Annotated in this window: 37 protein-coding genes, 4 tRNA genes and 1 rRNA gene (1 of these 42 cut by a window edge); 10 read left to right on the top strand and 32 right to left on the bottom strand. The window is 67.1% G+C overall.

Annotated features, from left to right (window positions below):
* Positions 1-951, bottom strand: a 16S ribosomal RNA gene (locus WEA80_04100); the annotation flags it as partial.
* 570 nt (positions 952-1,521) lie between these two features.
* On the opposite strand from WEA80_04100, the gene WEA80_04095 reads away from it, so the two are divergent.
* Together WEA80_04095 and WEA80_04090 are read left to right on the top strand one after the other, a co-directional pair.
* On the top strand, positions 1,522-2,379 hold the full coding sequence (locus WEA80_04095; GenBank protein MEX1185747.1) for a DUF72 domain-containing protein: 858 nt from the start codon (positions 1,522-1,524) through the stop codon (positions 2,377-2,379).
* A gap of 95 nt (positions 2,380-2,474) precedes the next feature.
* A complete protein-coding gene (locus WEA80_04090) occupies positions 2,475-2,636 on the top strand; it encodes a hypothetical protein (GenBank protein MEX1185746.1) in 162 nt (53 codons plus the stop codon).
* Here WEA80_04090 and WEA80_04085 read toward each other — a convergent pair.
* Positions 2,626-2,973: a TfoX/Sxy family protein gene (locus WEA80_04085; GenBank protein MEX1185745.1), complete on the bottom strand. Its 348-nt coding sequence runs from the start codon at positions 2,971-2,973 to the stop codon at positions 2,626-2,628. The genes WEA80_04090 and WEA80_04085 overlap by 11 nt on opposite strands.
* A 41-nt stretch (positions 2,974-3,014) precedes the next feature.
* Between WEA80_04085 and WEA80_04080 the strand changes: the two genes are divergently transcribed.
* The 4 genes from WEA80_04080 to WEA80_04065 all read left to right on the top strand — a co-directional run bounded on the left by WEA80_04080 (position 3,015) and on the right by WEA80_04065 (position 9,922).
* The gene (locus WEA80_04080; protein ID MEX1185744.1) at positions 3,015-3,914 is read left to right on the top strand and encodes a diacylglycerol kinase family protein; all 900 of its coding nucleotides are present in this window, start codon (positions 3,015-3,017) and stop codon (positions 3,912-3,914) included.
* A 140-nt stretch (positions 3,915-4,054) separates the two neighbouring features.
* Positions 4,055-6,781 (top strand): TonB-dependent receptor, encoded by a 2,727-nt coding sequence (locus WEA80_04075; protein MEX1185743.1) that lies wholly within the window; start codon positions 4,055-4,057, stop codon positions 6,779-6,781.
* Positions 6,782-6,928: 147 nt separating this feature from the next.
* Positions 6,929-8,644, top strand: coding sequence for a D-aminoacylase (locus WEA80_04070; protein MEX1185742.1), 1,716 nt, complete (start codon positions 6,929-6,931; stop codon positions 8,642-8,644).
* Between the two features lie 120 nt (positions 8,645-8,764).
* Positions 8,765-9,922 (top strand): DUF2911 domain-containing protein, encoded by a 1,158-nt coding sequence (locus tag WEA80_04065; protein ID MEX1185741.1) that lies wholly within the window; start codon positions 8,765-8,767, stop codon positions 9,920-9,922.
* Positions 9,923-10,170: 248 nt separating this feature from the next.
* Here the strand turns inward: WEA80_04065 and WEA80_04060 are convergent.
* The 4 genes from WEA80_04060 to WEA80_04045 form a co-directional block, all read right to left on the bottom strand.
* Positions 10,171-10,243: transfer RNA gene (locus tag WEA80_04060), tRNA-Lys, on the bottom strand.
* Positions 10,244-10,268: 25 nt separating this feature from the next.
* Positions 10,269-10,345 (bottom strand) — tRNA-Arg (locus tag WEA80_04055).
* A 24-nt stretch (positions 10,346-10,369) separates the two neighbouring features.
* Positions 10,370-12,325 (bottom strand): PAS domain-containing protein, encoded by a 1,956-nt coding sequence (locus tag WEA80_04050; GenBank protein MEX1185740.1) that lies wholly within the window; start codon positions 12,323-12,325, stop codon positions 10,370-10,372.
* A gap of 44 nt (positions 12,326-12,369) precedes the next feature.
* Positions 12,370-14,322, bottom strand: coding sequence for an ABC-F family ATP-binding cassette domain-containing protein (locus tag WEA80_04045; GenBank protein MEX1185739.1), 1,953 nt, complete (start codon positions 14,320-14,322; stop codon positions 12,370-12,372).
* Between the two features lie 668 nt (positions 14,323-14,990).
* Here WEA80_04045 and WEA80_04040 point away from each other — a divergent pair.
* Both WEA80_04040 and WEA80_04035 read left to right on the top strand, forming a co-directional pair.
* On the top strand, positions 14,991-17,420 hold the full coding sequence (locus WEA80_04040; protein MEX1185738.1) for a response regulator: 2,430 nt from the start codon (positions 14,991-14,993) through the stop codon (positions 17,418-17,420).
* Between the two features lie 471 nt (positions 17,421-17,891).
* A complete protein-coding gene (locus WEA80_04035) occupies positions 17,892-18,833 on the top strand; it encodes a hypothetical protein (GenBank protein MEX1185737.1) in 942 nt (313 codons plus the stop codon).
* A 555-nt stretch (positions 18,834-19,388) separates the two neighbouring features.
* Here WEA80_04035 and WEA80_04030 read toward each other — a convergent pair.
* Positions 19,389-19,462, bottom strand: a tRNA-Pro gene (locus WEA80_04030).
* Between the two features lie 127 nt (positions 19,463-19,589).
* Here WEA80_04030 and WEA80_04025 point away from each other — a divergent pair.
* The gene (locus WEA80_04025) at positions 19,590-20,024 is read left to right on the top strand and encodes a hypothetical protein (GenBank protein MEX1185736.1); all 435 of its coding nucleotides are present in this window, start codon (positions 19,590-19,592) and stop codon (positions 20,022-20,024) included.
* A gap of 47 nt (positions 20,025-20,071) precedes the next feature.
* Here WEA80_04025 and WEA80_04020 read toward each other — a convergent pair whose 3' ends face one another.
* The 11 genes from WEA80_04020 to WEA80_03970 form a co-directional block, all read right to left on the bottom strand.
* Positions 20,072-20,623, bottom strand: a complete 552-nt coding sequence (locus WEA80_04020; protein ID MEX1185735.1) for a superoxide dismutase family protein — start codon at positions 20,621-20,623, stop codon at positions 20,072-20,074.
* 34 nt (positions 20,624-20,657) lie between these two features.
* Positions 20,658-21,638, bottom strand: a complete 981-nt coding sequence (locus WEA80_04015; GenBank protein MEX1185734.1) for a threonine/serine dehydratase — start codon at positions 21,636-21,638, stop codon at positions 20,658-20,660.
* A complete protein-coding gene (locus tag WEA80_04010; protein MEX1185733.1) occupies positions 21,635-23,530 on the bottom strand; it encodes a glycoside hydrolase family 3 N-terminal domain-containing protein in 1,896 nt (631 codons plus the stop codon). The genes WEA80_04015 and WEA80_04010 overlap by 4 nt, the downstream gene beginning before the upstream one ends.
* Positions 23,530-24,345: an endonuclease/exonuclease/phosphatase family protein gene (locus tag WEA80_04005; GenBank protein ID MEX1185732.1), complete on the bottom strand. Its 816-nt coding sequence runs from the start codon at positions 24,343-24,345 to the stop codon at positions 23,530-23,532. Before WEA80_04005 ends, WEA80_04010 begins: the two co-directional genes overlap by 1 nt.
* Positions 24,346-24,387: 42 nt before the next feature.
* A complete protein-coding gene (locus tag WEA80_04000; protein ID MEX1185731.1) occupies positions 24,388-25,014 on the bottom strand; it encodes a non-canonical purine NTP pyrophosphatase in 627 nt (208 codons plus the stop codon).
* 17 nt (positions 25,015-25,031) lie between these two features.
* On the bottom strand, positions 25,032-25,523 hold the full coding sequence (rfaE2, locus tag WEA80_03995; GenBank protein MEX1185730.1) for a D-glycero-beta-D-manno-heptose 1-phosphate adenylyltransferase: 492 nt from the start codon (positions 25,521-25,523) through the stop codon (positions 25,032-25,034).
* On the bottom strand, positions 25,520-25,903 hold the full coding sequence (locus WEA80_03990; protein MEX1185729.1) for a hypothetical protein: 384 nt from the start codon (positions 25,901-25,903) through the stop codon (positions 25,520-25,522). Before WEA80_03990 ends, rfaE2 begins: the two co-directional genes overlap by 4 nt.
* Positions 25,900-26,391 carry an LPS assembly lipoprotein LptE gene (gene lptE / locus WEA80_03985; protein MEX1185728.1) on the bottom strand — a complete coding sequence of 164 codons (492 nt, stop codon included), beginning with the start codon at positions 26,389-26,391 and terminating at the stop codon, positions 25,900-25,902. The genes WEA80_03990 and lptE overlap by 4 nt, the downstream gene beginning before the upstream one ends.
* Positions 26,369-26,920, bottom strand: coding sequence for a hypothetical protein (locus tag WEA80_03980; protein MEX1185727.1), 552 nt, complete (start codon positions 26,918-26,920; stop codon positions 26,369-26,371). The genes lptE and WEA80_03980 overlap by 23 nt, the downstream gene beginning before the upstream one ends.
* Before the next feature lie 125 nt (positions 26,921-27,045).
* The gene (locus WEA80_03975) at positions 27,046-28,878 is read right to left on the bottom strand and encodes a peptidylprolyl isomerase (protein MEX1185726.1); all 1,833 of its coding nucleotides are present in this window, start codon (positions 28,876-28,878) and stop codon (positions 27,046-27,048) included.
* Positions 28,879-28,912: 34 nt separating this feature from the next.
* Positions 28,913-29,317, bottom strand: coding sequence for a thioesterase family protein (locus WEA80_03970; GenBank protein ID MEX1185725.1), 405 nt, complete (start codon positions 29,315-29,317; stop codon positions 28,913-28,915).
* A gap of 65 nt (positions 29,318-29,382) precedes the next feature.
* Between WEA80_03970 and WEA80_03965 the strand changes: the two genes are divergently transcribed.
* Positions 29,383-30,147, top strand: a complete 765-nt coding sequence (locus WEA80_03965) for a UDP-2,3-diacylglucosamine diphosphatase (GenBank protein ID MEX1185724.1) — start codon at positions 29,383-29,385, stop codon at positions 30,145-30,147.
* Between the two features lie 8 nt (positions 30,148-30,155).
* On the opposite strand, the gene murI is transcribed toward WEA80_03965, so the two are convergent.
* From murI to infB, 14 genes are all read right to left on the bottom strand, one after another.
* Positions 30,156-30,962, bottom strand: a complete 807-nt coding sequence (gene murI, locus WEA80_03960; GenBank protein MEX1185723.1) for a glutamate racemase — start codon at positions 30,960-30,962, stop codon at positions 30,156-30,158.
* Entirely contained in the window at positions 30,959-31,543 is a 585-nt protein-coding gene (locus WEA80_03955) for a hypothetical protein (GenBank protein ID MEX1185722.1), read from the bottom strand. The genes murI and WEA80_03955 overlap by 4 nt, the downstream gene beginning before the upstream one ends.
* Positions 31,544-31,623: 80 nt before the next feature.
* Positions 31,624-31,720: transfer RNA gene (locus WEA80_03950), tRNA-Sec, on the bottom strand.
* A gap of 4 nt (positions 31,721-31,724) precedes the next feature.
* Positions 31,725-32,777, bottom strand: coding sequence for a selenide, water dikinase SelD (gene selD, locus WEA80_03945; protein MEX1185721.1), 1,053 nt, complete (start codon positions 32,775-32,777; stop codon positions 31,725-31,727).
* Positions 32,778-32,796: 19 nt separating this feature from the next.
* Positions 32,797-33,177, bottom strand: a complete 381-nt coding sequence (locus tag WEA80_03940; protein MEX1185720.1) for a RidA family protein — start codon at positions 33,175-33,177, stop codon at positions 32,797-32,799.
* A gap of 82 nt (positions 33,178-33,259) precedes the next feature.
* A complete protein-coding gene (locus WEA80_03935) occupies positions 33,260-34,042 on the bottom strand; it encodes a TatD family hydrolase (GenBank protein MEX1185719.1) in 783 nt (260 codons plus the stop codon).
* A gap of 4 nt (positions 34,043-34,046) precedes the next feature.
* On the bottom strand, positions 34,047-35,099 hold the full coding sequence (locus tag WEA80_03930) for a hypothetical protein (protein MEX1185718.1): 1,053 nt from the start codon (positions 35,097-35,099) through the stop codon (positions 34,047-34,049).
* The gene (locus tag WEA80_03925; protein ID MEX1185717.1) at positions 35,096-36,148 is read right to left on the bottom strand and encodes a DUF4956 domain-containing protein; all 1,053 of its coding nucleotides are present in this window, start codon (positions 36,146-36,148) and stop codon (positions 35,096-35,098) included. Before WEA80_03925 ends, WEA80_03930 begins: the two co-directional genes overlap by 4 nt.
* A complete protein-coding gene (secF, locus tag WEA80_03920; protein MEX1185716.1) occupies positions 36,145-37,143 on the bottom strand; it encodes a protein translocase subunit SecF in 999 nt (332 codons plus the stop codon). Before secF ends, WEA80_03925 begins: the two co-directional genes overlap by 4 nt.
* Before the next feature lie 7 nt (positions 37,144-37,150).
* The gene (gene secD / locus WEA80_03915; GenBank protein ID MEX1185715.1) at positions 37,151-38,845 is read right to left on the bottom strand and encodes a protein translocase subunit SecD; all 1,695 of its coding nucleotides are present in this window, start codon (positions 38,843-38,845) and stop codon (positions 37,151-37,153) included.
* Positions 38,842-39,846, bottom strand: coding sequence for a bifunctional riboflavin kinase/FAD synthetase (locus WEA80_03910; GenBank protein ID MEX1185714.1), 1,005 nt, complete (start codon positions 39,844-39,846; stop codon positions 38,842-38,844). Before WEA80_03910 ends, secD begins: the two co-directional genes overlap by 4 nt.
* Positions 39,847-39,853: 7 nt before the next feature.
* Positions 39,854-40,546 carry a tRNA pseudouridine(55) synthase TruB gene (gene truB, locus WEA80_03905; protein ID MEX1185713.1) on the bottom strand — a complete coding sequence of 231 codons (693 nt, stop codon included), beginning with the start codon at positions 40,544-40,546 and terminating at the stop codon, positions 39,854-39,856.
* Positions 40,527-40,958: a 30S ribosome-binding factor RbfA gene (gene rbfA, locus WEA80_03900; GenBank protein ID MEX1185712.1), complete on the bottom strand. Its 432-nt coding sequence runs from the start codon at positions 40,956-40,958 to the stop codon at positions 40,527-40,529. Before rbfA ends, truB begins: the two co-directional genes overlap by 20 nt.
* Positions 40,951-41,675, bottom strand: partial view of a translation initiation factor IF-2 gene (gene infB / locus WEA80_03895; GenBank protein ID MEX1185711.1) — the end only. The gene runs 1,960 nt beyond the window's last position; the window shows 725 of its 2,685 coding nt (coding positions 1,961-2,685); its start codon lies beyond the right edge, outside the window; its stop codon occupies positions 40,951-40,953. Before infB ends, rbfA begins: the two co-directional genes overlap by 8 nt.

Raw genomic sequence — 41,675 nt, 5'->3', positions numbered from 1 at the left:
CGTTGCGTCGAATTAAACCACATGCTCCACCGCTTGTGCGGGCCCCCGTCAATTCCTTTGAGTTTCAGCCTTGCGGCCGTACTCCCCAGGCGGGGCACTTAACGCGTTAGCTCCGGCACCGAAGGGGTCGTTCCCCCCGGCACCTAGTGCCCATCGTTTACGGCGTGGACTACCAGGGTATCTAATCCTGTTTGCTCCCCACGCTGTCGCGCCTCAGTGTCAGCCATTGCCCAGCAGATCGCCTTCGCCACCGGTCTTCTTCCGGATCTCTACGCATTCCACCGCTACACCCGGAATTCCATCTGCCTCTGCAATGCTCCAGTCAAGCAGTCGGCACGGCAGATCCGGGGTTGAGCCCCGGACTTTCACCACACCCTTACCTGACCACCTACGCGCCCTTTACGCCCAGTGATTCCGGACAACGCTCGCACCCTCCGTATTACCGCGGCTGCTGGCACGGAGTTAGCCGGTGCTTCCTCACTCGATACCGTCAGGCGAGCTAAAGCTCGCTATTCGTCTCGAGCAACAGTGGTTTACACCCCGAAGGGCGTCATCCCACACGCGGCGTCGCTGCGTCAGCCGTTAGGCCATTGCGCAATATTCCCCACTGCTGCCTCCCGTAGGAGTCTGGGCCGTATCTCAGTCCCAATGTGGCTGGCCATCCTCTCAGACCAGCTACCCGTCGTAGCCTTGGTGAGCCGTTACCTCGCCAACTAGCTGATAGGCCGCGAGTCCCTCGATTTGCCCCGGAGGTTTCCTCTTCTAGAGATGCCCCAAGAAGAGCGTATGCGGTATTACCCGGGCGTTGGCCAGGCTATCCCCCACAAATCGGCAGGTCACTCACGTGTTACGCACCCGTTCGCCGGTTACCCATTGCTGGGTCCCCATGACTTGCATGTGTTAAGCACGCCGCCAGCGTTCGTCCTGAGCCAGGATCAAACTCTCCAATAGTTGAAAAGCTTGGGCTCTTCGAACAGCTGTCGTCCGCTGTCGCGTAGACAGCGTATCCGAATCACTTTGAATGTTTTATTCAGGTCTTCTCTCCCCGGAACCCTGAACGGCTCCGGATCAACGAGTTCGCCTCGCACATCCATCGATTCTCACAACTTCGATTTTCAATAAGCTGTGGCAGCCACTTGGTGACCACCTTCTCCAAAACCGCCCCATTTCTGTGGCAGCCTTGTAACATAACTAGACCGAACCTGCCGGTCAAGTGTTTGAGTAACTTTTTTTCCGGATTTCCGCCCCCAAACAGCGCTCGTGAAAGCAACCAAAAGGGGGATTCTCATTCTAGTCGATTCCGACCCTCAATTCAACCCCTCGATCCCAAGCCGATTTCGACTCGGGGACGGACCAAAACACCCGCTCGGGCGTCGAGTTCCAAGGGTCCAGCGCTGCGAGCGGTCAGCAAGTAGCCGACAGCTACCAGCCAAGTGGAACGGAAGGTCAAAATCGCCGGCAGCTCGCAGCCGGCAGCTTCCCGCTGGTAGCTCGCAGCTTGGCTGTTCTAAGTTGCAGTTCATGATTCTCGTCGGCCCGGCGGGTTGGTCGTACAAGGATTGGTACGGCAAGGTTTACCCGTCGCCGAAGCCGAAAAGCTTCGACGAGCTCGCATACCTCGCCCGCTACTTCGACACCGTCGAGGTCAACTCGAGCTTCTACGCGCCGATGCGCTCCGCGCAAACGTCGGCCTGGATCGAGCGCACCGCCCACAACCCCCGCTTCCTCTTCACCGCCAAGCTCCTCGGCAGATTCACCCACGCGCGCGACAGCGCATGGACCCGGGAGGACGTCGCCTCGGTGCGCGACCCGCTCCAGCCCCTGCTCGCCGCCGGGAAACTCGGCGCGCTACTCGCGCAGTTTCCCTGGTCGTTCCGCCGAACGGGCGAGAATCGCGCATGGCTCGCGCGGCTCACCGACGCATTCGCGGACCTCCCTCTCGTCGTCGAGATCCGCCACGCGTCATGGAACACGCCCGAGTTCTTCGATTCGCTGCGCGAGCGCGGCGTCGGCTTCGTCAACATCGACCAGCCGCCGAACACCGGAATCGAGCCGACAGAGAGAGCCACGGCTCCGGTCGCGTACATCCGGCTCCACGGCCGGAACCTCGACAGCTGGTTCCGCGCCGACGCCGGCGTCAACGAGCGCTACGACTATCTGTATTCCGCCGAGGAGCTGACGCCGTGGCGCGAGCGCGCCCTCCACCTCGAACGTGAATCCAGGCAAGTGTTCGTCATCACGAACAACCACTTCGAGGGAAAAGCGGCGGCCAACGCGGCGATGCTGAAGGCACAGATCCAAGGCGAGCCCGCGCCCGTGCCCCTTACTCTATTCGATGCGTATCCAGATGTATTGCAGGAGCTTACACGACCGCTTTAAACCACTTCCTCAGCCGATACCTGCCCGCGCCCGCCAGGCTCTGGAACCAGCCGGCATCACATTCCGTAGTGCACCCATCCTCACCGGAGAATTCAGTGGCGAACAACAACGGCGCGACCGTGATCAGGCATGGCATCAGCTTCGGCTCGGCGCTGGCGATCGCGATCTCGTGGAGCGTCAACAAGTCGATCTTCTGGGCGATCATCCACGGCATTCTGTCGTGGCTGTACGTGATTTACTACGTCCTCACCCGCTAGCCGGTCGACCTCCCTGCCGCACCGCCCGGAGGCCGAGGCGGAGCCAGTCCGATAGCTCCGGGTCTTCAGCGATGACGTCCGCCGACACCACCACCCAGGTAGTCATCGGCCGCTCGTCGCCCGGCGCGAACGGCCGCACGCCGGCGAGCGCGAGGCACCGCTCGTAGTCCGAACGCGGGAGCTTCACGATCAGCTCCTCGTCGAAGACGATCGCGAAAGTCGAGCGCGACGCGAGAAAGCCGCGTCCGCCGAACACGTTGCGCTGGCGCACGCTGCGCTCGCCGAGCGTCGCGAGTGCGTCCTCGACTCGCGCCGCGAGCCCCGCGTCGTACGCCATCAGTGCGGCCCGCCATTCATTGAAGTTGTAAGTTAGCGGGCGTGGAAGACGCGATCGTCGTCATCGCCAATCCGGCCGCGGGTGGCGGCCGCGGCGCGAAAGTGCTGGACGACGTCGTGCGGGCGACCTCGTCGCGAAGGGACGTCGTCGTCCGAGTGACCAGTTTGCCCGGCGACGAGACCAGGCTCGCGCACCGCGCGGTCGCGCGCGGCGCGAGCGCTCTAATTGCCGTCGGCGGCGACGGGACGTGGAGCAAGGTCGCGGCCGCGCTGCTGGTGAGCGAGCGGCGTCCGCCCCTCGCGCTGATCGCCGCTGGCACCGGCAACGACTTCGCCAAGACCGTCGGCGCGCCGGCGCGCGACATCCGGCGCACGCTCGAGCTGATGGACGCCGGCGAGACGAGGCGCGTGGACGCGGGCACGGTGGAGGGGCGATTCTTTCTCGTGTGCTGCGGCTTCGGCTTCGACACGGCGGTGCTGCAGCGGATGCAGTCCGTGCGCGGTCTGCGAGGCAGCGCGCGGTATCTGTACGCCGCGCTGCGCGAGCTGCCGGCGTATCCCGGATTCGAGGTATCGCTCGCAGGCATCGCCGGGTCGGAGCGGCCGAGTAATGCGCCGCGGCGGCTGTTGCTGCTCGTGATAGCGAACGCGCAACACTACGGCGGCGCGTTCAAGATTGCGCCGCACGCGGACCTGGGCGACGGCCTGCTCGACGCGATCGCGCTGGCGCCGCTGGGAACGCTCGCGCGCGCGGGACTCCTGCTCTCGGCCACGGGCGGCCGGCACGTATGGTCGCGGGCCGTCACGGAATACCAGCAGCCGTGGTTCGACCTCAAGTTCCCCGCGCAGCCGATGTACAATCTGGACGGAGATCTGTATCAGGCGCGGTCGAGGATACTCCGCGTGGAATGTCTCCCAGGGGCGTTGGAGGTATTCGCTTAACTGCGCTGCGTGCAGCGCAGTTAGCCCGTTAAACCCTTTCCCCTATTGACAGTTACCGCCCAAAGACTATCGTCGGGCGGTCGCAATTCGGTTGCGCGGCCTAACCCGATCGCCGTCCTCCATTGGAGATGAGCATGTCAATGAGCGCCCGTCGATTCCTGCAGCTCGCGGCACTAACGGCAGTCACGCTGTGCGGCGGCTCGACGCTGCTCGCGCAGGCCGGTACCGGCGCCATCGCCGGCACGGTCACCGATCAGTCCTCCTCGGCCCCCATCGCGAACGCGCAGGTTCGCGCGGTCAGCGCCGGCGGCGTCGAGACCACTGTCAGCTCCGGTGCGGACGGATCGTATCGCATCGCGGGCCTGGCGCCGGGATCCTATCTGGTGTCGGCGCGCGTCCTCGGGTACCGACAGTCGCCCGCGATCCGGATCGAAGTAGTGGCCGACCAGACGGCGCAGCACACGATCGAGCTGAGCGGCACCATGCCGGCGCTGCAGGAGATCGTCATCACCGCTTCGCGAGCTCCGGAGAAAGTGATCGACGCGCCGGTGAGAGTCACCGTGATCGGCACCGAGGAGATCGAGACCCGCCCGTCGCTCAGCCCGACCGACCACCTTCGCGCGGTCCCGGGAGTCGACATCATCAAGGGCGGACTGGTGCAGGCGAACATCGCGGCGCGCGGCTTCAACGGGGCCTTCAGCGGCTCCCTGCTCATGCTGCAGGACAACCGCTTCGCGACCGTCCCGTCCCTGCGCGTCAATGTTCCGTTCCTGCTGACTTCCACCAACGAGGACATCGAACGGATCGAAGTAGTGCTGGGTCCGGCCGCGGCGCTGTACGGGCCGGGCGCCGCGAACGGCGTGCTGCACGTGATCACCAAGTCGCCGTTCTCCTCGCCGGGGACGAGCCTCACGTTCGATCTCGGCGATCGCTCCACGTTCCGGCGCGCCGTCCGCACCGCGGGCGTTTTGGGCCCGGTGTTCGGCTACAAGCTGTCGTTCGAGAAGATGTCGGGCAAAGAGTGGCGCTATGAAGACTTCGTCAACGAGAACCTGCCCGTGCTGCGACCCGATCCGTCGGGCGCCATGCTATTGACCGCCGTGCAGCGGAACTTCGACGTCAATCGCTCGGCAGGAGAGGCTAGATTCGATTTCCGGCCGACCGCGAGCACCGAGTTCATCGGCTCCTACGGGATGGCCGACATCGGCAGCGCGCTCGAGCTGACCAGCACGAGCGGCGTCGCGCAGGTGCGCAACTGGAAGTACGAGCACTATCAGGCGCGCTTCCGCCACAAGTCGTTCTTCGTGCAGACGTTCCTGAACCGCAGCAACTCCGGTAACGAGGACAGCCTCGACGCGGCCGGCACGTTCCTGCTCCGCACGGGCGCGCCTATCGTCGACAAGTCCACGCTCGTCGCGACCCAGGTGCAGCACAGCCTGTCGACGGGGCGCGGCCTGCGCTTCATCTACGGCGCGGACTTCATCAAGACGAACCCGGTGACCGAGGGCACGATTCACGGCCGCAACGAGGACAACGACGACGTCACCGAGACGGGCGGGTACGTGCACGCGACGCAGAGCCTCGGACCCCGCTTCGAGGTGCTGGGCGCGCTGCGCGTGGACAAGCACAGCAAGCTGACGGACAACACGGTGTCTCCGCGCGCGGCGCTGGTGTTCAAGCCGACGGAGAACCAGAACGTGCGCCTGACGTACAACCGCGCGTTCAACAATCCGGCGACGTTCCAGTTCTCCATCGATCTCGCGCAGGCGAGACTCACGCCTTTGCCGTACACCATTCGCGTGCGCGGGAACGAGCACGGCTACGTGTTCCGGCGCGACTGCGCGGGCGGGATCGGCACGCTGTGCATGAAGTCGCCGTTCACGCCGGCCACCCTGGGAGGCCAGGCGCAATTCATTCCCGCCAATGCCGCGGCCATGTGGCAGGCAGCCCTCGCCGTGGCCTCCGGTGGCCTGCCACCGGCGCTGCTTCCGCTGCTGCGCAGCCTCAATCCGACATCCGCCCAGATCGGCACAAACCTTCGCACGCTCAACGTCGCAACGCGGGCGTTCGACCCGGCCGATCCCTCTTTCGTGCAGGACCTGGATCCGTTGAAGGTCACGAGAAACGAAGTCATCGAGCTCGGCTACAAGGGCGCTGTGTCGAGCCGCTTCAGCATGGGGCTCGACCTTTGGTATCAGAGAAGGTTCGACGTGCGCACTACGGCGCTCGCCACGCCCAACATCTTCCTCGATCAGGCGTCGATGACAGCGTATCTGACCGGCGTCTTTACCGCTGCAGGCCTTGGTCCCGCCGCGGGACCGACCGCGGCTGCGGTCGCAGGCGGTCTCACTCAAATCCCGCTCGGCACGGTCGTGCCGGACGATCCGCTCTCCGACAAGGCGGATCTCCTGTTCATCTATAGAAACGTTCCCGGCACCACCAACGTGCACGGCGCGGACCTGTCGTTCGACCTGGGCCTGAGCGAGCGGTGGTCCATGCTCGGCACGTACTCGTGGGTCAGCGACGTGCTCTTCCCCACCCCCGCCGGCGTCCAGCAGATCACGCTCAACGCCGCCGACAACAAGGCCAGCCTGACCGCGCGCTACAACGATCGCGACCGCGGCTTTAAGGCCGAGCTGCGCGGCCGCTACGTCAACGCGTTCCCGGTGAACGACGGCGTGTGGGTGGGCGAGGTTCCGGTCAACGCGATGGTGGACGCGGGCTTCACGATCGGGATCCCCACGACGGACGGCCGCGGCCTGTTCTCACTGAACGCTACGAACCTGTTCGACAACGAGCGCCGCAGTTACGTGGGCGTGCCCGAGATCGGGCGGATGGTGATGTCGAGGATTCAGTACACGTTCTAACGGCGGCGGGCTTCACAGCGGTTGCCGGGGAATCCAAGTTTGGAGTGTGGCAGTTAGGAGTTCTCAGTTAGGAGTGGCTACTGCTTACTGACTCCTCCCAACTGTCACACCCCAGACTTGGATCCCTTCTCAAAATCCCCGGACCATATGCGCTCCCGTCTCCTCGTATCCCTCACTCTCCTCACCCTTGCATGCGCGCCCGGCGTTCCTACAGGCCGGGTCGCCCCCGCCGCCGCGTACGACGTCGTCATCTCCAACGGCAAGATCGTCGACGGCACCGGCAACCCATGGCACTACGGCGACGTCGGAGTGCGCGGCGACAGGATCGTATACGTCGGGCCGAAAGGGTCGCTCGCGCGCGCGCGGGCCGGCGAGAGGGTGGACGCGGGGGGCATGGTGGTCGCGCCCGGCTTCATAGACATCCAGAGCCACTCCTGGACGCCCCTGCTCACGGGCGACGGCCGCGTGATCAGCAAGATCACCCAGGGCGTAACCAGCGAGATACTCGGCGAGTCCACCACGCCCGCGCCGCTCAACGCGACCGCGGCGGAGAACTACGGCGTGAGCATCACCGACACGTCCGCGCGGTCGCGGCTGTACGCGACGTTCGCCGGCCCGCGCGGCTTCGACGCGTGGCTGTCCGCGCTCGAGCGCCACGGCAACTCGGTGAATGCCGGGTCATATCTCGGCGCGAGCACGGTGCGCGCCTACGCGAAGGGGCAGACGCCGGGACCCGCGACCCCAGCCGAGCTGGACACGATGCGAATGGTCGTGCGCGACGCAATGGAGGACGGCGCGTTCGGCATCTCGACCGCGCTCATCTACCCTCCCGGCAGCTACGCGACGACGGAGGAGCTCGCGGAAATGGCGCGCGCCATGGCGCCGTACGGCGGGACGTACATCACGCACATGCGCAGCGAGGGCAACCGGCTGCTCGAAGCGACCGACGAGGCGCTCTACATCGGACGCTACGGCGACGTCCCCGTCGTGATCTATCACCTGAAGGCGTCCGGTGGCCGCGCCAACTGGCCGAAGGCGCGCCTGGTCGTAGCGAAGATCGACTCCGCGCGCGGCGCCGGGCAGGACGTCACCGCGACCATGTATCCGTACCCGGCGTCGGGCAACAACCTCTCGGCGGGCATTCCCGATTGGGCGTCCGCCGACGGCAAGCTGCTGGAGAACCTGCGCGACTCGACGCTGCGCGCGCGCATGGTGCGCGAGATGATCGTCCAGGAGGAGGACGACGGCGACCCGTTCGACGGTCCGGAGTCGCGCATGGTGATCGGACTCGACGCGCCGGATCTCAAGCGCTTCGAGGGGATGCGTCTCAAGCACATCGCCGACTCGCTCGGGCGGCACTGGGCCGAGACTCTGATCGACATCGTGATCGCGGAGGAGGACAACGTCAGCCAGATCACGTTCGGCATGTCCGAGGCGAACGTGGCGATGCAAATCGCGCAGCCGTGGGTGATGATCGGCACCGATGCCGGCGGATTCGATCCCGAGCGCTCCACTCGCCTGGTTCATCCGCGCGCGTACGGCTCGTATCCACGCCTACTCGGCAAATACGTGCGGGAAGAAGGGGTGCTTCGCCTGGAGGACGCCGTGCGGAAGATGTCGTGGGCGGTCGCACAATCGCTCGGTGTCAGGGAACGCGGGCTGCTCAAGGAAGGGAGCTTCGCCGACGTCATCATATTCGATCCCGCGACGATCGCCGACCGGGCCACGTTCACGCAGCCGCACCAGCTTTCCGTGGGCGTGCGCGACGTCTGGGTGAACGGAGTCCGCGTCCTGCGCGACGGTGCGCACACCGGCGCGACTCCGGGACGCGCGCTGCGCGGGCCGGGCTGGGAACGGCAGTGACTAGTGACTAGTGGCTAGTGACTAGTGACTAGTGACTAGTAGCTACCTGATCTTCCCCGCACTTCCGCTGTTACGACCGACCAGCTACTAGTCACTAGTCACCATTAGAGGAACGCCATCATGAAAGTGCAGCTGCTCGCTCTCGCAACCGTCTTGTCAGCTTGTGGAGGCTCCGGCCCGCTCCCCCGTCCGCCCGCGCCGTTTGCCGGAGACAGCGCCGGCTTCGTGACGATGCTCGGCACCGACACGACGGCGCTGGAGCTGTTTACCATCCGCGGCAACACGCTCGAAGCCGAAGTCGTCAGCCGCACGCCGCGTACTGCCGTGCGGCGCGTCCGCATGAGCTGGGACAGCGACGGGCGCATCACGTCGTACGAGACCAGGCTCCGCGGTCCCGAGGCGCACCGCGATTCGGCGCGCGCGGTTACCACATGGGCGGTAGCCGGCGACTCGATCTCCGTCACGAACGTCGCCGGTACGCGCACGCAAACGTCCAGGATGGCGAACGGGAACGTCTCGACGGTCCTCGAGCTCCCGGCATACTCGACGCTCGCGGTGCTCGCGCGGAACGCGCTCGCTCACGGCGACACGCTGGTCTACGCGCAGTTCGGCGGCGATCCGCTGCCCTTCACGGTCCGCATGGAGTCTCCGGCGACGTATTCCTTCACCGCGCCACAGCTCGGCACCGTGCTCATTCAGCTCGACGCGGTCGGGCGCGTGCACCAGATCGACGCGCGCAGGTCCACGGTCGGCGCGTTGGTCAGGCGCGTCGCGACGGTGAATCTCCCGGCGTGGATCAGCGACTACGCGGCGCGTGACGCGGCCGGCCGCGGGCTTGGCCCGCTCTCGCCGCCGGACTCCGTCCGGGCAACGGTCGGAGGTGCCAACGTAGCCATCAACTACCAGCGCCCGTCCAAGCGCAGCCGCGTGATCTTCGGCGGCGTGGTGCCATGGGACGCCGTGTGGCGCACCGGCGCCAACACCGCCACGTCGTTCAGGACGGACCGCAACCTGATCATCGGCGGCGTGTCCGTTCCCGCGGGCTCGTACACGCTCTGGTCGATCCCCGGCCGTACGGGGTGGCAGCTCGTGATCAACAAGCAGACCGGCCAGTGGGGCACCGTCTACAACCAGGATCAGGACCTCGCGCGCATCCCCATGACGGTCGAGCGCCTCGCGTCGCCGGTGGAGCAGTTCACCATAGACATCGACAACGGCCGCCTGTCACTCGCCTGGGACGACACCCGCGCCTGGGTGCCGATAGCGGTAGCGCCCTAGCGCACGCCCCGCAGTTCCCTCCGGCCGCACTCAGGGCAGCGAGCGCACCCCGCCTGGCTTTGGCTGCGGCGGCCTTCGAGGAGTCAAGTGCCGTTTGCCGGTTGGGTGTCCCCGAAGGTCGCGTCTTAGCGGCGCGCAGCGCCGCGTAGCGACCGCAGGGGGATACCCATCCGGCAAACGCGCACAGGGACCCAAACGCAAACCGACCCGCGCAGCCGGAAAAAGCCACGCGGGTCGTGCGCGAGAAGTGCGCCCAGTAGGAATCGAACCTACAACCTGTCGATTAAGAGTCGAATGCTCTGCCAGTTGAGCTATGGGCGCAAAACGCTGCTGCTTTCATTTCATATGGCGCGCCAGGAGGGACTCGAACCCCCGACCCGCAGCTTAGAAGGCTGCTGCTCTATCCAGCTGAGCTACTGGCGCGAATTATCGGGGTAACCACGAAGGCTAGTTTGTTTTGGCAGTCATGTCAATCATGCGCGACGTTCCGGCGCCGTCGCCGTCGAGCACCTCGCGCACGATCGTCACGAGCTTCTCTATGGCGAACGGCTTCTCGATGAGGATCGCGCCCGGTGGAACCGCCGACTCCGCCGACATGGAGTCGGGCGCGTACCCGCTCAGGAAGACGATCTTGAGATCCGGGAGCTGCTGCCACAGCCGCCGCGCCAGCTCGGGTCCGCCCATCGCCGGCATCATCACGTCGGTCAGCACCAGCGATATCCTGGCGGGGTCCTCCAGCGCGAGCTTGAGCGCTTCCGCGCCATTGGACGCTTCGATCACGTTGTATCCCTGCGACAGGAGCGTCCGCCTGACGACCTTGCGCACCATCTCCTCGTCCTCGACCAGAAGGACCGTCTCATCGCCCGCCTTCGGCCGCACCGCCGGCGTGCCCTCGAGCGACGTGACCGCCGGGGCAACCACTCGCGGGAGGTAGATGCGGAGCGTCGAGCCGACTCCGCGTCTGGTCTCGAGATCGATGGAGCCGCCGGCCTGCTTCACGATCGTGTACACCATCGCGAGCCCGAGCCCGGTTCCCTTGCCGATCTCCTTGGTCGTGTAGAACGGATCGAACGCGCGCGCTCGCGTTTCCGGAGTCATCCCGGTTCCGGTGTCGCGCACGGTCAACACGGCGTACTCGCCCGAAGGAACCGCGGATGCCTGCGGATCGCCGGCCTCTACTTTCCTGCGATCCGTCGAGACTTCGACGACCCCGCCGTCCTGCAGCGCGTCGCGCGCGTTGAAGACGAGGTTCATCAGCACCTGCTCGAGCTGCGCGCGGTCGATCTTCACCAGCGGCGCCTTGGTGGACGTCCTGATCCTGAGCTCCGACGTCTCGCCGATCACGCGCCGCAGCAAGCCCTGCGAATCGATCACGACTTCGTTGAGATTCACCACCCTCGGATCCTCGGCGCGCCGCTGAGTGAAGTTCAGGAGCTGCCGCGTGAGTCCGGCCGCCTGGCTCGCGGCGCGCCGGATCTCCGTGAGGTTCTCGTGAATCTGCAGCTGCGACGGGATCGCGCTCACGATCAGATCCACGTTGCTCGTGATGACCGTCAGCAGGTTGTTGAAGTCGTGCGCCACGCCCCCGGCGAGCTGGCCCATGGCTTCCATCTTCTGCGCCTGCACCAGCTCCGCCTCCAGCGCGTGCTGTTGCGTGATGTCGCGCGAAGCCGAGACGATTCCGCCGATGGCGGGATCGTGGAGCAGGTTCCGGGCGCGGGCCTCCAGCAGGCGCCAGCCGCCGTTCTTGTGCCGGCAGCGCAGCGTCACATGGAGAGTGGCGCCGGGCTCCGCGGCGATCCGTTCGAACGCGCGCACCGCTTCCGGCAGGTCCTCCTCGTGCACGAAGTCGAACACCGGCCTCCCAACCAGCTCGGAGGATTCGAATCCGAGCACGTTGCCGTAGCTCTCGCTGGCGTAGCCGAACCGCCCTTCCGCGTCGATGATCGCGATGGCATCGGAGGCATTCTCGATCAGCGAGCGGAACCGGCGCTCGTTGTCGCGCAGCGTGCGCTCCGCGATCTTGCGATCCGTAACATCGAACATCGAGCCCATCATCCGCACCGGATTCCCAGCGCCGTCGCGGCTGATGAATCCGCGGTCGAAGACGTGCGCGTACGTGCCGTCGCCCCGCCGATACCGGTACTCCGCCGCCCAGAACTGCCCGCGGCCGGCAATCGCCTTGTGGATGCCCGTCACGACCTCGTCGCGCTCGTCCGGATGTATGTGGGCCATCCACCATTCGATGCTGTCCACGGGCTCGTCCGCGCCGTAGAGGAGCAGCGTCCGCACGGAAGGGCTGAACTGGAGAGCGTTGGTTATGAGGTTCCAATCCCACACCACGTCACTCGCCCCCGTGTCATCCGGATCGGGGAGCGCCGGCGTCGATACGTCAGCTGCCATGCGGAGAATCTACGGTTTTCCTTCAGGGAGCGCCTGGCGAACGGTCACTCGAAGGCGGCGAGGCGCGCCCCTGCGTCGCTCCACTCCTCGAGCGAACGGTCCAGCTCCACCTTCAGCTCCTCCAGCTGCACGCCGAGGCGCCCGGCATCGGCCGGTCCGTTCGCGCGCGTGTACAGCTCCGGGTTCCCCAGCTCCGCGGTCACCAACGCGATCCTCGCTTCGAGCACGCTCACGCGCGCTTCGGCTTCCTCGAGCCGGCGGCGGAGCACGCGCTCGTCCGATCGCTGGCCGCCGCTGGTCCCGGGCTTCACGGCGCGCTTGTCCGCGCGCGCGACGCGCTGGCGCTCGTGCAGCCGGTTGAGCGCCTGCTCCTCCGAGGCCTGGACCCGCGCCGCGTGCTCCCGCTCCGCGCTCACCTCCTCCCACTCCGAGAAGCCGCCCGGGAACTCCGTGATCCGCGCGTCGTGCAGCACCCAGACCTTGCTCGTAAGGGCGCGCAACAGCTCGCGGTCGTGGCTCACGAGCAGCACCGTCCCGTCGTAGCGCTCGATGGCGTCCTCCAGCGCCTCGATTGATTCGACGTCGAGATGATTGGTCGGCTCGTCCAGGATCAGCAGGTTCGCGCCGGACAGCATGAGCATCGCCAGCGCTACGCGCGCCTGCTCCCCGCCCGAAAGCGAGCCAATGCGCCGCTGCACCTCGTCGCCGGAGAATCCGAAGCGGCCCAGATGTCCCTGCACGAGCCGGCGCTCCCACGTCGGGCGCAGCTCGGCGATGCAGTGATAGATGGAGCTGTCCGCGGACAGCTGGGACAGATCCTGCCGATAGTGCGCCGCCGCGACCGTCCCGCCGGTCCGCAGATCCCCGCCGGCGAGCGGGTGATCGCCCAGCAGTGTCCTGATGAAAGTGGATTTGCCGCTCCCGTTCGGCCCGATGAAGCCGAGCACGTCGCCGCGCATCACCACGCCGGTGAAGTCCCGCACGAGAGTGCGAGTCTCCACCGCGACGTCAACGTGGGCGGCCGACACGACCCGGTCTCCCCCGCGCTCCTTCACCTCGAACCGCAGCGCCATCGTCGCCTCGTCCCCCACCGGGGGACTGAGTCGTGGCATGCGCGCGAGCAGTTTTCGCCGGCCCTTTGCCTGGCGGGTGTTCTGTCCGGCGAGGTTGCGGGCGATGTAATCCGTCTCCCTGGCGATCTTGCTTTGTTGCTGCGCGAACTGCCGCTGCTGCGCGAGGCGCCGCTCTTCGCGCTGCGCCACGAACCGCTCGTACCCGCCGGTGTAAGCCGTGGCCGACCCGCCCTCGAAATGCAGCACGTGGTCTACCGTGGCTGCGAGAAAGGCGCGGTCGTGGCTCACAAGCATGACCGTCCGGTCCGCGTCCTTGAGGTACTGCTCGAGCCAGCGCGTCGTGTCCAGATCGAGGTGATTGGTCGGCTCGTCGAGCAGAAGTATGTCGGCGGTGCTCACCAGCTGGCGCGCGAGGCTGAGCCGTCCGCGCTCTCCGCCGCTCAAGGTCGCGACCGGGGTGACGCGCGCGCGCGCCGGATCGAAGCCGATTCCATGCAGCACCGCGTCGATCCGGGAGGTGACCTCGTAGCCGCCCTCGCGCTCGAACCGCTCGAGGTCGCGGCCGTAGCGCGTCATCGCGGCATCGGACGAATCGTGGGCGAGCGCTTCGGCCTGCTCCACCAGCGACTGTTCCAGCGCGAGCAGCTCGGCCAGCTCTCCGGCGGCGGCCTCCCACACCATCTCGGCGCCGTCGAACGCGCGGTGCTGCTCCAGCAGCGAGACTCGCAGCCCCGGCTGGCGCACGACGCTTCCGCGCGACGGCTCCAACTCGCCGGTGAGCAGACGGAACAGTGTGGTCTTTCCCGTCCCGTTGCGCCCGACGATCCCCCACCGCTCGCCCGCGGCGACGGTGAACGATATGTCGGAGAATATCGTGGACGCGCCGAAGCTCACGCCCACGCCGTTGAAGGAGATCTGAGTCAATCGCCTGCCTCAGCGCTGCAAGGCGACGTGGCGTACAACCCGAATCGGCATGGTGTGAAAGTAAATCCGAGGCAAATTCAGCAGTGGCAGCAGGCGGCGGCAGGGCGAATTGTTTCGATTAGGACGGGTCGTTGACCATCGGGGCAACGATTAGTCGTTGTCCCTTGTCTAGGCGCAGAAGTTGCGAGTGTGCGTAGAAGAGGAATACCCCCGTCGGCCGCAGAACCATCGCCGCCGACATGGCTTTCGAACCACTTGTCCCTTTTGGTTGCGCTCCTGCTAGGTGAGGCATTGGAGCGCGATAACCGGATACGGTGGAAGCACCCAGGGACTACATGACCGCCACGATCAAGAGCTCCAGGCGCATCGCCCTCGGCACCTCGGCCGCTCGCCGGCCAGGCACCGCGCTCGTCTCCACGGTTACGTGAACGTGATTCTGGAGAAGGGAGAGATGAACCAGAAGCTGTTCGCGGGCGAGATCAGAAGGGCGATGGCCGGCCGCTCAAGGGCAGCCTGACATGGCCAACATCCTGAGTAGTCGAGGACCACGCGCTGGCAATGAAGGGCGACGAGGAGCGGATCCGAGCCGCGGGTTGCAACGGGTACATATCGAAGCCGATCAGATATCAGTCATTCCTGGCGACGATCGCGAGTGAGCTAACGCCGGCATGATCATCAGGCGTGCTGGCTTACCCGACCATCAGGAAGTAATCCTCATAGTCGATGACGTGCCGCGCAACGTCGAGCTGCTGAAGGCCATGCTCGCGCAGGACGGGTTTCTCTTTTTGACGGCGCGAAGCGGCGCCGAGGCGCTGGCGGTCATCGCAGAACAGCGCCCCGACCTCGTCCTGCTAGACATCTTGATGCCGGACATGGACGGTCACGAAGTCGCGCGAATCATCAAGGCGGACGCCGCTACCAGCAACATCCCGCTCATCATGATCACGGCGCTCGACGATAGAAAGTCGCGGCTAGCCAGCCTCGACGCGGGCGCTGAGGATTTTCTGACGAAGCCCGTGGACCGTGCCGAGCTCAGGGCGCGCGTGCGGAACCTGCTGCGCATTAAGGCGCTTTCGGACTACTCCGACAAGCACAGTCAGGAGCTGGAAAGCGAGGTGCGCTCCCGCACCAGGGAGTTGGTCGGGTCGGAGACCGCGCTGCTGAAAGAGCGCGATGCCGCGCAGCGATATCTCGATAACGCGCAGGTAATTCTCCTCGCATTGGATCTCGAGGGGCGCATCACCCTCGTGAACCAGTACGCCTACGAAATGCTCGGCTGGAGCGCGGAGGAGTTGATCGGACGCAGCTGGGTTGACTGCTGTTTGCCGGAGCACACACGAGAAGAGATGCGCGCGAAGTTTCAGACTATCGTGTCGGGCGACCTCCCGGTAACTGCGGCCATGCTCGGCAAGCTAGGCACAATCGAGAATCCCGTGATCGACCGGACGGGACGGGAGCGCCTGATCGAATGGCGCTCGACCCTGCTGCGTGATGACATGGGGACCGTGATCGGAACGTTCAGCTCGGGAACCGACATCACTGCCAGGATCGACGCGATAGCCAAGCTGGCCACGGCGGAAGAACGGATGCGCTTCGCGCTGGTAAACGCGAACGTCGGCATCTGGGACGTCGACGCCTCGGACGGTAGCGTCCGCTGGTCGGAAACGCTCGAAGCACAGTATGGCCTGGCCCCCGGCACGTTCCCCGGAACCCTCGCTGCTTTCATCGAGCGTGTGCACCCGGAAGACAGGGACGCCGTACTGGAAACGATCACCGCGTCCGCCCAGTCCGGGGGCAACTTCGACTTTCAGCATCGCGCGCTCCACCCGGATGGAAGCTTCCTGTGGCTGCACAGCACTGGTCAGTCTCAACTGGACGAAACCGGGGCACCTCTTCGCGCCGTCGGCATCTCGCAGGACATCACGGCGCACCACACGATGGAGCGGCGGTATCTGCAGTCCCAAAAGATGGAAGCCGTCGGTCAACTGGCCTCGGGAGTGGCTCACGATTTCAACAATCTGCTGACGGTAATCACGGGGTTTGCCGAGTTCGTCGCGGCCTCGCTTCCGGACAAGTCCCAGTCAGGTGACGACGTCGCGGAGATCATCAAGGCCGCCGACCGTGCGGCCGCCCTTACGCAGCAGTTGCTTGCTTTCAGCCGGCAGCAGGTCCTGCACATGGCACCGGTGGACATGAACGATCTGATCACGGGGATGAGCGGCATGATCAGGAGACTGATCGGAGAGGACATCACCGTCGACCTCGTACTCGACCACAGCGTGCGCCTGGCGCTTGCGGACCGTGGGCAGGTCGAGCAAGTGCTCATGAATCTCGTAGTCAACGCGCGGGACGCGATGCCCGGCGGCGGCTCCATCGTGATCGAGACCGCCGACGCGGAGCTCGAGAATTCGCCGTTCCACGAGGAGCCGGTCGAGGCCGGGAGTTACGTGATGCTGGCGGTCACGGACACCGGCACCGGCATGTCCAGGGAGACGCAGAAACGGCTGTTCGAGCCATTCTTCACCACGAAGAAGGCCGGCGAAGGCACGGGGCTCGGACTTTCGACGTCGTATGGAATCGTAAAGCAGAGCAACGGACACATCTGGGTATACAGCGAGCTCGGAGTTGGCACCACGCTCAAGGTTTACCTCCCCCGCTCGCCCGATGCGCCGCCCCTCGCGCTGCCACAGGCGCCATCGGCTTCGGCGGTGGCAATCACGGAGACCGTTCTGCTCGTCGAGGATGAATCGTCAGTCCGGGTTCTCGCCACGCGCATCCTGCGTGAGGCCGGCTATCGCGTGCTGATCGCGGCCAACGGCGCCGACGCTCAATCGCAGTTCGACCGCAATGAATCACTCATCGATCTCGTCCTGACCGACGTCGTCATGCCGGGCGTCGGCGGACCGGAGCTGCTGGCGCGCCTTCACGCCTGTAACCCGACGCTGCCCGTGCTGTACATGTCCGGCTACACGGAGCAGTCGATCGCCACACGCGTGGGGCTCGATCGGGGTATCCCCTTTCTGCCGAAACCGTTTACGGCGGCGGAGCTCCTTCGAAGCGTGCGCTCGGCGCTCGATAACACGCGTTCGCCGACGTAAGGGGATGACCAGCAGTGACGACCGCGTCTGCCGGTAGAAGCCGGCACGTTCGTGCAGCAGTGAACATGACCATGGCCACGAGATTCAACTGCGTCCTCGCCGTGATGAGCGAGCCGAGGAAGGTCCGCGACATAGCAAGTTCGGGGTGACCTTCCCGCCACACGGACCAACAAACGGACGGGAGTCGTGTTGGTGTCGCGAAATTTTTGCGCGACCGTCGCGGTGCGGTGGCGGGATTTACGGTGAGCACCGACGGCGTGCGGGGCCTGCGGTTCGACAGGGTGAAGCGGTGAATGCGGCGTGCGATGTATGCGTGGAATAAACTGCAGTGTGATCGCGTTGCTCTTGGTAGTGGGATGTTTTCCTCCGACTACCATCGACAATCAATTGGAGTCGCGACCACACGCCGTTGGATGCGCGCCTGGCGCGTGTGGCGATTCGGAGCGCGCCATTACCATCACATACCTGGGAGTGTCGGGACTGCTGATCGAGCACCAGGGTCACGTCTTGTTGACGGCGCCTTTTTTCAGCACCCCTTCCCTCTCGATGGTGAGCCCTCGACTGAGTCGACTGTTTCGCAGTTGGCCACGTATCTCGGCCGACACGGGGGCAATTGAAAAGTTGCTTCCTCACTCTGCAGATCGAGCTACGGCAATCCTCGTCGGCCACGGCCATTACGACCATCTAATGGATGTACCGTACATCGCGACGATGCGCGCCACTTCATCCAAGGTCTACGGCGGGCCTTCCGTTCGCCACATGCTGATGGGTGACTCGGCTTTACGAGCCAATGGTGGTCAGCGGGTCGTGGCTATTTCTGAAGCAGCTGCGGGATCAAGGGAGTGGCCCGGCGTCTGGTACTATTCCAGCGACAGTGCCTATCGCTTCATGGCGCTGACTGCCGGTCACGCACCAACTTTCCGGGCATGGAAACAGAGCTACACCTTTGCGGCCGGCACACTCCAAGTCGATCTCGACAGCCTGCCTCATACTGCCGCGGGATGGAAACTCGGCGAGCCATACGCATTCCTGATTGACGTCCTGTCCGATCCTGCTGGAGAGCCGGTCTTTAGAATCTATTTTCAGGACGCTCCGAGCGAGCCGCCGTTTGGATTTCCGCCGAGCGACGTTCTGGCCGAACGCGCAGTCGATGTGGCGGTGTTATGCGCGGCGACATCATCGAATGTTTCGGCTACGCCCGACAGCCTTCTTGTCGTACTTAGACCGGCATATGTGATCGTCACGCATTGGGAAGATTTTTTTCGATCACAGACTCGTCCGATTCAACTCAATCGCGCTACGGCCCTCGGTGCGTTTCGGCAAAGCCTGAGAAGGGCGCTCCCAGGATCATCTGGCTGGGTAATGCCGCTTCCTCAGACCACGTTTCGATTTCGGGAAACGGGGCGGGAGTAAAGAAATCCGGCGATCGCGCGTCGGGAGCGTCGAACGCGGCCAAACTCCTTGGGCGGCGATTTGGGAACCGTCAGAATTCTCGCCAGTATGTCGAGGCTAGGATTGCCCTCGCCGTTTTCGATTAGGGAAATCGTCGCCTATGTCGTCCCCGCGAGCTCAGCCAGTTCCCCGTCGCCTACCAACCCCGATCGTCCGCTAGGCCGAGAGGTGTTCGACCGTGCCCTGTTGGTCGCAGAGCGCCACGCAGGGCTGCCCAAGCTCGACGGCAGTACCTGGCATGTCGTACCGGAGGAAGTGGGCCAGCGAGCGGAAGCACCTGCCGCTTCCTGATGTGGCTGCTGCTGGTGGTTGGAAAGGCACGCAGACGCTGCTCACGTGCTATCAGGCAGCGGACGCGAACACGATGCTGACTGTGATGAGCGAAACACGGAAGGTCACGGACCGCGCTACGGGTACATGATTTCCGGACAAAGGGACACACAAAGTGACCCACGTATCACGGACGAAAAAACGGCCCGACACCATAACTGCATGTCGAGCCGCTAGTTGAATTCATCGGGGCGCCCGGATTTGAACCGGGGACCTCCTGCTCCCAAAGCAGGCGCGATACCGGGCTACGCTACGCCCCGAGACAACACTCAAACTTAAGCTGACGCTTGCGGATTGAGGACCCTTGCGGCCTCAATCCGAAGTCGCCCGGTCCGGCGGCCCCGCGCTTGCACTCTCCGGAGACACGAGTCCAACCACGAGGATGCAATGTCCAACCGATCGGCAGTGAGGGTTGCCGCGATCGCCGCGGCCGCAGTCGCGGTCACCGCCTGCGGCGGCATCAAGGTCCGCAATACAGTACCTCAGCACAGCTTCGCGCCGACGTGCGCCGAAGCAGTGGCGGTATACGGGAGTTTCAAGGAAGTCCCCAACAACTATTACGAGGTCGCGCTCATCACGGCCGAAGGCAATTCAGTCTGGACGGACGACGACGAAATGGTTTTGCGAATGCGCCAGCGGGCGGCGAGCGTAGGGGCCAACGGGATGGTCGTGGACGCGCTGGGAACGTCGGCCACCACGGTGCAGATGATCGGCGCGGCGCTCGGCACGGGCGACGCGGACCGCAAGGGCCGCGCTGTCGCCATCCACATGCCGGCCCACGTGGACCGCGCCCGCGCGACTTGCCAGCGCACCCGCTCTTAGCCTGATTCGCGGCACCGGACCCGGCGAGCACGCAGCACGCAGCGTTTTTATCTCATCCGCACCACGCCGCACGCGATCCGCGCGCCGCTGTTGCCCGAGGGATCCGTGACCTGGTCGTCGCCCAGCGCGTGAATTACCAGCGCTGATCCGTCCGCGTCGTTCAGCGTCGCCGGCCCGTCGGTCAGGGTAACGCGGTCGGTCGTGAAGCTCACGCTGGCCCGGCCATCGGAGCCCGCCGTGATGTTCGGCGCGTCGCCCGCGTGCGGTCCGTCCGGCGCATTCAACCCGTGCTTCCTGTTGCCCGGATTGTAGTGCGCGCCCGCCGACGCGAACGCCAGCGACGCCGCGCCGTCACAGCGACCCACGGCGTGAAAGTGGATACCGTGCGCTCCAGGCTGGAGCCCGCGCACCTGACCGTCCACGTGCACGACTCCCAGAGGATCCTGCCAAATGATAGCGCTGCCCATCGAGCCGCCGGTCGGCGTCACGAAATCGACCGCGGCGGCCGCGACTCTGTCGGCTGCGGTCTGAGCCGTGGCGCACGCTCCGGCAGCGACGACGACTGCGACGAGGGCGATGTGTCTGCGAGCTCCGAGCATCATTCCTCCACGGTTGGTGACTTCGGCTGACAACTCACGCAAATAGCTTGGTGAGAGCGGACCACTCGATGTTCCCCCCGCTCAACACGGCAACGGTCGGGCCGCGCGGCCGCACCGCGCCGGTCATCAGCGCCGCCACGGTAATGGCGCCGCTCGGCTCGACCACCAGCTTCCCGCGATCGAGCAGGTGGCGCATGGCGCGCACGATGTCGGCGTCCGCCACGGTGACGACCTCGTCGACGTACGCCTGATGGTGCTGAAAGGGAATGTCGCCGATCTCGGCGACCAGCAGTCCGTCGGCGAGCCCCTGCTGATGCTCGAGCCGCACCGGCTTCCCAGCCGCGCGGGCTTTGGACAGCTTGGGCGTCCGCTCGGGCTCGATGCCGATGACCCGCGTAGACGGCGAGAGCGCCTTGATCGCAACCGCGATCCCCGCGAGCAGTCCGCCTCCACCCACCTGCACGAGCACGGAATCCACGTCCGGCAGGTCTTCGTGAATCTCGGTACCGACCGTACCCTGGCCGGCGATGACGGCGTTGTCGTTGTACGGATGCACTATCGTCAGCCCGTCGCGGGCCGCGATGCTGTGGGCCAGCTCGGTGCGCTCATGCGAAGTCGTGCCGTGCAGGATCACCCTGGCGCCGAGCCGCTCCGCGCCGCCGCGTTTGGCCTCGGTCGCCGTCTCCGGCATGACCACCGTGGCCTGCACGCCGAACACCTTGGCGGCCATCGCGACGCCCTGCGCGTGATTGCCCGACGACGGCGCGATCACGCCCCGCGCCCGCGCCGCCGGATCGAGCCGGCTCAGGAACGTGTACGCGCCGCGAAACTTGAACGTCCCGCTGCGCTGCAGGACCTCGGGCTTCAGCCAGATGGGGTGTCCCGTCTGATCCGAGACGACTTCGTCACGCAGCAGCGGCGTGCGCACCGCCACGCCTCGGAGCGCCGCGGCGGCCGCGCGCACGTCGTCGAGATCCACGAGCACGCCATGCTCGCCGCCCGCCGCGCGGGTCATCGAGTGCGGCGACCGCCGGGCTGGCGTGCCTCGCGCATCAGCCCGTCGCCGTAACTGTTGTACGGCGGAATCGACACTGGCAGCTTGCCGGTGATCGGCGCCCGCCCGAGCAGCGCCCGCGCCGCCGCCGTCTGGCTGACGGGCGCCCCGCCCCAGGCGAGCATGTACGCGTGGACGCCGGGGAAATAGCTCAACAGATACGGACTGCCGAACGACACCGCGATCACCGGCCGCTTGCGCGCCGCGAGGTCGCGCACGAACCGGGAGAACCCCGGCTCGGCGCCGACCGAGCCACCGTACGCGCGGGGCGACACGTACGCCGAGATCACGACCGCGTCGACACTGTCGATTCGCGCGAGCAGCACGGCGTACTCAGCCTTGCCCGTCTGCGACCCCACCCGAGCGGAGGTCACCGCGTGGCCGCCCGAGCGAAGCTCGGGATCGAAGACCCGGCCGGCGATCGGGTCGTCGGCCTCCGCGTACGTCAGCGAGAGCAGCCGCGCGCCGCGCGCGAGCGGGACCGCGCCAGTGCTGTCGCGCGCAAGCACGACCGATTTCTCCGCGATGGCCGCGGCCGTCGCCACATGCGCGGGCACGTTGACGATCGTCGGAATCGAATCCAGCTCGACGATCCGGCCGCGATGCAGCCCGGCCCGCACCTTCATCTCGAGGATCTTCCGGACCGAGAGGTCGATGCGCGCGGGCGCGATTCGCCCCGCCGCTACCGCGGACGCAACCGTCGCGATCGCGTCAGTCACGTTCCGGGGCATGAGCAGCACGTCCGCGCCGGCCTCGAGCGCGAGCAGCAGCGGCTCCGTCGCGCCGTACCGCCTGGCGACGGCGCCCATCGTCATCGCGTCCGTAACCAGCAGCCCGCGGAAGCCGAGGTCGGTCCGAAGGATGTCGGTCATGAACACGCGCGACAGCGTCGCCGGCGGCGCCGTGTCGCCTTCGATCGCCGGCACCGCGATATGCGCCGTCATCACCGCGTCGATCCCCGCATCGGCCGCGGCGCGGAACGGCACCAGGTCGACCGTGTCCAGCCGCGCGCGATTCGCGTCGATCGTGGGCAGCGAAATGTGCGAGTCGACGTGCGTGTCGCCGTGTCCCGGGAAATGCTTGGCGGTGGTCATCAGCCCGGCGGAGCGCGCCCCGCGCACGTACGCCGTCGCCAGCGCCGACACGAGCTCCGGGTTCTCCCCGAACGAGCGCGTGTTGATGACCGGGTTGAGCGGATTGGAGTTCACGTCGAGCACGGGGCCGAACGCGAGGTGCACGCCGACCGCGCGCGCCTCGAGCCCGAGCACCTTGCCCAGCTCGAAGGCCAGGTCGGGCGAGCGCGTAGCGCCCAGCGCCATGACCGGTGGGAAAACGGTGCCTCCACCCTGCGGCAGCATCGAGGGGAACGCGTAGCTATTGCCGAGCCGCATCCCCGGCCCGTTCTCCATGTCCGACGCGATCAGGAGAGGAACATCGGCGCGCCGCTGCAGCGCGTTGAGCTTCAGCGCGTAGGACAGCGGGCTTCCGATCGAGAGCACGAGACCCCCGACCTGATCCTCTTCCACCCACTTGCGAACCTGCTCGAAGTCGGGCGATCCCTCGGCCACGTAGCCCCCGCCCACCCACGGCATGATGAGCTGCGCGATGCGCTCGCGCGAACTCAGCGACGCGAGAGTACGCTCGACCCATTCCTGCTCCGCCGCCGTGAGCGGAGAGCCGGCTCCGGGCTTCGCCGGGCCGAGCGGGTACGTCGCGGTGGCCTCCGCGGCGGGAAGCGCGTCTCCCGTGACGACGGCACCGGGCGCCGATGTGCTCCCCTGCTGTACCGCCGAGCATGCGGCCGCGATGAAGGGCAGGAGCAGGATTCCGGGCACGTTCACGAAGCGGCGCATCAGCGATCCATCCTTATGTGGAAGACGATCGGGCGGTGATCCGACGCGTCCGTAGCGAGCACTTCCGTCCATACACACGTCGCGGCAGGTCCGAGGAGAAGGTAGTCGATCCGCTTGACGGGCGTGTCGTAGGGGAACGTCTTCCCCTCTCCCTCGCCGCACCCGTCCCAGGCGTCGTTCCAGCCGGCATCGATGAACATTTCCAGCACGCGCGAGTCGGGATTGGAGTTGAGGTCGCCGCCGATGAAGACCGTCTCTCCGCTGCTGCGCAGCTGATCCGCGAGCCGCAGCACCGTAGCTGCCTCCTGCCTTCGGAACCCGTCGTTCGCCGAGGGATCGAGATGCGTATTGAGAATGTGCAGCGGTCCGTGCGGCGTGGCGATCAGCACGTGCAGCACCCCGCGCGGCTCGTACGATCCGCCGGCGCGCTCCTGGCGGGGCGTGACGCGCAGTCGGAACAGCGTGTCATGCGTCACCGGCCAGCGAGTCAGCACGGCGATGCCGTATTGTCCGCCGTCGTAGTCCAGCGTCTTGCCGAAAACCGGCCGCATCCCGGTCAGCTCGGAGAGGACCGAGGGTTGATCGACTCTGCCGGAGCGGCGGGTGTTGATGTCGACCTCCTGCAGCAGCGCCACGTCCGCCCCGGTCGCTCGCACGAGCTCCGCGACGCGCGGGAGGTTGCCCGCGCCCTTCGCGTCCTTCCCCGCGTGAATGTTGTACACGAGGACGTTGACTATCTGCTCCGGCGCCGGCCGCACCGACGAGCAGGAGAGCAGCGGGATGGCGCAGAGCAGTGCGAGCAGCTTTCTGGACATGTTGCGAAAGGTGACTAGTGACTAGTGACTAGTGACTAGTGGCTAGTCACTGAAATGGGCGCTCAGCTCCTCCGCGAGCTTCCGGAACGCGCGCCCCCGATGGGACACGCGACTCTTCTCCGCCGGGGCGGCTTCGCCGAAAGTGCAGCCGAGATCGTCTGACAGAAAATAAGGGTCATACCCGAAGCCCGCGCTGCCGCGCGCGGCGGCCGTGATCTCGCCGGTGGTCTCGCCCCGGGCGGCAATCGTAGTCCCGGCATCGGCGAAGGCAGCCACGCAAACGTACCTGGCGCTTCGACTCGCCGAGCCCTGCAGGGCCTCCAGCAGGCGCAGGTTGTTCGCCTCGTCCAGCGCTTTGCCGTCGAGCTCGGGACGGTTCGCCCAACGCTTGCTGTGCACGCCGGGCGCTCCCCCGAGCGCGTCCACGGCCAGGCCGGAGTCGTCCGCCACCGTCGGCATCCCCGCGCTCGCGACGAAGAAGTACCTGGCCTTCGCCGCGGCGTTTTCCTCGAAGGTGTCGAACCGCTCGATCGACCCTTCGGCCGGGGCCAGCGGGATCCCCGCTTCGGCCAGGCTGAGAATGCGTACCGGCAGGTGACGCAGCAGCGGAACGATCTCGCGGACCTTGTCCTCGCTCCGCGTCGCGATCAGCAGGACGCGGTCGTTCACGCTCCGGCCGGCCGGCTTCAGACGGCTCCGCGCCGCAGCGCGTCGATCGTGCCGGTGGTAGAATGCCCTTCCCTCAACGGCACCACGATCACGCGGCCGCCCCACGCCGTAACCTCGTCCGCGCCGACGATGGTCTCGCGCCGGTAATCGCCGCCCTTCACGACGACCGCCGGGCGCAGATGGCGGATGAGCTCGAGCGGGGTATCGTGCTCGAACACCACCACGGCATCGACGGCCTCGAGCGCGGCCAGCACGAGCGCGCGGTCGGTCTCGCCGCGCACGGGACGCGTCGGTCCCTTGAGCCGCCGGACGGAATCGTCGGAGTTGAGTCCGACCAGCAGGGCCGCGCCCTCCCGCCGCGCGGCAGCGAGGATTTCTATGTGACCGGGGTGGAGCAGGTCGAACACGCCGTTGGTGAAGACGAGCGCGCCCTCGAGCGACTCGCGCCAGCGTGCGGCCTCGGGCCAGCTCATGATCTTGCGCGCGGGGTCGAAGGGCGTCCCCGTCAAAACGTCCGCTCGACCATCGGGTGGAGGTCGAACCGCTTGGAGAAAATCAGGAAGTCGATCGTCTCGGAATAATCCGCGGAGATTCGGATGCGCTGCTCGGTCCGGCGGACATTGATCTGACTGCCTTCAAGCGGCACCTCGAGAGAGTCGGCCATGGAGCGCAGCCGGGTCTTGATGTAGTCGTCGGTTCGCGTCGGCCGGTGCGCGAAGCGCGCTTCCTGCTGCATGCCGTCGCGGAAGCGGTAGTACCTCAGGGCCGCGTCGCTGGCGTGCGCGGCGAAGTATCCGATGATGGTGACGATGAGCAGTGGGACGAGGCATCCCATCGCTCCACCGCCGCGGCGGCCCCGCGCGACGCGCCCGGTCCCCGTGCGTGTCACCACTGCGATTGCGCGCCTTCCACCAGCGCGTTGACGACGCGGCCGATCGCTTCCTTGCGCGCGGCCGGCTCACCCCGCTCCTCGTACTTCGCGTCGGCGGTGAAGCCTTTCCGCTCCCAGAGAGTCTCGCCTGTCACCTGGTCCACGAGCTCGAGGTCGACGACGATCTGCAGCATCCGCAATGCCGTGGTCGTGGCGCGGTTGTCCGCGGAGTACGCGACCGGAATGTCCACTTCGTACCGCTGGATGGTGCCCCGCACTATCGCATTCGCGCGCGCTTCGGGCGCTTCGCGCACGCCGAGCCGGTCGCGCAGTCCGGCGCGGAACGCGTCCACCAGCTCGCGCTGGATCTCGGAGCTCGTCGTCTCGTTATCGAAGGGGATGACGGCAATGGTCTTGACGTGCGCGGGCAGGCCGCCGCCGGCGAAGCCGTAGACGCAGCCGGCTGTCAGCAGAAGCGCGACGCTACAGAGTCCAGATCTTCGCATCGAATCCCATGACCGGCTCATCCCGCTTGGTCCTGAGTGTCAGCTTGCTGCGCGGCGAGAAAGACTCGTACACGACCTCCCGGTCCCTTCTATTGACGAAGTCCCTCACCCGTCCGTCATCAATCCGGTCGAGCCGTGCCAGCCGGGGGCCGTGAAACTCCACCCGCCACACGGGCGTGGCCCCAATGTCGGCCCGAACGACGGACCCGTCAACGCGAACGGCGGTGTCGGCCGCCGGGGGAATGGCGAGCCGCCCCAAAGCGGCCCAAAGCATCGGTGCGGGTGGTATCAAACGCCTGGCGCTCTCTACGAGCGGCGCCTGCAGCGAGTCGCCGATTAGCAGCGCGGCGCCTCCCCCGAAGCCGCCGCCCAGAAACAGGTCGAGCCTGGCGCTGTCCGGCGGCGCGACTCGCACCACCCCTTCCCCGCGCATCCGAGCATCGCCCTGCTCGAACTCCCAGTCGAACACCATCTGCCGGTAGCCCAGCGCCAGCTCCGAGCTCGGCAGCGCCACGCTCGGCGCCGGCACGCCACCTAGTCTCCCCGCCGCCGGAGGCGCGCACGCCGTTGCAAGAAACAATGCCGAAAGAATCCTCCGATCTAGAACACGCCGAGTTGCCGCGAGGACGCAGCACGCAGCACGCAGCGTAGTTCTCATCTGACGTCCAGAAGCAAATCGCCCTGCACGATACGATCGAGCACCCCGAATCCGGACACGACCCGGCCAAACACCGTGTACCCCCCATCCAGGTGCGGCTGCGGCGAATGCGTGCTGAACCACTGACTCCCCCCGGTGTCCGGGCCCGACAGCGCCATCCCGAGCACGCCACGGTCGTAGCGATGCGGGTTGAGCTCGTCCCTGATCGAATACCCCGGACCGCCGGTTCCGTCGCCGCGGGGGTCGCCGTCCTGCACCACGAAATTCGGAACCACGCGGTGGAAGCGTGTTCCGCGAAACGTCCCGCCGCGCGCGAGATCGAGAAAGTTCTTCACGGTCAACGGCGCTTCCACGCCGAAGAACTCGACTACGATCGGACCGCGCTCCGTAGTGAACGTCGCCCGCACCGGCCTGCCGTCGAGCGCGGGCGCGACGATCGTCCGCACAACGTCGACGTACCAGTTCACGTCCCGCACCGGCGCCGCGCTCTCGCTCTCGTCCTCCGCGCGGCGCGACAGCGTCGCCCGCGCCCGCTCGGAGACCATCCGATCGGGATCGGCCGCGGCCAGATTCAACAGCTCGCGTACCCGCGGCGTGATCCGGCCCGTATCCGATGCGATCCCGCTCAGCGCCGCCCCTCGCACGCGCGCGTCGCTGTCGGAGAGCAGCGGCTCCGCGATGCGCAGACTCTGCTCGCCGGTGGGCGCGCCGCCGGCCGCGGCGGCGACGGCGGCCCTCCTGCGCCATTCCGTGTCACCGCTCCAGGACGCAACCGCCGGCAGCTCCACACCGAACCGAAGGGACGCCTCCAGCAAGCTCCGCCGGAACGTGAAGCCGGTATCCACCGCCCACAGCTCCTGCCAGGGAACGTCCGCCGAATCGCGCACGGCGGCGAGGCTCTGCGCGGCCGCGATCCGCACGTTCGCATCGGGATCGCGCGCGCCGGACACCAGGTGCGCCCTCGCGCGCGCACCGTAGCTGCCGAGCGACCGTATCGCATTGATGCGGACGTGCGGGTGCGGGTCGCGCGCGTACTGCGCCAGCGACGGAATTGCCCGGCTCGCCAATGAATCCCCCGCTGCCGACCGGGTGAGCACGCGGGCGATCTCCGCCCGTATCCGGTATGGCGCGCTCTCCGGGTCGATGAACGCCCCGCGGCTCGCGTCGAAGGAGGCAGCCAGAGTATCGGAGCCCGGACGGACCGGCCTGTTCGCCACCAGTGAATCGCCGAGCGCCCACAGCGCGCTCAGTCCGGTGACGGTTCGGGTACGGGAGATCGCGTACGCCGCCGCCCACACGACCGAAGGATGCTCGTCGTCGAAATATTCGATGACCGACTGCGCCGGAACGGGACTCAGCTTCGCCGCCGCGAGCAGGAGCTGCACGCGCGTGGCCGGGTCCTCGTGGCCGCGGGCGAGCGCGTCGACGATCGCAGTACGGACCGCGTTGCCGAGCTGTCCGAGTGCCCACGCCGCCTCGCGCGAAACCGGCGCGAACCAGGTCAACGCCTCCACGAGATCCGCGGTGCTCGCGCTGTCCCGCAGCAAGCCCAGCGAATACGCGGCCTGGGCCGCGACGCTCGCGCTCGTGCCACGCAGTAGCGGGCGCAATACCGCGACCCGTGGCGCCGCCGCGGCGCGCCCGATCTGGCCGATGGCCCGGGCCGCTTCGGCGCGCACCGCGCTCGAGCTCGACGCCAGCCCGCGATCGACGACTGCCGTGTCGAGCATCCGCGAGTCCGCCATGCGCAGCAGCATCGCGTACTCGCGGATGTTCGCCTCGCTCAGCGTCGCCGAACCCCGCGGGGCAGCGGCACACGCCGTAGCCAACAGCCAACAGCCAATAGCCAAGAGCGCTCTTGGTTTACTCACGCGACCTCTCCAGTGCGCTGCGCAGATCGGCCGGCATCGACACGAGCCGCCCATTCGGGTCGGTCGAAGCGAGCGTGGTGCTCGCGGTCACGAGCTTCTCCCCCGTCTCCGCGTTCGTTATCACGTAGTCCAGAGTCATCGTCCGCGAGCGCGCCTCGCGCAAAGTCGTCGTCACGGTGATCAGATCGTCGTACCTGGCGGGCGCGTGAAAGCGGAGGTTCGCCTCCACCACGGCGAGAGCGACTCCCTTCCGCTCCACCTCGGCGTAGGATGCGAACGCGCTGCGGATGTACTCGGTTCGCCCGACCTCGCACCACACCAGGTAGTTGGCGTGGTACACGACGCGCATCTGGTCGGTCTCCGCGTACCGGACGCGGAGCTGTATGTCCCGGGGCATGGAAAGAAAGTTACTAGTGACTAGTCACTAGTCACTAGTCACTAGTCACAAGTAACTTCCCGCCAATGTCTCAGGCGCCTGCGTTCATCATCTCCGACACCCACCTTGGCGCCGCCGCGCCCGAGGTAGAGCGCGACCTCCTCGCTTTCCTGCGCGCGCTGCGGGGCCGGGCGAGCACGCTGGTGGTGAACGGCGATCTGTTCGATTTCTGGTTCGAGTGGAAGACCGTGATTCCCCGCGGCGCGTTCAGGACGCTCGGCGCGTTGTCGGAACTGAAGGACAGCGGGACGCGGATCATCTGGGTCGCGGGCAACCACGACTGCTGGGGCGGCGAGGTGCTGCGCGAGGATCTCGGCGTCGACTACACGACGGAAGCGTGGGAGGGCGAGCTCGCGGGTTGGCGCGCCCGGATCGAGCACGGCGACGGGCTCCGCGAGCGCGAGGACAAGAACTACCGGCGGCTTCGCAGCGTCCTGCGCAACCCGGTGTCCATCCGCTTGTTCCGGCTACTGCACCCCGACCTCGCGACGAAGATCGCCACCGCGACTTCGCACACGAGTCGCGACTATCGCGCGGCTGACGAGGGGACGGGGCTGCGCGCCGTCGCGCACGCGGCGCTCAGCGCGGACCCAGGGTTGGATCTCCTGGTGTACGCGCACTCGCACATCGCGACGCTGGAGCGAGTCGGCCGCGGCGTGTTCGCCAACGCGGGCTCGTGGCTGGACTCGCCTACCTACCTGACGGTGTCGGAGCGCTCGATCGAGCTGCGCCGGTGGGATGGCTCGCTGGATTCCCCCGCGCTGTCCAGTCTGGAGCGCGTTACGGCCTGAGCGCGCGGTCAGCTGCCGAGCGTGACGAGCTCCACCCGCTCGAGCGGCGCGCCGAGAAAGCGCTGGCCGACCGCGAGGAACTGCTCGGGATCGTCCGACGCGACGAAGCGATAATGCGCGTTGCTGTCGCGGGCCTCCAGGTCGTTCTCGCGCAGCACGCGCGCCGTCTCCGCCGCCGTCTCGTGCGCGCTGTCGATCAGCCGCACCTCGCGCCCGATCGTCTCGCCGATCACGATCTTGAGCAGCGGGTAGTGCGTGCAGCCGAGCACCAGCGTGTCGATCTTGCCGTCGGTGAACGGCTCGAGGTAGCCGCGCGCGATGATCCGCGTGGGCTCGCCGTCGAGCCAGCCTTCCTCGATCAGCGGGACGAACAGCGGGCAGGCGGCGGTGGTCACCGTTGCGTCGGGCGCCAGGTGCGCGATGGCTTTGTCGTACGCTTTCGAGCGAATCGTGCCGCGCGTTCCGATCACGCCGATGCGCCGGCCCCGGCTCGCCTTCACCGCCGCCCGCGCGCCGGGCTCGATCACGCCTATCACCGGGATGTCCTGCTGCGCGCGCAAGGTCGGAAGCGCGTGGGCGGTGGCGGTGTTGCAGGCGACGACGATCGCCTTCACCCGTTGCGTGCGGAGAAAGCCGGCGATGTCCTGGCTGTAGCGGATGACCGTGTCCTCGCCCTTCGGGCCGTACGGCACGCGCGCGGTGTCGCCGAAGTAGATGATGCTCTCGTTCGGCAGCTGGCGGATCAGCTCGCGCACCACGGTGAGCCCGCCGAGGCCAGAGTCGAAGACGCCGATCGGCGCGTCGCTGCCCTTCACCAGGTGATCGTTCCCGTGATTCTCGCTTCGAGATTGAGCGCCGGCGGCGGCAACCCGGCGTCACGGACCCGGGCGTGCGCTCCGGGCGGGCGTGCCCGCACGCTGACCTTCGCCGGAAAATCCCAGAGATTGGCCGCGACATAGGCGTCGGCCGCGGACAGCAGGTGATTGAATATGAGCAGCGCGATCCAGTCTTCCACGTGCGTGCGGCGCGCGTTGATCAGCTCGGGAGTGAAGCGGCTGGGCTCGAATCTCGTCGGGGTGCTGTCGCCGGTAACGGGATCGACTTCCCACTCGACGGCGGTGCTGTCGTCGGCGCCGCGCTTGGCCTCGCGGAGGTCGCCGTACGACTTGATCGTCATGCCGATCCCGAGCGCTTCCACCAGGAAGTAGAAGCGGGACGCGTTCTTCTTGCCGAGTGTTATCTGGCCGCGGCCGGGAATGAGCAGCGACTGGAGGAACGCGCCGCCGGGAGAGATCGGGCGGGTTGCTTCGAGCGGCTGTACGACGACCGGGACGGCGACGACCGTGTCGATTCGCGCGAGCGAATCGACAAACAGAGTGTCTATGCGGGGAGGCATGGGACGGCGCAGCGTGTCCTGTTGCGCGGCGAGTGGCGCGGCGAGACCAGCGAAGAGGAGAAAAGCGAGAGCGGCCGTGCTGGCGGGAGAGTGTGGGAATCGAACCCACCCGGCCCGACTGAGTCGGGTCACACCAGTTTTGAAGACTGGGGAAGCCACCAGGCCCCATCCACCCCCGCGATTATTGCAGCACGATCGCAAATTCGGCTCGCTCCGTGACGGTACCCACCTCGACTGCGCCGGCGACCCGCGAAAGATAGGCGGCGACACGGTCGGGCCCCACGGCAACGAGTAACCCGCCCGAGGTCTGGGGGTCCACGAGCAGCGCGCGCTGCGCGTCGGTCGAGCTGCCCCAGTCCACGAGCGGGTTCACGTACTCGAGATTTCGCTCCGCGCCGCCAGTGTTGACTCCGCGCGCCCACGCGTCGGCGGCGCCCGCGAACGCGCGTATTTCTGCAACGGAGAACCGGAGCGTGACGCCGCTCGCGCGCGCGACGTGCGACGCGTGTCCGAGGAATCCGAAGCCGGTGACGTCGGTCGCGCAGCGGGAACCGACGGCGAGCGCGGCGCGGCTCGCACCTCCGTTCAGCGTCGTCATGGACGCGAGGACCTCGGCCTGCGCGGACGGAGCGAGCTCCCCCCGCTTGATGGCCGTGGCGAGTATGCCGGTGCCCAGCGGCTTCGTAAGAATGAGCCTGTCGCCCGGCCTGGCGCCGGCGTTGGTAAGCAGGAACTTCGGATGCGCGCGGCCGGTCACGGCCAGACCGTATTTGATCTCTTCGTCCAGGATCGTGTGCCCGCCGATGATGTGCGCGCCCGCTTCGTGCACCTTGTCCAGCCCGCCGCGCAGAATGTCGGTGAGAATTCGGTGCGGGAGCTTGTCGTTGGGAAACGCGACGATGTTCAGCGCGGTCAGCGGCTGACCGCCCATGGCGTACACGTCCGACAGCGCGTTGGCGGCGGCTATCTGGCCGAACGTGTACGGGTCGTCCACGATTGGCGCGAAGAAATCCACCGTCTGCACGAGCGCCAACTCGTCGGACAGGAAGAACACGCCGGCGTCGTCGAACGTCTCCCGCCCGACCAGAATCCTCTCATCGCTCGCGCCCGGAATCGGAGCGAGTACCTCCGCAAGGTCCCCTGGACCCATCTTGGAAGCTCAACCCGCGCACCGCGCAAACGCGGTGAGCCGGAACAGCTCCTCCCGCGTCCTGGCGGTGCCTGCGTCGGTCATGATCCGCTGAAGGGCAGCGCTACAGCTTGGCGACTACGTCGATCTCGACGAGCACTCCGCGCGGTAGGCCGGCCGCCTGGATCGTGGAGCGCGCCGGACGCGAGTCGCCCAGCCGCCGGCCGTACACCTCGTTCATCGCGGGAAAGTCGGCCATGTCGTGCAGGTACACGGTCGTCTTCACGGCGCTGCTCCAGTCGGCGCCCGCCTCCTTCAGGACCGCCGAGAGGTTGGTCATCACTCGCTCGGTCTGCTGCTCGACGCCGCCGTCGATCACTTGGCCGCTTTTTGGATCGAGCGCGATCTGTCCCGCCGTGAATAGGAATCCGCCGGCGGTCACGGCCTGCGAGTACGGGCCGATCGCGGCGGGTGCGTCGCTCGTCTGGATGATTTTGAGGGACATGGGCTGTTGGCTATTGGCTATTGGCTATTGGCTTTGCGCTTGCTGAATCAAACCTCGCACGGGGAACCGGTGCAGCCAAGAGCTAGTCCAGTCCGAATAGGCGGCGCGCGTTAGTCGTTACGCGCTCACCGAGCGCTTGCGCCTGCACTCCCCGCGCCTCCGCCACTTTCGCGAGGGTCAGGCTGACGTACGCGGGCTCGTTGCGCTTGCCGCGGTGCGGGACGGGGGCAAGGTAGGGGGAGTCGGATTCGACGAGAATGCGATCGTCGGGAACGGCCCGAATGAGATCGTCCCCGGCCCACTTCCTGAACGTCACGATCCCCGCGAACGAGACGTACCAGCCGGCCGCGAGCGCCGCGTCGGCGAGCCGCGCCGGCCCGGTGAAGCAGTGCAGCACGCCGATCACCCCGGAGGTGCCGGCCTCGCGGATCATGGCCTCCATGTCGGACTCGGCCTCGCGCGTGTGCACGACCGCCGGCTTGCGCAGCTCGGCGGCCAGGGCGAGCTGGGCGCTGAACGCGCGTAGCTGCGCGTCCCGCGGCGAGTGATCGTAGTGGTAGTCCAACCCGCACTCGCCGACCGCGACCGCGCCCTGATCGAGCAGCTCGCGCAGCAGCTCGCCGTCGCGCGCCGGGTCGAAGGAGGGGGCCTCGTGTGGATGGTGGCCGGCGGTCGCGTACACGAAGCCGGCATTGGCGTGCGCGAGCTCGAGGGCCGCGCGGGAATCCGCCGGTGACGTGCCTATCGCGACGATCCCCTCGCAGCCGGTCCGGCGGGCCCGCTCGATCGCCTCTGCCCGGTCGGAATCGAACGCCGGGTCGACGAGGTGGGCGTGACTGTCGATGAACGAAGCCACCGCAGTCACGCCCTTACTGCGCCTCCTTGCAGCTCCGGACGAGCTCGGCCGCCCTCCTGGGATCGTTTATCGTCTCGTAAAATTCGTCGAAGTACGCGAGCGTACGCCGTACGACATCGGGGTTCATGAGCCGGCCGATGTGATCGGAGTACAGCGCGTAGATCGCCGGCTTCTGTTCGTTGAACAGCGCGAACACCCGGGTGAACTGCTCCCGCGGCGCGCAGTAGCCGCGGAACAGGCGCTGCCGGACGGCCGTGATCGGCAAACGGTAATCGGGCTTGGCGTAGCTCGCGTTGACGGCGCCGGACCAGTCGAAGTCGTACGCCACCGCGCGGACGACGCCCTCGGGCTGGCTCACCAGCTGAATGTTGTGCAGCCCGGCCACCGACCAGTCGCTTCCGCCGATGAGATACTGGAACACTCCCACCAGCGCGTCGGTGAACGGATCGAGGTCTCCGGACTTCGCGCCCTTCAGCTCCATCTGCTTGCCGCCGTTGCGCGCGGCCATGTCGTCGTCGTCCTCGAGTATGAACCCGTGCCGCGCGGCGGTCTGCCTCCCGGACGCGCTGTCCACGTACGTCACGTGCGCCAGCCGCGCGCGGTGGCTGAACGGCGTCAGCAGGTTGTATATGCGGTACAGCTGGAATTCCTGGAGCACGTACTGCTCGAACGCGTCGTTGTTGCGGCAGTGCACGACCAGCCGGCCGCGATCGAGGCGCGCAAACAGCGTCTTCTTCGAGCTGTCGGTCCAGAAGTTGAGCAGCACCGGCGGCATCTCGCAGTTCACCCTGCGCCAGAGTCCGCGCGCCCGCACCCGCAGCGGAATCGTGATCGGGGAAGCTCCGGTGTCGCTGTACGTCAGCTTCGCGCCGTAGTACCTCGCTGCACCCGACCGCGAGCGGGACAGAGCCCGGAAGTTGGTGGTGAGCGTGAGCCGCAGGACGCTGTCGTGCGAGAAAAGCTTCTGCAGCTCGTACGGCTTGGGCGCGCTGTCCGCGGGCGCCTGCGCCCCGGCGACGGCCGCATAGCCAACAGCCAATAGCCAATAGCCAATAGCTTTTTTCATTTCAGCTCCGCGCGCACGACGTGCGCTCCAAGGTCACGCAGCGCGTCGAGCACGCTCTGCGCCGGCTCGCGCCGCTTGAGATCCACCATGTACTCGATGACCGTGGCGCCGGTCTGCTCGCGCACCAGCCCGCCGTAGCGCCAGCGCTTCACCCGCTGGTCGAGCACCGGCTCCACCGCCTTGCGCGCGGCCGGCGGGTCGAACGTCGCGACCCGCAGCAGCAGGTTGTCGCGCTCGGCCTCGACGTTCTCGTCCATGAAATCGGGCGCGTTGCGCCGGCGCCGGCGCTGCGCCTTGTCCGCCGCGGCCTCGAGCTGCTCGGGCGACATGTGCTCGAACAGCTCCTTGTCGAGCCGCGCCACGAACGTCCCCGTCCGGCTCGCGACGGCGAGCGCCCGCTCGAGCTTCCGCTGCGCTTCCTTCCCTTCCAGCGCGGCCGGCACGCGGCCGAAGTCGGTGTACCACAGTCCCAGAATCACCGCGTTGAACACGACCGAGAGCACCAGCGCCACCGGCAGCTCGACCGCGGCGGCGATGCCGATCCCGATCGCGAGAAAGGCGTATGCCGCGTCCTTGCTGTCGTCGAGCGTGTTGCGGAAGCGGACGGCCGCGGCCGCGCCCGCGAGGCTGAAGGCGAGCGCGAGGCTGTGCTTGACCAGCATCACGATTCCGGCGACGACTGGCGGGAGCAGCACCAGCATCTGCACCACCGACTGCTGGAAGCCGCGCTTCTGCCGCGTCAGTGTGTAGATCCACGCGACCGGGATGGACACGAGCACCGCGGTCGCCATCGCGAGGAACACCGACAGCGTCAGCGAATCATCGGCGATCCGCGCGATGATGTCGGCGCTCCCGGTCAGCGTGGCGCCGTCGCCTCCCGCGGCCCCGACGTCGGTCGGCGGGAGATACTCCCAGGTGAGCGCGGCCACGCCCACGAGCAGCGCGTAATAGACAATGGTGCGGAGCACCACGTTGCCCCACATGCGCTTCCAATGCGGCGGCGCCGAAGAGCTTGTTGCCTGGCCGTGGGCGCCGACAGGCGTCGTCATCGCGCGGGCGCGGGCCTCTTCTCCCGCTCGGTCTGCCGCGTGGCCTGGGCCAGGCGGTCGGCGCGTCCCGATGCCGCGGCGTGCCGCGGCCACTGGTGGTTGATCCACAGGAGCAACGGCCCGGCCACGTACACCGAGCTGAACGTTCCGATGATGATTCCCCACGTCAGCACCCAGGCGAACGGCCGGATCACGGTGCCGCCGAAGATGAGCAGCGACAGCAGCGTGGCCAGCGTCGTGGATCCGGTCAGCACCGTCCGCGGCAGCGTCTCGTTCACCGACCGGTTGAGCAGGTCGTACAGGCCCGTCTTCGGGAACTTCTTCAGGTTCTCGCGCACGCGGTCGAACACCACGACCGTGTCGTTCAGCGAGTAACCGATCACGGTCAGCAGCGCGCCGACCACGAACAGCGATATCTCGAGGTTCATGTACTTCATGAACGCCAGCGTCGCGAGAATGTCGTGGACCGTCGCAAGCACGGCGGCGAGCCCGAACCGCCACTCGAACCGCCACGCCAGGTAGATCAAAGTCGTGATGAACGCGATCGCCAGCGCGATCATGGCGTTCCGCCGGAGCTCGCTACCCACCTTCGGCCCGACCCCTTCGGTGAGGAGCACCTCGTATTTGTCAGCGCCGAACTTCGCATCGAGCGCCGCGGTAATCTGCCGCGAGACGACTTCGGCGCCGGCGTCCTGCTGCGCGACCGTGCTCGGGTCCTGCGCCCGCATGATCAGCTCGTTCGGACTACCGAAGGTCTGGATCTCCACCTGCGGCAGGCCGCCCTCCGCCATGGCGGCGCGGACGTCCGCCACGCTCGGCGGCGGATCGGTGAACTGGATCCGCTTGAGCGTGCCGCCGGTGAACTCGATGCTGTAGTGGAACCCGCTGAGCGCGATCCAGATCAGGCCGGGAATGATCAGCAGCAGCGAGAACGCCGTGGACACGCGCCACAGGCGGATAAAATTGATTTTCGTGTTGTGCAGTACGCGAAGCATGGGTCCCTTAGATGCTGACCGGCTTGGTTCCGCCGGTACGGTGTAGCCAGATGAGGAAGAACGTCCGCACCACGAAGATGGCGCTGACGAGCGAGGCGCCGATTCCGGCGAGCAACGCGACCGCGAATCCCTGGACGGGACCGGTGCCGAACTGGTACAGGATCGCCGCGGTCAACGCGGTGGTCACGTGCGTGTCGATGATCGCGCTCCACGCGTGCTGGAAGCCCTCGTCGATCGCCGCGCGCGGAGTCTTGCCGGCGTCCATTTCCTCGCGCGTGCGCTCGAAGATCAGGAAGTTGGCGTCCAGCGCCATTCCGATGGAGAGCACGAAGCCGGCGATTCCCGGCAGCGTGAGCACCGCGCCGAACGACGCGAGCACGGCGAGCGTGATCAGCGTGTACACGGCCAGCCCGCCCACGGCGAATACGCCCGACAGCTTGTAGTACACGACCATTATCAGAATCACGAGCGCGAGGCCGAGGATTCCGGCGCGGATTCCCTGCTGCACCGCGTCCTGCCCGAGGCTCGCCCCGATCGCCCCGGACTCCACGATCTTGAGCGGGACGGGCAGCGCTCCGGCCCGCAGCACCAGCGCGAGATCCTGCGCGGCGGCGAGATCCTGTCCGCCCATGGTTATCTGCCCGCGCGTGCCGATGGCGCCCTGAATCACCGGCGGGCGGCCCATGACGCGCTGGTCGAGCACGATCGCCATGTAGTCCTGAATGTGCCGGCTGGTCTCCCGCCGGAACTGGCGGCCGCCTTCATTGTTCAGCTCGAAGGTCACGAGCGTGCCCTCGAGCGGATCCTGGTTGGGCTGCGCGTCCTGGATGTACTGCCCGGTGATGATCGGGCGCGCGTCGAGCACGTAGAACGGCCGGTACGTGCTGTTCGCGATGACCATCGAATCGCTGCTCCACCGCACCACCTTGCCGGGAGGTAGCGCGGCCTGAATCTCGGGCAGCGACAGATAGTGCTCGACCGGCCCGACGTTCTCTGCCGCGACCAGATATTCGCCCGGCATGGATCCCTGCTGGATGAGACTCGAGAGCGGCCCTGGTCCCGTGCCCGCCGCCACGGCCGCCGTGTCGCGCGTGCCCGTGTCTCCCGCCGCGCGCGCGGTGTCCGTCGTGTCCCGCTGCAGCAGCGAGCCAAGCCCGGCCGGCGTCCGCGGCATCTGCGCCGGAGCCGCCGCGGCGCGCGCGGGCGCGCCGGGCGCGCCGGGCGCGCCGGGCGTGGTCAGTCCGCGCGAGCGGATGATCCCGTCGAGCCGCGGCAGCGCCTTGTCCAATGCCTGCGACTTGTCGGTTATCTGGAACTCCAGGAACGCCGACTTCTGCACGATGTCCTGCGCGCGGACGGGATCGTCGATTCCGGGAAGCTCCACGATGATCCGGTCGTCGCCCACCCGCTGCACCACGGGCTCGGCCACGCCGAATTCGTCCACACGGTTGCGCAGGACGGTCAGCGCGTTGGTGAGCGCCGCGGCCTTGTCCGTTACGGGCGCCTTGGACTCGTCGATCTCGAGCGCCATGTGAATGCCGCCCACGAGATCCAGCCCGCGCTTGAGCGGAACCCGCTGAACCGTGTCGTACACGAAGACGCCGTCACGCTTGACGCGCTCGACGACCGTGCGCGGATAAAGCGTCCACAGCGAGCCGGCGATGAGCGCCAGAATGATCGCGATTCTATGCTTCAACTTCATTGTGAGGAGCTGATTGAGGTGACGCCGGCGGGACGCGCGGTCCCGGCGGCGTTTTGAGCAGTGCGAACGTTACCGGCCACGGAGAGGACAGTCAACGCGGATCGCGCGGACGTCTCGTCATCCTTGATCTGCTCGATGAGCGCCGCGGCGTCGGGAAACGCGCGGGTGTCGCGCAGGCGGGCCACGAACTCGAGCCGCACGTGCGCGCCGTACAGATCGACTTCGGTGTCGAACAGGTACGCCTCCAGGCCCACACTGGAGTCGCCGAACGTCGGTCGCGGGCCAAGATTCACCATCGCGCCGAAGGTCCCGCGCGAAGTCTGAACGCGCGCGGCGTACACGCCTTCCGGGGGCAGGAGCTTGTGCGGCGGCGGGACGAGGTTGATGGTCGGAAACCCGAGCCTGCGCCCGCGCTGGTCGCCGCGGCCGACCTTTCCGCCGACGGAATACAGCCGGCCGAGCGAATCCGCGGCGCGGTCGAGATCGCCTCCGGCGACCGCGCGCCGGATCGCGGTGGAAGAGATGCTGTGCCCGTCCGGGGCCTCCACCGCCCGCACCACCTCGACGTCGAACCCGTCGCGCTTGCCGAGCGACTTGAGCACGCTCACGTCGCCCGCCCGCGAGCGTCCGAAGCCGTGGTCGTAGCCGATGAGGAGCTGCCGCATCCGGAATCGCGCGCGCAACACCAGCTCCACGAACTCCTCCGCGGAATAGTCCGCGAGCTGCCGGGTGAACGGAAGCACGGCGACGTAGTCGAGCCCCGTCTCGGCCAGGATCTCGATCTTCTCCTCCCGGCTGGTGAGCAGCTGGGGCGCGGCGGCCGGATTCACGACCTCGAGCGGATGCGGGTCGAACGTGAGCAGCAGGCTCGGCAAACCGGCCGTGGCCGCGCGATCCACCAACCGCTGCACGACGTCGCGGTGCCCGCGGTGCATGCCGTCGAAGGTGCCGACGGTCACCACCGTCGCCGTCACAGTCGGCGGAAGACCGGACTCGTGCATGCGCGGGTCAGGCCGCGGCAACGGTCACCTCGAGCCGCTTCAGCGGCGGGGGCGACGCGGCGAGAGCGTCCACCGGAGTGGCGTCGGCGACGTCGAACCTGCCGATCCGCGTGCGCCGCAGCGACCGCAGGTGCGCCGCGCTCCCGGAGGAGCGCCCGAGGTCGCGCGCCAGGGACCTGATGTAAGTGCCGCCGCCGCAGGTGATGGTCGCGCTGAAAGCCTCGCCGATGAACGCGCCGAGCTCCCAGCGATGCACCACGACGCTCGCGGGAGCGAGCTCCAGCGCCTCGCCGCTCCGCGCGGCCGCGTAGGCGCGCCGGCCCGCGACCTTCTTCGCCGAGTACGCCGGCGGCACCTGCTGAATCTCGCCGGTCAGCGTGACGATCGCCGCGCGCACGTTCGCTTCCGACGGCGGCGCCGCCGAGCGCGTGACTTCACCGGTCGAATCGTCGGTGTCGGTCTCCGTGCCGAACGCTATGACCGCCTCGTACACCTTCGGCTCGACGTCGAGAAAGGTCGCGAGCCGCGTCGCCCGGCCCACCAGCAGCACCAGCAGTCCGGTCGCGAACGGATCCAGCGTGCCGAGGTGCCCGACGCTCCGCTCGCCGTACGCGCCGCGCACGCGGTCCACGACGTCGTGCGACGTGATCCCCGCGGGCTTGTCCACGAGCAGGAGCCCCTCAGGGCTGGCGGTCTTCATCGTCGGACGCTCCCGCCGCGGCGTCGCCGCCGGCCGGAGGCTCCACCCGCGCGGGCGTCTCGTTCTTGATCTGCTCGAGTAGCGACTCGATGCGCGCGGCGTGCGCGACGCTCTCGTCCACCTTGAACGTGATCTGCGGGGCGACGCGCAGCTGCAGCGTCTTCGCGATCTGCGAGCGGAGGTGGCCGGCTACGCTGCTCAGCCCCTCGAACGTGGCTGCCTTCTCCGTCTCCGTGCCGAGCACGCTGACGTAGACCTTCGCGTGCCGGAGGTCGGACGTGATGTCCACTCCCGTCACCGTGACGAGCCCCGTTATCCGAGGATCCTTCGCTCCGCCGCCCTCGGCGAGGAAGGTGGCGACTACCTCGCGGATCGCCTCGGAGACACGATCCGCGCGCCGCGTGTTACGCAGTGGCGGCCGGCGTGAGCGTGCGCGCCACCTGTTCCGTCCGGTAGCACTCGATCACGTCGCCGACTTTGACATCCTGGAAATTCTCGATCCCGATACCGCACTCGAAGCCGGAGCGCACCTCGCGCACGTCGTCCTTGAGGTGGCGCAGCGAGCCGATGACGCCGTCGTACACCTCGACACCGTCGCGGATCACGCGCACGCGCCCCTGGCGGTTGATGATCCCGCTCCGGACCGAGCAGCCGGCGATGACGCCGATCTTCGGCACGCGGAACAGCTGCAGCACGTGCGCCTCGCCGTACACGACCTCGCGCTCCTCCGGCCGCAGCAGCCCTTCCAGCGCCAGTCGCACCTCCTCGACCGCCTCGTAGATGATCTTGTACAGCTTGATGTCCACGCCCTCGCGCTCGGCCGCCGCGCGCGCGTTGTTGTCCGGCCGAACATGAAAGCCGACGATGATCGCGCCCGCCGCCCTCGCGAGCAGGATGTCGCTCTCGTTGATCGTGCCGACGCCGCGATGAATCACCTCGACCGACACCTCTTCGTTGGACAGCTGCCCGAGCGCGTCGGCCACCGCTTCCGCCGGCCCGCCCTGGTCGGCCTTGATGACGATCCGCAGCGTGCGCTTCTCGCCGCCGGACGTCTGCGTCATGAACTCTTCCAGCGACACGACGCCCTTGGCGGTGCGGCGGCTGCGCGCCTCGCGGTCCAGGCGCTGCC

The sequence above is a fragment of the Gemmatimonadaceae bacterium genome (assembly GCA_040882285.1).
Classification (GTDB): Bacteria; Gemmatimonadota; Gemmatimonadetes; order Gemmatimonadales; family Gemmatimonadaceae; genus JACDCY01.
This window is presented reverse-complemented; position numbering and strand designations above follow the sequence as displayed.

Excerpts from the sequence above, each read along its gene's own strand:
- WEA80_04010 (MEX1185733.1), bottom strand. The coding sequence starts at position 23,530 with ATGCGCCGCTTCGTGAACGTGCCCGGAATCCTGCTCCTGCCCTTCATC.
- WEA80_04025 (MEX1185736.1), top strand. The coding sequence starts at position 19,590 with ATGTCCAACCGATCGGCAGTGAGGGTTGCCGCGATCGCCGCGGCCGCA.
- WEA80_03955 (MEX1185722.1), bottom strand. The coding sequence starts at position 31,543 with ATGCCTCCCCGCATAGACACTCTGTTTGTCGATTCGCTCGCGCGAATC.
- WEA80_03930 (MEX1185718.1), bottom strand. The coding sequence starts at position 35,099 with ATGAAAAAAGCTATTGGCTATTGGCTATTGGCTGTTGGCTATGCGGCC.
- truB (MEX1185713.1), bottom strand. The coding sequence starts at position 40,546 with ATGAAGACCGCCAGCCCTGAGGGGCTCCTGCTCGTGGACAAGCCCGCG.
- WEA80_04040 (MEX1185738.1), top strand. The coding sequence starts at position 14,991 with ATGATCATCAGGCGTGCTGGCTTACCCGACCATCAGGAAGTAATCCTC.
- WEA80_03965 (MEX1185724.1), top strand. The coding sequence starts at position 29,383 with ATGTCTCAGGCGCCTGCGTTCATCATCTCCGACACCCACCTTGGCGCC.
- WEA80_04085 (MEX1185745.1), bottom strand. The coding sequence starts at position 2,973 with ATGGCGTACGACGCGGGGCTCGCGGCGCGAGTCGAGGACGCACTCGCG.
- WEA80_04050 (MEX1185740.1), bottom strand. The coding sequence starts at position 12,325 with ATGGCAGCTGACGTATCGACGCCGGCGCTCCCCGATCCGGATGACACG.
- lptE (MEX1185728.1), bottom strand. The coding sequence starts at position 26,391 with ATGCGAAGATCTGGACTCTGTAGCGTCGCGCTTCTGCTGACAGCCGGC.
- WEA80_04095 (MEX1185747.1), top strand. The coding sequence starts at position 1,522 with ATGATTCTCGTCGGCCCGGCGGGTTGGTCGTACAAGGATTGGTACGGC.
- secD (MEX1185715.1), bottom strand. The coding sequence starts at position 38,845 with ATGAAGTTGAAGCATAGAATCGCGATCATTCTGGCGCTCATCGCCGGC.
- WEA80_04065 (MEX1185741.1), top strand. The coding sequence starts at position 8,765 with ATGAAAGTGCAGCTGCTCGCTCTCGCAACCGTCTTGTCAGCTTGTGGA.
- WEA80_04075 (MEX1185743.1), top strand. The coding sequence starts at position 4,055 with ATGAGCGCCCGTCGATTCCTGCAGCTCGCGGCACTAACGGCAGTCACG.
- WEA80_03925 (MEX1185717.1), bottom strand. The coding sequence starts at position 36,148 with ATGACGACGCCTGTCGGCGCCCACGGCCAGGCAACAAGCTCTTCGGCG.
- WEA80_04005 (MEX1185732.1), bottom strand. The coding sequence starts at position 24,345 with ATGTCCAGAAAGCTGCTCGCACTGCTCTGCGCCATCCCGCTGCTCTCC.
- WEA80_03910 (MEX1185714.1), bottom strand. The coding sequence starts at position 39,846 with ATGCACGAGTCCGGTCTTCCGCCGACTGTGACGGCGACGGTGGTGACC.
- WEA80_03940 (MEX1185720.1), bottom strand. The coding sequence starts at position 33,177 with ATGTCCCTCAAAATCATCCAGACGAGCGACGCACCCGCCGCGATCGGC.
- WEA80_03970 (MEX1185725.1), bottom strand. The coding sequence starts at position 29,317 with ATGCCCCGGGACATACAGCTCCGCGTCCGGTACGCGGAGACCGACCAG.
- WEA80_04015 (MEX1185734.1), bottom strand. The coding sequence starts at position 21,638 with ATGACCCGCGCGGCGGGCGGCGAGCATGGCGTGCTCGTGGATCTCGAC.
- WEA80_04020 (MEX1185735.1), bottom strand. The coding sequence starts at position 20,623 with ATGCTCGGAGCTCGCAGACACATCGCCCTCGTCGCAGTCGTCGTCGCT.
- secF (MEX1185716.1), bottom strand. The coding sequence starts at position 37,143 with ATGCTTCGCGTACTGCACAACACGAAAATCAATTTTATCCGCCTGTGG.
- WEA80_04070 (MEX1185742.1), top strand. The coding sequence starts at position 6,929 with ATGCGCTCCCGTCTCCTCGTATCCCTCACTCTCCTCACCCTTGCATGC.